We start from the raw sequence: 57671 nt of genomic DNA on the forward strand, positions 1-57671 counted from the left end.
GGCCATGTTCTCCACCACGCCCAGCACCGGGATGTTGACCTTGCGGAACATCTCCACGCCCTTCTTGGCATCCAGCAGGGCCAGGTCCTGCGGGGTGGTGACGATCACCGAACCGGCAACCGGTACCTTCTGCGCCAGGGTCAGCTGGATGTCACCGGTGCCCGGCGGCATGTCGATCACCAGGTAATCCAGGTCGTCCCAGGCAGTCTGGGTCACCAGCTGCAGCAGCGCGCCGGAAACCATAGGGCCACGCCATACCATCGGCGTGTTGTCGTCGGTAAGGAACGCCATGGACATGACTTCCACGCCATGGGCCTTGATCGGCACGAACCACTTCTGCTCGCGAATCTGCGGGCGGGTGCCTTCGGCGATGCCGAACATCACGCCCTGGCTGGGGCCATAGATATCGGCATCGAGAATACCCACTCGCGCGCCCTCGCGAGCCAGCGCCAGGGCCAGGTTGGCAGCGGTGGTCGACTTGCCCACACCGCCCTTGCCCGAGGCCACGGCGATGATGTTCTTGACGTTGGCCATTGCCGGCACCTGGGCCTGGGCCTTGTGCGCAGCCACCACGCAGTCGATCGACACCTGGGCACTGCTGACGCCCTCCAGGTTGCCGATGGCGGTCTGCAGCACCTGGGCCCAGCCGTTCTTGAACAGCCCTGCGGCATAACCCAGTTGCAATTGCACGCTGACCTGGCCGCCCTGGATATCGATTGCGCGCACACAGCCGGCGCTGATCGGGTCCTGGTTCAGGTAGGGGTCGGTGTACTGGCGAAGCACGCCTTCGACGGCGGCACGGGTGACGGCACTCATGGAGACTCCCAATGGCAAACTGAATGTAAAACAGACGCCTATCCTAACCCGTCAATCGTCAGCAGATGCGCATGCGGGGTGAAATATCTTCGCCAGCCCTTTATAGTGGCCGATCAACCTCATTTTTACCCCGTCGCCAGATAAGTAGCCGAGCCACCATGTCCGAGCCACGTCAGATTCTCGTCACCAGCGCCTTGCCCTATGCCAACGGATCGATCCACCTTGGCCATATGCTCGAGTACATCCAGACAGACATGTGGGTCCGCTTCCAGAAGCTGCGCGGCAACCAGTGCATCTACGTCTGCGCCGACGACGCCCACGGTTCGGCCATCATGCTGCGCGCCGAGAAAGAAGGCATCACCCCGGAACAGCTGATCGCCAACGTCCAGGCCGAACACAGCAGCGACTTCGCCGACTTCCTGGTGGACTTCGACAACTTCCACTCTACCCACAGCGAAGAAAACCGCGAACTGTCGGGCCTGATCTACGCGCGCCTGCGAGACGCCGGGCACATCGCCACCCGTTCGGTAACCCAGTATTTCGACCCGGAAAAGGGCATGTTCCTCGCCGACCGCTTCATCAAGGGCACCTGCCCCAAGTGCGCGGCCGAAGACCAGTACGGCGACAACTGCGAGAAATGCGGCGCCACCTACGCGCCCACCGAGCTGAAGAACCCCAAGTCGGCCATCTCTGGTGCCACCCCGGTATTGCGTGATTCCCAGCACTTCTTCTTCAAGCTGCCGGACTTCCAGGCCATGCTGCAGCAGTGGACCCGTAGCGGCACGCTGCAGGACGCGGTAGCCAACAAGCTGGCCGAATGGCTGGACTCGGGCCTGCAGGAGTGGGACATCTCGCGCGACGCGCCGTACTTCGGCTTCGAGATCCCAGGCGAGCCAGGCAAGTACTTCTACGTGTGGCTGGATGCACCGATCGGCTACATGGCCAGCTTCAAGAACCTCTGTGCACACCGCCCGGAGCTGGACTTCGACGCGTTCTGGAACGAAGGCTCCAAGGCCGAGCTGTACCACTTCATCGGCAAGGACATCGTCAACTTCCACGCCCTGTTCTGGCCAGCCATGCTCGAAGGCGCGGGCTTCCGCAAGCCGAGCGCGGTCAACGTGCACGGCTACCTGACCGTGAACGGCGCCAAGATGTCCAAGTCGCGCGGTACCTTCATCAAGGCCCGCACCTACCTCGACCACCTGCAGCCGGAATACCTGCGTTACTACTACGCTGCCAAGCTGGGCCGCGGTGTCGATGACCTGGACCTGAACCTGGAAGACTTCGTGCAGAAGGTCAACTCCGACCTGGTCGGCAAGGTGGTCAACATCGCCAGCCGTTGCGCCGGTTTCATCCACAAGGGCAATGAAGGGGTGATGGTGGCTGGCGATGCTGCACCGGAGCTGACCGAAGCCTTCCTGGCGGCTGCCCCGTCGATCGCCGACGCCTATGAAGGCCGCGACTTCGGCCGTGCCATGCGCGAAATCATGGCGCTGGCCGACCGCGCCAACGCCTGGATTGCCGACAAGGCCCCATGGTCGCTGGCCAAACAGGAAGGCAAGCAGGATGAAGTTCAGGCCATCTGCGCCCAGGGCATCAACCTGTTCCGCCAGTTGGTGATTTTCCTCAAACCGGTGCTGCCGGTGCTGGCTGCTGACGCCGAGGCCTTCCTCAACGTGGCACCACTGACCTGGAACGACCACCTGTCGCGCCTGGAAAACCACCAATTGAACCCGTTCAAGGCGCTGATGAGCCGCATCGAACCGGCCAAGGTCGAAGCCATGGTCGCCGCCAGCAAGGAAGACCTGCTGGCCGCCGAAGCCAAGGCCCCGGCCGGCAATGGCGAGCTGGCCAAGGACCCACTGTCGGCGGAAATCGAGTTCGACACCTTCGCTGCCGTCGACCTGCGCGTGGCGCTGATCGTCAAGGCCGAGGCCGTACCGGGCGCGGACAAGCTGCTGCAACTGACCCTGGACATCGGTGACGAGCGCCGCAACGTGTTTTCCGGCATCAAGTCGGCGTACCCCGACCCGTCCCAGCTGGAAGGCCGGCTGACCATGATGGTGGCCAACCTCAAGCCACGGAAGATGCGCTTTGGGGTGTCCGAAGGGATGGTCATGGCGGCCGGGCCTGGCGGTGAAGAGATCTACCTGCTGAGCCCGGACAGCGGTGCCAAACCGGGCCAGCGCATCAAGTAACAAAACCTGCTGGACCTTGTGGGAGCGGGCGTGCCCGCGAGACTGACTACGCGCTGCATGGCACCGGCGTTGCCGGTGTTCGCGGGCACGCCCACTTTCACAATGACTCCGGCACCTTGATGCCAAACCCGGACAATCGCCCCGATTCCCGGCTATCGTCATCTCATGAGCGACTACATCCTGGTACTGATCAGCGCTGCGCTGGTCAATCACCTGTGCCTGCAACAACAGCCATTCCCAGGGCTGCACCTCCACGTGCACGGCCTTGCCTGCGCACTGTGCATTGCCTTGGGCGTGATCGGCGCACAACTACTGGTGCGCGGGGTGCTTGCCCCACTGCAAGCCCAGGACCTTGCCCTGTTCCTGTTGTTGCCCTGGCTGGCCGTGCTTGCCTGGGGCGTACCATGGCTACTGACAAGATGGCGCCCGAGCTGGCCGGTGACGCAACTGCCCGCGCTGCTGTTGAGCAACGCGGTAGTACTGGGCTTGACCCTGCAACAGGCAAGCGACGAAAGCACATGGCTCGCTACCTTGCTGCAAGGCCTGCTGGCCGGCGGCGGCTTCTGGCTGGCGTTGGTGCTGTTCGCCGACCTGCGCCAGCGCAGCGCTCATGCCGACGTCCCCGGGGCAATGCGCGGCCTGCCCATCGAACTGCTTGGGGCCGGAGTAATGGCCATGGCGTTTTCCGGCTTCAACGGGCTGTTCGCCCAATGACCGCCAAGCCGGACCCGCGGCTACGCACCAGCATGGGCCTGGTGTTGCTGGCCTGCGTACCTGGCCTGCTGGCGCTGTTCTGGCTGCATGGCTGGAGTTTGCTACTGAACCTGTTGCTGTGCGCCAGCACCGCGCTGCTGTGCGAGGCGCTGTTGCTTACCTTGCGAGCACAACCGCTGCGCACGGCGCTGAACGACGGCAGCGCGCTGGTGACCGCCGTGCTGCTGGCCGCCGCCCTGCCCACCTTGGCACCCTGGTGGTTGCCGGTGGTCGCTACCAGCGTTGCCATCGGCATCGGCAAGCAGGCCTTTGGCGGGGTTGGGCGCAACCTGTTCAACCCGGCCATGGTCGGCTACGCCTTCGTGCTGCTGAGCTTCCCGTTGCAGATGAACCATTGGCCGGGGCCGGCACCAGCCCTGCTCGACAGCCTGCAGCTGGTGTTCGCCGGCGGCGAGCAGATCGATGCCTGGGCCAGGCCGACGCTGCTCGACGGCCTTCGCCACAACCACAGCCTGACCATCGATGAACTGTTCGCCGGTCACCCGGGTTTCGGCAGCATCGGTGGACGGGGCAGCGAATGGGTCAACCTGGCGTTCCTGCTGGGCGGCCTGTTCCTGCTGCAACGCAAGGTTATCAGTTGGCATGCGCCGGCCGGTCTGCTGGCTGGGTTGTTCCTGTTCAGCCTGCTGGGCTGGAATGGCTCGGGCTCGGACTCCAACGGCTCTCCCCTGGTGCACCTGTTCTCCGGCTCGACAATGATGGCGGCGTTCTTCATTGCCACCGAACCGGTGTCCGGGCCCCGGCAGGAGTGGGCGAAGCTGGGTTTCGGCCTGGGGGCGGGCCTGCTGATCTATCTGATCCGCACCTGGGGTAGCTACCCGGACGGTACAGCGTTCGCCGTCCTGCTCATGAACCTCATGGCGCCGAGCCTCGAACGCCTGGCTCTGCAGCGCCAGCAGGTTGCCCGATGAAGCGCCTGGTACGTGATGTGGGTTTGTTGCTCCTGACCGGAGCACTGGCGCTGTCGACCACTTTGGCCTGGCGGCACTGGACCAGCGCAGCCATCGCCGACGCCGAGAAGCAACTGAATAGCCGCCAGCGGCTGGCGGTGTTGCCAGAAGGCAGTTACGACAACCAACCTTTGGACAGCCCGTTGCCCAGGCCCGCCGCACAGCGGCCAAACAGCCGCATCCTGGCAGCTTACCGGGCAACGCTGGCGGGTAAACCGGCCGCCGTCATACTGGTCACAAAGGTCCAGGGCTATGCCGGGCCTATCGTGTTGAGCGTGGCCATCGCAGCGGACGGCCGACTGATCGGCAGCCAGGTGGTCGAGCACCAGGAAAGCCCTGGGCTGGGTGCACGCCTGGGTGATGCGCAGCTGAACTGGCTGGGGCAATTTGCCAACCGTCAGCTGGGCGACCACTGGGCGCTGAAGCGCGACCAGGGCGACTTTGACCAGTTGGCCGGCGCAACCGTGACCTCACGTGCAGTGATCGTCGCGCTACAGGAAGCGCTGAGCTACTTCGATGAGCAGCGCAGCGTATTGCTGGAGGGCGCCACGCATGAATAGGCTCTACCTGCTCGGCGCAAGCCTGGTGCCTCTGCTGGGCGCCACCCGAACACTGAGCGAAGGCGCCACCATAGGCGTGTGCGCAGTGCTGCTGAGCAGCCTTCACCAGCTATCAATGGCACCCCTGCGCCGACGATCCGCCACCTGGACCTATGTACTGGCCAGCCTGCTGGTTCTGGCGGCCCTGGCCAGTTGCTTGCAACTGGCACTGCGTGCCTGGCTGCTGCCACTGGCACTCGCCCTCGGCCACTATCCCGCACTGCTGTGCCTGCAATGCCTGGCCATTGACTACCTGCTGCCCGATCAAGGGCGCTGGCGCCTGCTCGCCGGCCACCTTTGCGCGTTGTTTGCCACATGCCTGCTGCTTGGTGCCAGCCGCCAATGGCTGGCCGACGGTATCGGCCTGCACCTGGCCAGCCTGGCCCCGGGCGCCTTGCTACTGCTCGGACTGCTGTTGGCCTTGTACAATCGTCTGCGTCCGGGCCCTGCCCAATCACGTCATCAAGGAAAGCTCTGATTTCATGAATGCCGCCAAACGCCTGGAGATCTTTCGCAGGCTGCACGAAGACAACCCCGACCCGAAGACCGAACTGGCGTACACCACCCCGTTCGAGTTGCTGGTCGCCGTGACACTGTCTGCGCAATCCACCGATGTCGGCGTCAACAAGGCTACCGCACGCCTGTTCCCGGTCGCCAACACCCCCGAGGCCATCTATGCGCTGGGCGTCGAAGGCCTGAGTGAGTACATCAAGACCATTGGCTTGTACAACAGCAAGGCGAAAAACGTTATCGAAGCCTGCCGGCTGCTGATCGAACGCCATGACAGCCAGGTCCCGCAGACACGCGAAGCCCTGGAGGCGCTACCCGGCGTTGGCCGCAAGACCGCCAACGTAGTGCTCAACACAGCGTTCCGCCAGCCGACCATGGCCGTGGATACCCATATCTTCCGGGTCAGCAACCGTACGGGCATTGCGCCAGGCAAGACGGTGCTGGAAGTGGAGAAAAAGCTGATCAAGTTCGTGCCAAAGGATTACCTGCTCGACGCCCACCACTGGCTGATCCTGCACGGGCGCTATGTGTGCCAGGCACGCAAGCCACGCTGCGGCAGTTGCCGGATTGAAGACTTGTGCGAGTACAAGCACAAGACCTCCGACGATTGAGTCGATAGCTCGAAACCACCCACTGCGATTGAAAAAATCTTTTTTACCAGCGTCTGCTTTCTGGTTATAAGGACGGCCAATGGCCCCTTGGCTTGGAGCGACTCATGAGTAGCGATAAAGACGACCTGTCGATCGAAGATGATTTTGTTGCCGCAGATGACGAAGCGGAACCCCAGGTGGAAACCGCAAAGACCAACCTGAGCAAGCGCCGCACCATCGACAATATGCTGGAGGAAAGGCGCCTGCAGAAGCAGTTGGCCGACTTCGACTACGATCTGTAACCTTGGCAAAGCCTCCTGGCTGGAGGCTTTACGGCCTTGGTGATCAGCTTAACCCTTGCCGTTGCGCCAGCTCGATCAAGTCGACCAGCGACCGTGCATTGAGCTTGAGCAACAGGCGCGACTTGTAGGTACTGACCGTCTTGTTGCTGAGGAACATGCTGTCGGCAATTTCCTTGTTGGAACGCCCTCGCGCCAGCTGCTGCAACACGGTCATCTCCCTTGCCGAGAGGCGGTTGACCATATCCGTCTCGCTCCCCCCCCTTCCACGTGATACGTGCAGGGCCTGGTTGGGGAAGTAGCTGTAGCCCGACAGTACGGCCTTGATGGCGCTCAGCAGTTCGGTGAGTTCCTGCTGCTTGCACACATACCCCGCCGCCCCCGCCTGCATGCAGCGCATCGAGAAGTTGCCGGGGGCCTGCGATGTCAGCACCAGCACCTTGCTGCCCGGGCTGAAGGCCGTCATGCGGGTGATTACTTCCAGGCCATCCAGCTTGGGGATGCCGATATCGAGCACCACGATATCCGGCAGGTGTTGCCGTGTCAGTTGCAGCGCAGCCACTCCGTTGTCGGTTTCCGCCACGACGTCATACCCATGCCGCTCCATCAGCATGCGTACGGCCAGGCGTATGACCGGATGATCATCCACGATAAGCACTTTATTCATGCGATATCCATTCATTGCTTTTGCTTTGGCCCGCCAAGATAACCTACAGAGCGCCTGCTGGCGCGGTGAATTACCGGCGAAATATATGAACAGATGGAACCTACAACACTTACAGAAATTTCCTACACTCAACTGATGTACTTGTAACAATCAAATTCCCTGTTACCGAATGAACGGTATCACCGGCCTGTAAAAGTGCACCAGTTGAAAACCGGCCGATACCTCGGGAAATGTTCAATTCAAATGCCTGAACAGGCAACATCACCAGGATTTCGAGCGATTATTCTCACGGGAAACAATCCAGTCTTTAGTTGAGCAGCGCGGTAAGGCAAAGATATGCAAAATCGCTGGAGACGACCCATATGCACCAAGTACAACCTGTCGCCCCGCTGACGATCATTGCCATCTTCGCAGGGATTATCGAAGCCTCCGCCCTTGCCACATTGCCGTTTCTCAGCGAGTCCAGTCAAAAGCTCTATACTTGGTTTCTGGTGGGCTTCCCATTCTTCCTGACGGCACTGTTCTTCCTCACGCTCAACTTCAATTACAAGTCGTTCTACGACCCGTCGCCAAACAGGACGACAAACGACAACACATCGACACCGAGTGATGTGTCCAAGCATGCAATGCCCGGTAGTACCGGCGAAGCGCTGCAGGGCGAGCCTGTCACGTTCATGTTTTCCGGCCCCGATGCCTATCGCATGATGGAGCAGCAATTGCTGTCCGCCCTCGCCCAACCGCCTCAGCAATCTCGCACCTGGCGCTTTTGCAACCTGGACAGACGCCAGTGCGCGCAACTATCGATCAGCGCGCTTGATGAACAGGTGGCGAACGACGGCCATTGATTCCACGGACAAAAAAAACCCCGGCCTGAGCCGGGGTTCTTGCCGCACATGACGGTAATCAGAGCAGCGAGCGGCCCTTGTTGGCAGCAATGCGCATACGCAGGGCGTTGAGCTTGATGAAGCCAGCTGCATCCGCCTGGTTGTAGGCGCCGCCATCTTCCTCGAAGGTAGCGATGTTGGCGTCGAACAGCGAGTCGTCCGACTTGCGGCCGACAACGGTGACGTTGCCCTTGTACAGCTTCAGGCGTACCACGCCGTTCACGTTGACCTGCGAAGCGTCGATCATCTGTTGCAGCATCAGACGCTCCGGGCTCCACCAGTAGCCGGTGTAGATCAGGCTGGCGTACTTCGGCATCAGCTCATCCTTCAGGTGAGCGACTTCGCGGTCCAGGGTGATCGACTCGATGGCACGGTGGGCCTTGAGCATGATGGTGCCACCAGGGGTCTCGTAGCAACCGCGCGACTTCATGCCGACGTAACGGTTCTCGACGATATCCAGACGGCCGATGCCATTGGCACCACCGATACGGTTCAGGTCGGCCAGGACGGTGGCCGGAGTCTTCTCGACACCGTCGATGGCAACGATGTCACCGTTGCGGTAGGTCAGCTCGATGTAGGTAGCCTGATCCGGGGCGTTCTCAGGCGAGACACTCCAGCGCCACATGTCTTCTTCGTGCTCGGTCCAGGTATCTTCCAGGACACCGCCTTCGTAGGAGATGTGCAGCAGGTTGGCGTCCATCGAGTACGGCGACTTCTTCTTGCCGTGGCGCTCGATCGGGATGCCGTGCTTCTCGGCGTAGTCCATCAGCTTCTCGCGGGACAGCAGGTCCCACTCACGCCATGGGGCGATTACCTTGACGCCTGGCTTCAGCGCGTAGGCACCCAGTTCGAAACGCACCTGGTCGTTGCCTTTGCCGGTGGCGCCGTGGGAAATGGCGTCGGCGCCGGTTTCGTTGGCAATTTCGATCAGGCGCTTGGCGATCAGCGGACGGGCGATGGAAGTACCCAGCAGGTACTCGCCCTCGTAGACGGTGTTGGCGCGGAACATCGGGAACACGAAATCACGCACGAATTCTTCGCGCAGGTCGTCGATGTAGATCTCTTTAACGCCCATTGCCTGGGCCTTGGCACGAGCCGGCTCGACCTCTTCGCCCTGCCCCAGGTCAGCGGTGAAGGTCACCACTTCGCAGTTGTAGGTATCCTGCAGCCACTTGAGAATCACCGAAGTATCAAGGCCGCCGGAATACGCCAGTACGACCTTTTTTACGTCCGCCATGCCATCACTCCACGGGGTTGTACGGAAAGGGATCGATTCTAACGACGTTACGGATAAATTTACAGTGGGGCGACAGCTTCTGACGACAAAGCGACAAGAAGTTTCGGAAGGGCGACTTACCGTCGGAAATTATGAAATGCCGTGTGGGAGCAGCCTTCAGGACTTGGCAGGTGTTGGCTCAGGGGCCTTTTCGACAGGCTTCTCAACCGGCTTCTCGATTACCGCAACCCGATCCAGTTCGATATTCACCCGACGATTACGCGCCCGGTTGGCAGCATTGGTGTTCTTCGCCAATGGATAACGCTCGCCATGGAAACGCACGGTAATCTGCTCTTCCGGAACGCCATGGGCCTTGAGGTAGTCGGCTACCGCCAGTGCCCGGCGGCGCGACATGTCGCGATTGGTCAGGCGATTGCCACTGTTGTCGGAGTGGCCGTTGAGCTCTACATGGTTAACTGTCGGGTCAGCCTTGATGTAGTCGAGGATCACGTCCAGCCGTGCCTTGGCCGCGCCATCCAGCTCGAAGCCTCCCCCGGGGAAGCCCACCTGGGTCTGACGCACCTGATCGTAGTTCATCGGCAGCAGCTTGCCGGCACAGGCCTGATAGTCGTTGTAGGCCTTGGCGAAGCTGACCGGCAGCACACGCACTTCCATCGGCCTGCCCGCCTCGCCGGCATAATTGCGTACCACCGTGCTGCGCCCATCGAGCAGGCCGTTGATCAGGCGACTGGCCTGGCCCTGGGAAGAACTGAACAACACCCCGGTACGGGCCATGCGCACGCTGCCCAGATTGATGTCGCTGCGCCCAGGCTGCCACGGCGCAGCAGCTGCCAGCAATGTGGCCGTGCCCGCCCCCAGTACGTTGCTGTCCGAGCGCAACTGGAACACCGGTTGCTCGCCCGCGCGGCGCACGAACTCGCCACTGCCGAAACCGTCGATCGGCTGGATCAGCCGGCATTCGAACTGGTCACCCTCGACCTTCCAGGCAATGTTTTCCATGCGCGTCTGGAAGGTCAGCGCACCGGCCGGCAGGCTGGCGAACAGGGTCAACAGGGCTAGGTAACGCTGGCGCACGGGCGGCTCCACAAATTCTGACGGCTTACCTGCAGGCTATCGGACGCCTGGCGGAAAACTTGATAGCCGTGCTCCACCCAGGGTTTTCCGGTAGCATTGGGGCTTGAGTTCGACCCGCCTGGAATCCCCAATGTCCGATCGCCTGACCCTCCTGCGTCCCGACGACTGGCACATCCATCTGCGCGATGGTGCCGTCCTGCCCCACACCGTTGGCGATGTGGCGCGTACTTTCGCCCGTGCCATCATCATGCCCAACCTGGTTCCGCCGGTACGCAATGCCGTAGAGGCCGGCGCCTACCGTGAGCGCATCCTGGCCGCCCGCCCGGCTGGCAGCCGCTTCGAGCCGCTGATGGTGTTGTACCTCACCGACCGCACCAGCCCCGAGGACATCCGCGCGGCCAAGGCCAGCGGTTTCGTGTATGCCGCCAAGCTGTACCCTGCTGGCGCCACCACCAATTCAGACTCGGGCGTGACCAGCATCGACAACATCTTCCCGGCCATCGAGGCGCTGGCGGAAGTTGGCATGCCGCTACTGGTGCATGGCGAAGTGACCCGTAGCGAGATCGACGTGTTCGACCGCGAGAAGCGCTTCATCGACGAGCATATGCGCCGTGTGGTCGAGCGCTTCCCGACACTGAAGGTGGTGTTCGAGCACATCACCACCAGCGATGCCGCGCAGTTCGTCACCGAGGCCCCGGCCAACGTCGGCGCGACCATCACCGCGCAGCACCTGCTGTACAACCGCAACCACATGCTGGTTGGCGGCATTCGCCCGCACTTCTACTGCCTGCCGATCCTCAAGCGCAACACCCATCAGGTGGCGTTGCTGGATGCGGCCACCAGCGGCAACCCGAAGTTCTTCCTGGGTACCGACTCGGCCCCACACGCCCGACACGCCAAGGAAGCCGCCTGCGGTTGCGCCGGTTGCTACACCGCCTACGCAGCCATCGAGATGTACGCCGAAGCGTTCGAGCAGCGTAACGCGCTGGACAAGCTGGAAGGCTTTGCCAGCCTGCACGGCCCGGCGTTCTACGGCCTGCCGGCAAACACCGACACCATTACCCTGGTCCGCGAAGAATGGACCGCCCCGGATAGCCTGCCGTTTGGCGAGCAGACCGTAGTCCCGCTGCGCGCCGGCGAAAAACTGCGCTGGCGCCTGCTGGAGGAAAACGCGTGAGCGAAGACCTCTACGAAGACGACCTCGACACCCAAGGCAGCAGCGGCTCGCGCCATCCGATGGCCGAGCGTTTCCGCGGCTATCTGCCGGTAGTGGTAGACGTTGAAACCGGCGGCTTCAACAGCGCTACCGATGCCCTGCTGGAAATTGCCGCAGTCACCATCGGCATGGACGAAAAGGGCTTCCTGTTCCCCGAGCACACCTACTTCCACCGCGTGGAGCCATTCGAGGGCGCCAACATCGAGGCGGCCGCGCTGGAATTCACCGGGATCAAGCTGGACCACCCGCTGCGTATGGCAGTCAGCGAAGAAAGTGCGCTGACCGACATCTTCCGTGGCGTACGCAAGGCGCTCAAGGCCAATGGTTGCAAGCGGGCGATCCTGGTCGGCCACAACAGCAGCTTTGACCTGGGCTTCCTCAATGCGGCGGTGACGCGCAATGACCTGAAGCGCAACCCGTTCCACCCGTTCTCCAGCTTCGACACCGCTACCCTGGCGGGCCTGGCTTATGGCCAGACCGTACTGGCGCGGGCCTGCCAGAGCGCCGACATCGACTTCGACGGACGTGAGGCGCACTCGGCGCGCTATGACACCGAGAAGACGGCCGAGCTGTTCTGCGGCATCGTCAACCGCTGGAAAGAGATGGGCGGCTGGCGCGATTTCAACGATTGATCTGCAAAAGCGTTCGCGCGCATTCCCGCTCCCACCGGTACTGCAGTGGCCTCAGCCATTGTGCTATTCCTGTGGGAGCGGGCAAGCCCGCGAAAAGGCCGGCACAGGACGGCACAAAAAAACCGGCCACAAGGGCCGGTTTTTTCATGCACGCGGCAATTACAGCTTGCCAGCGTTCTCGCTCAGGTAGGCAGCAACGCCTTCCGGCGAAGCGTTCATGCCTTTGTCGCCTTTTTTCCAGTTGGCAGGGCAGACTTCGCCGTGCTCTTCGTGGAACTGCAGGGCGTCGACCAGGCGCAGCAGCTCGTCCATGTTGCGGCCCAGTGGCAGGTCGTTGACGATCTGCGAACGAACAACACCGTTGGTGTCGATCAGGAAGGCGCCACGGAAGGCTACGCCGCCTTCGGACTCGACGTCGTAGGCCTTGCAGATTTCGTGGGTCATGTCGGCAGCCAGAGTGTACTTGACCTGGCCGATACCGCCGTTGTTGACCGGGGTGTTACGCCAGGCGTTGTGGGTGAAGTGCGAGTCGATCGACACGCCGATCACTTCCACGTTGCGCGCCTGGAAGTCAGGGATGCGGTTGTCCAGGGCGATCAGCTCGGACGGGCAGACGAAGGTGAAGTCCAGCGGGTAGAAGAACACCAGGCCGTACTTGCCCTTGATGGCCGAAGCCAGGTTGAAGCTGTCGACGATCTCGCCATTGCCCAGCACGGCCGGAACGGTGAAATCGGGGGCTTTCTTACCAACGAGTACGCTCATTGTAATCTCCTGATGAGGGTGAAAAACCGTTTGCCGGGCCAGACGGGCTTGCCCGACATCCAACAAAGGCCGTCCATCATACACGGCTTCTGGTGACAGGCCGACTCCAACGACGAAGCAACCGCCGGTCGCTCAAGCACGGCCCTTTCAGAAACTCCTTTGACAAGCATTCTCATTAACATTAAGCTCCACTCCATCGAGCCCACCAACGATGGTCAGCCTTTATGTATGTGTGTCTTTGTGTCGGCGTTACCGACGGACAGATCCGCGATGCGATCTATGAAGGATGCTGCAGCTACAAGGAAGTGCGAGCCGCCACCAACGTCGCCAGCCAGTGCGGCAAATGTGCCTGCGTGGCCAAGCAGGTGGTCCGCGAGACCCTGACCGAGCTCCAGGTCAGCCAGGCAGCCCTGCCCTACCCCGTGGAATTTACCGCAGCCTGAAAACAAAGAATTCGAAGAACCGGACCTTGTGTCCGGTTTTTTTATGCCCGCAATTCAACAAGTTAGCGCTCCAACGCGGTTCACAAACATTCTTATTTCCATTAATTTTCACTTATTATTCAAGAACTTAGGTTTGACACACCTAAGTATCGGGCTCAAACTTCAGTGTATTGGCACACTTCTACAGGGCAGGAACCCGACATGAAAGGCGACGTAAGCGTCATCCAGCATCTCAACAAGATCCTCGGAAACGAGCTGGTCGCGATCAACCAGTACTTCCTGCACGCACGCATGTACGAAGATTGGGGCCTGAACAAACTCGGCAAGCACGAGTACAAGGAATCCATCGACGAGATGAAGCACGCTGACAAACTGATCAAGCGTATTCTCTTCCTCGAAGGCATCCCCAACGTCCAGGACCTGGGCAAGCTGCTGATTGGCGAGCACACCAAAGAGATGCTCGAATGCGACCTGAAGATCGAACAGAAAGGCCTGGTCGACCTGAAAGCGGCCATCGCCCATTGCGAAACCGCTGGCGACTTTGGCTCGCGTGACATGCTCGAAGATATCCTCGAATCCGAGGAAGAACACATCGACTGGCTGGAAACCCAGCTGGGGCTGATCGACAAGATTGGTATCGAGAACTACCTGCAGTCGCAGATGGGCGAAGAATAAATATTCGCTCCATGAAAAAACCCGCGATCCGCGGGTTTTTTCATGCTTGCCGGAGAATCAGGCCTCGGAAGCCTTGGCCTTGGCAGCCGCTTCCTTGATCAGGGTCTGCAGCTCACCCTTCTCGAACATTTCCAGCATGATGTCGCTGCCGCCGACCAGTTCACCGGCTACCCACAGCTGCGGGAAGGTCGGCCAGTTGGCGTATTTTGGCAGGTTCGCACGGATTTCCGGGTTCTGCAGGATGTCGACGTAGGCGAACTTCTCGCCACAACCCATCACGGCCTGCGATGCACGCGCAGAGAAGCCACACTGCGGGGCATTCGGCGAGCCTTTCATGTAAAGCAGAATGGTGTTGTTGGCAATCTGCTCTTTGATCGTTTCGATGATATCCATGTAGCACCTCGGCTGAACTTTCCGACGCGGTCGTCGGCACGGTGACGCATTGTAACGGAAAGCCGAGCAGCATGCTCGGCCTTACCGTTCCTTACGCGGCCTCTACCTGCACGGGTACGCCATTGAGGGCGGCGTTGCCGGAAACCTGATCACGCAGGCGCTCATCGGTGAGGTCGTTGGCGCTCACGCCAGGTTGCGCCTGGGCGGTCTGCATGTGCACGCCTTGACGAGAGTGACCGAAGCCATGGGGCAGGCTGACTACACCGGGCATCATGTCATCGCAGGCCTGAACCTCGACTTCAAGATCCCCGGTACGCGAGCGGATACGAACTCGCTGGCCGTCCTGCAACTGACGATGCTGCAGGTCCTGCGGATGCATCAACAACTGATGGCGCGGTTTGCCTTTCACCAGTCGATGAAAGTTGTGCATCCATGAATTGTTGCTGCGAACATGGCGACGGCCGATCAGCAGCAGTTCGCCCGGCACCGGAGGGGCCTGTTGCGCCAGTCGCCCCAAGTCATCCAGCAGCACCTGGGGCGCCGCTTCAACGGCCTTGCTGGCAGTCGTCAGGCGCGCAGCGAGGTTGGCGCGCAATGGCCCCAGGTCGAGGCCATGCGGGTGCTCGTCCAGCGCTGCCAGCGAAAGCTGCCAGGGTGTCGTTTCACCATAACGCCCCTTGCGCAGGGCCAGGTCGATCATCTGCGCTGGCGCCCAGGTCGGTTTCAAATCCAGCTCGGCGCGTTTGGCGAACGCTTGTGCCAGCCCGACAAAAATCTCCCAGTCATGCAATGCCCCTTCGGGCTTGGCCAGGATCGCCCGGTTGAAGCGGGTCACGTTGCGCACGGCCAGCAAGTTGAATGTGCTGTCGTAATGGTCGTTTTCCAGCGCCGAGGTGGAGGGCAGGATCAGGTCGGCATGGCGGGTGGTTTCGTTGATGTACAGGTCAATGCTGAGCATGAACTCCAACCCCTCCAGCGCCACATCCAGCTGGCGGCCATTGGGCGTTGAGAGCACGGGGTTGCCAGCCACCGTCACCAGCGCACGCACCTGCCCTTCGCCTGGCGTCAGCATTTCCTCGGCCAAGGCCGCCACGGGCAGTTCGCCGCCGTACTCGGGCAAGCCCGACACCCGGCTCTGCCAGGCGTTGAAATGGCCACCCGAGGTGGTCGCTACCAGGTCGACGGCAGGCTCGGTGCACAACGCGCCGCCTTCACGGTCAAGGTTGCCGGTTACCAGGTTGATCAGTTGCACCAGCCAGTGGCAAAGGGTGCCGTAGGCTTGGGTCGAAACCCCCATGCGGCCGTAGCACACCGCCCTGTCGGCCGCGGCAAAGTCCCTTGCCAGCTGGCGAATGTCTGTCGCGGCAATGCCACAGTGGGCGCTCATGGCCTCCGCGCTGAACGGCGCGATCGCTTCGCGCACCTGCTGCAAGCCGATGACCGGCAAGTGCGAGCCGCGCGCCAGGCCTTCAGTGAACAGGGTATTGAGCAAGCCACACAACAAAGCCGCATCCCCTCCAGGGCGAATGAACAGGTGACTGTCGGCCATCGCCGCCGTTTCGCTGCGCCGCGGGTCCACCACCACCAGGCGCCCACCCCGGGCCTGCAGGGCTTTCAGGCGTTTTTCCACGTCCGGCACGGTCATGATGCTGCCGTTGGAGGCCAGCGGGTTGCCGCCGAGGATCAGCATGAAACCGGTCTGGTCGATGTCCGGGATCGGCAGCAGCAGGCCATGGCCGTACATCAGGTGGCTGACCAGGTGCTGCGGCAACTGGTCCACCGAGGTGGCAGAGAAGCGGTTGCGGGTTTTCAGCAGGCCCAGGAAGTAGTTGCTGTGGGTCATCAGGCCGTAGTTGTGCACGCTCGGGTTGCCTTGGTACACCGCCACGGCATTGCGCCCATGGACCTGCTGGATCGCCCACAGCCTGTCGGCGGCCAGGGCAAAGGCCTCGTCCCAGCCGATGGCCTGCCAGTGCTCGCCCACCCGCTTGTGCGGTTGGCGCAGGCGGTCGGGGTCGTTCTGGATGTCCTGCAGGGCCACGGCCTTTGGGCAGACATGGCCGCGGCTGAACGGGTCCTGGGGGTCGCCCTTGATCGAACTGATCAGCGCCCGCCCATCGTCGTCATGGCTGACTTCAATGTTCAGCCCACAGATCGCTTCGCACAGGTGACAGGCACGGTGATGCAGGGTCTTGGTCATGGCCGCCTCTGCCTTGTTGTTGTGGAGGATGTGTAGAAGGTTGTCGAACATCGACTATGCGCCCAGCCCCCGCCACCGGCCAGCGCACTTCGCGGTGTGAATCCACCGACATCAGGCACACGATTTGCGACAGCCATTTGCCAAATTGCCGGCAAGCCGTGTACAAACCTCTGTAGCAAATAAAAAACAGCACTGCCCGTCGGGTAAAGACACCCTTTGCAACACCCTTTGGTACTGGGCAGCTGTTTCCCCTCTTGGCTTCAGGCGACATTTACTTATAGTATTGCGCCTTTCCCTATTTCGTCCGCCCCCGTGCGGCTTACGCCGCAGGTCACTCCCGTTGTCAAAAAAAACCATACGGTCGACCTGCATACCGTTGCAGATAAGGTAGTCAATCATGAGCGCTAGGCACTTTCTCTCCCTGCTGGACTTCACCACCGACGAATTGCTCGGTGTGATCCGCCGCGGCATCGAGCTGAAGGATCTGCGCAAGCGAGGCGTGCTGTTCGAGCCCCTGAAGAACCGCGTGCTGGGCATGATCTTCGAAAAGTCCTCGACCCGTACCCGCGTGTCATTCGAGGCAGGCATGATCCAGCTCGGCGGCCAGGCCATCTTCCTGTCCCCGCGCGACACCCAGCTGGGCCGTGGCGAGCCGATAAGCGATAGCGCCATCGTGCTGTCGAGCATGCTCGACGTGGTGATGATCCGTACCCACGCCCACAGCACCCTGACCGAATTCGCCGCCAACTCGCGTGTGCCGGTGATCAACGCGCTGTCCGACGAGTCGCACCCGTGCCAGCTGCTGGCCGACATGCAGACCTTCCTCGAACATCGCGGCTCGATCCAGGGCAAGACCGTCGCCTGGATCGGCGATGGCTTCAACATGTGCAACTCGTACATCGAGGCAGCCAGGCAGTTCGACTTCCAGCTGCGCATTGCCTGCCCGGAAGGCTACGAGCCGGACCCACGCTTCATGGCCATTGGTGGTGACCACGTGCAGATCGTGCGTGACCCGAAGGAAGCCGTGCGCGGCGCCCATCTGGTAACCACGGATGTCTGGACTTCCATGGGTCAGGAGGAGGAAACTGCACGGCGCCTGGCGCATTTCGCGCCTTACCAGGTCACCCGCGAGCTGCTCGACCTGGCGGCACCCGACGCCCTGTTCATGCACTGCCTGCCAGCCCACCGTGGTGAGGAAATCAGCCATGACCTGCTCGACGACCCACGTTCGGTCGCCTGGGACCAGGCTGAAAACCGCCTGCATGCACAGAAGGCCCTTCTCGAATTCCTTGTAGAACCGGCTTACCACCACGCATGAGTCAACCCCTACTGCTCAACCTGCGCAACCTCGCCTGCGGCTATGGCGACCAGCGCATCGTTCAGAACCTCAATCTGCACCTGAACGCAGGCGACATCGGTTGCCTGCTGGGTTCATCCGGTTGCGGCAAGACCACCACCCTGCGCGCCATCGCCGGTTTCGAACCGATACACGACGGCGAGATCCAGTTGGCTGGGGAAGTCATTTCCCGGGCCGGGTTCACACTGGCCCCGGAAAAACGCCGCATCGGCATGGTGTTCCAGGATTACGCGCTGTTCCCGCACCTGACCGTGGCGCAGAACGTTGCCTTCGGCATCGCCAAGCACCCCCGCCAGGCCGAGGTCATCGAAGAGATGCTCGAGCTGGTCAAGCTGGGCGGCCTGGGCGGGCGCTACCCGCATGAACTGTCCGGCGGCCAGCAGCAACGGGTCGCCCTGGCCCGTGCACTGGCACCGGAGCCGCAACTGCTGCTGCTCGACGAGCCATTTTCCAACCTCGACGTAGAGCTGCGCCGGCGCTTGAGCCATGAGGTTCGCGACATTCTAAAGAGCCGCGGCACCAGCGCCATCCTGGTGACCCATGACCAGGAAGAAGCCTTTGCCGTCAGCGACCAGGTTGGCGTGTTCAAGGAAGGCCGCCTGGAGCAGTGGGACACGCCCTACAACCTTTACCACGAGCCGCAGACGCCGTTCGTGGCCAGCTTCATTGGCCAGGGGTATTTCATCCGTGGGCAGATGATCAGCCACGAGGCGGTCAATACCGAGCTGGGTGAATTACGCGGCAACCGTGCCTACATCATGGCGCCGGGCAGCTCGGTGGATGTACTGCTGCGCCCTGACGATATCGTCCACGCACCGGGCAGTGCGCTGCAGGCGAACATCGTCGGCAAGAGCTTCCTTGGGGCATCGACCCTGTACCGCCTGCAATTGCCGACCGGCAGCCAGCTCGAGGCGATCTTCCCTAGCCATGACGACCGTCAGGTCGGTGAGGATGTGGGGATTGCGGTCAAGGCCGATCACCTGGTGCTATTCCCGGTGCCGGGCAGCGTGGCGGCGCAGTTGCCGCGGCAGGACAACGGCGTTCGCCGGTACAGCTCGGCGACCTGATTCGAAATTTTGGGGCCGCTCTGCGGCCCATCGCGACACAAGGCCGCTCCTACAAGGGTACGTATTCCCCCTGTAGGAGCGGCCTTGTGCCGCGAAGGGCTGCAAAGCAGCCCCAGAAATCTCAGCCCCGACCAATCCCGGCAAACTTGCCCTGGGTGTACTCAGCCAGCACCACCGCCGCCAACTCCACCTCCAGCCCACGCCGCCCGGCGCTGACATGGATGGTTGCAAAGTTCTGCGCCGAGTCATCGATGAAGGTGCGCAGGCGCTTCTTCTGCCCCAGCGGGCTGATCCCGCCCACCAGGTACCCCGTGGCTCGCTGCGCCGACGCCGGGTCGGCCATCTCGCACTTTTTCACCCCGGCAGCCTGGGCCAGGGCCTTGAGGTCGAGCGTACCCACCACAGGTACCACCGCCACCAGCAATTCACCCTTCTCACTGCTCGCCAGCAAGGTCTTGAACACCTGCTGCGGGTCGAGACCAAGTTTCTCCGCCGCTTCCAGGCCATATGACGCCGATTTGGGGTCATGTTCGTAACTGTGCACACGATGCTCGGCACGGTGTTTCTTCAACAGGTCTAGGGCGGGGGTCATGCGGGGGCTCCGGTCGGGACAGCTCGGCGGCTACTTTAGGACAATTCCCACACCGCAGCCAGCGCACCGCAATTGCGCGGCTCTAGTACGCGGATCCGCACCTGAAATCAGCATCCAGATCGTGACCGACCGTTCACTTTCGACCTTTGACATCAGCGTTTCTTGTCTATATTTTTTCGTTTCTGAATAAAATGGTGCACTTTTAAGGTGCATTTCCCAACATCTGCCCGGGTCAACGGGGATAGACTCCGGGCTTTGCTGTCGAGCGCCACGCGCCTCACAACAAAAAAAAACGAGGTCATACATGACGACTGCTCTACGCCAACCCACGCTTTCCAGCCAATGCCTGGCCGAGTTCCTGGGCACTGCACTGCTCATCTTTTTCGGTACCGGCTGCGTCGCCGCGCTCAAGGTCGCGGGCGCAAGCTTCGGCCTTTGGGAAATCAGTATCATCTGGGGCGTGGGCGTCAGCATGGCGATCTACCTCACCGCCGGTATTTCCGGCGCACACCTGAACCCCGCGGTGAGCATCGCCCTCACACTGTTCGCCGGCTTCGACAAGCGCAAGCTGCCCTTCTACATGCTGGCCCAGGTATGCGGCGCGTTCTGTGGCGCAGCGTTGGTCTACACCCTGTACAGCAACCTGTTCTTCGATTTCGAACAGGCCCACGCCATGTTGCGCGGTAGCGAAGCCAGCCTGGAACTGGCCTCGGTCTTCTCCACCTATCCGCACCCATCGCTGTCCACCGGCCAGGCGTTTCTGGTCGAGGTGATCATCACCGCCATCCTGATGGCCGTGATCATGGCCCTGACCGACGACAACAACGGCCTGCCGCGCGGCGCCATGGCCCCGCTGCTGATCGGCCTGCTGATCGCCGTGATCGGCAGCGCCATGGGCCCGTTGACCGGCTTTGCCATGAACCCGGCCCGCGATTTCGGGCCAAAACTCATGACCTTCCTGGCCGGTTGGGGCGAAATCGCCTTCACTGGCGGTCGGGACATGCCTTATTTCCTGGTTCCGGTGTTCGCACCGATCCTTGGCGCCTGCCTGGGTGCCGCGACCTATCGCGGCCTGATCGCACGCAACCTGCCAATGGCAGCCGCCGTGAACCCTGAGACAAATGACAATCGCCAGGGCGATACTCAAGTCAACTGACGCCGGCATCACGCCCAGCCCTGACCCCCTATTTTCGCAAGGCCTACGACCATGACAGACACCCAGGATAAGAACTACATCATCGCCCTGGACCAGGGCACCACCAGTTCGCGGGCCATTATTTTCGACCGCGACGCCAATGTGGTGGGGACCTCCCAGCGCGAGTTCGCCCAGCACTACCCGCAGGCGGGCTGGGTCGAGCACGACCCGATGGAAATCTTTGCCACGCAGAGCGCGACCATGGTCGAGGCCTTGGCCCAGGCGGGCATCAGCCACGCCCAGGTCGCCGCACTGGGTATCACCAACCAACGTGAAACCACCGTGGTGTGGGACAAGGAAACCGGCCGCCCGGTGTACAATGCCATCGTCTGGCAGTGCCGCCGCAGCACGGAGATCTGCGCCCAGCTCAAGCGCGACGGCCATGAAGACTACATTCGCGAAACCACTGGCCTGGTCACCGACCCATACTTCTCCGGCACCAAGCTGAAGTGGATCCTCGACAATGTCGAGGGTGCCCGCGAACGCGCCGAGCGCGGCGAGCTGCTGTTCGGCACCATCGATACCTGGCTGATCTGGAAGTTCTCCGGCGGCAAGGTGCATGTCACTGATTACACCAACGCCTCGCGCACGCTGATGTTCAACATCCACAGCCTGCAGTGGGACGACAAGCTCCTGGAAATCCTCGGCATCCCACGGCAGATGCTGCCCGAGGTACGCCCTTCCTCCGAGGTCTACGGCCATACCAAGAGCGGTATCGCCATTGCCGGTATCGCCGGTGATCAGCAATCGGCACTGTTCGGCCAGATGTGCGTGGAACCGGGCCAGGCCAAGAACACCTATGGCACCGGCTGCTTCCTGCTGATGAACACCGGTGACCAGGCGGTGAAGTCGTCCCATGGCCTGCTAACCACCATCGCCTGCGGCCCGCGTGGTGAAGTGGCCTATGCGCTGGAGGGTGCAGTGTTCAATGGTGGTTCCACCGTGCAGTGGCTGCGTGACGAACTGAAGATCGTCAACGACGCACTGGATACCGAATACTTCGCCAGCAAGGTCAAGGACAGCAACGGCGTATACCTGGTGCCTGCCTTCACCGGCCTGGGTGCCCCGTACTGGGACCCGTATGCCCGTGGCGCACTGTTCGGCCTGACCCGTGGCGTGAAGGTGGACCACATCATCCGCGCCGCGCTGGAATCGATCGCCTACCAGACTCGCGACGTGCTTGACGCAATGCAGCAGGATTGCGGCCAGCGCCTGTCCGAGCTGCGCGTGGACGGCGGCGCGGTGGCCAACAACTTCCTCATGCAGTTCCAGGCCGACATCCTCGGCACCTGCGTGGAGCGGCCGAAGATGCGCGAAACCACGGCGCTGGGGGCGGCCTACCTGGCAGGCCTGGCCTGTGGCTTCTGGAGCGGCCTGGACGAACTGCGCGACAAGGCGATCATCGAGCGCGAGTTCAGCCCGCAGCTGGATGAAACGCAGAAAGAGAAGCTGTACGCAGGCTGGAAGAAGGCAGTCGACCGTACCCGTGACTGGGAAGATCACGAGGCCTGATCCTACCTGACAGGCGCTACACCACGTGTAGGAGCGGCCTTATGTCGCGAAAGGGCCGCGAAGCGGCCCCAGCAGCATTTGCTATGACGCGAAAATCCTGGGGCCGCTTCACGGCCCTTTCGCGACACAAGGCCGCTCCTACAAAGAAGCGCCAGCGCAGGCCACAAAATCGATGCAGGGCATTTGTCCCCGCCGCCGCCCCGATAGTCTACTGGTCGTAGTCCGCGTCCTACGGCATCATTGCAGCATTTGTCCGGCAGCCCCAAAGGACCGCCCATGAATCTGCCCCCTCGCCAACAACAAATCCTCGAACTGGTGCGCGAACGCGGTTACGTCAGTATCGAAGAAATGGCGCAGCTGTTCGTCGTCACACCGCAAACCATCCGCCGTGATATCAACCAGCTGGCCGAGCTCAATCTGCTACGCCGCTACCACGGGGGCGCGGCCTACGACTCGAGCATCGAGAACACCGCCTACGCCATGCGCGCCGATCAGATGCGCGACGAAAAGCAACGCATCGCCGAAGCCGTGGCACGGCAGATTCCCGACCATGCCTCGCTGTTCATCAACATCGGCACCACCACCGAATCCATCGCCCGGGCACTGCTCAACCACAACCACCTGAAAGTCATCACCAACAACCTGCACGTGGCCGCGATCCTAGCCGCCAAGGACGATTTCGAAGTGCTGGTGGCAGGTGGCACGGTTCGCCGTGATGGCGGCGTCGTCGGCCAGGCCAGTGTCGACTTCATCAACCAGTTCAAGGTCGACTTCGCCCTGGTGGGCATCAGCGGCATCGACGAAGATGGCAGCCTGCTCGATTTCGATTACCAGGAAGTGCGGGTATCCCAGGCAATCATCGCCAATGCCCGACAAGTGATCCTTGCCGCCGACTCCAGCAAGTTCGGGCGCAACGCCATGGTGCGCATGGGCTCGATCAGCCTGGTCGACTGCCTGGTGACCGACCAGGCGCCAACTCCCACCCTCACCCAGCTGCTGAACCAGTACAAGATCCGGCTTGAGGTGGTTTGAGGGCTGACAGGCGCATGCCGCAAGGTTTGTCGCGCCTGTGAGATCGAGCGTCGCCCGCGCCGCGCTCAATCTTACAGGCGCGATACCTTTCAAACCGATCATCCAAAACTTTCGTAAATGTTCATTTCATTGTCATCTGATCAGTTTTTTCTATGAAGACTGACTGGCGACCAGCTTTCTGTTGCGCTAGTATTTTCGAAAACGAACATCAATGTTCATATTCGATGTGAACAGCCCCAGGAGGCCTTGCCCGTGTCCCAGCCCGTTTCGTCCCAGCCCCAAGTCGCCGACTGCTATGACCTCGCCGTGATCGGCGGCGGCATCAATGGCGTGGGCATCGCTGCCGACGCCGCCGGGCGTGGCCTCAAGGTATTCCTCTGCGAAAAGGACGACCTGGCCCAGCACACCTCGTCGGCCAGCAGCAAACTGATCCACGGCGGCCTGCGCTACCTGGAGCACTACGAGTTCCGCCTGGTGCGTGAAGCACTGGCCGAGCGCGAAGTGCTGCTGGCCAAAGCCCCGCACATCGTCAAGCCGATGCGCTTCGTGCTGCCGCACCGCCCGCACTTGCGCCCTGCCTGGATGATTCGCGCTGGCCTGTTCCTCTACGATCACCTGGGCAAGCGCAAGCGCCTGGGTGCTTCGCGCAGCCTGCGCTTCGGCCCGGGATACCCGCTCAAGCCTGCGATCAGCCGTGGTTTCGAATACGCCGACTGCGCGGTGGACGATGCCCGCCTGGTAGTGCTGAATGCGATGGCCGCACGGGAAAAAGGTGCCCATATCCATACCCGCACCCGCTGCCTGCGCGCGGAGCGTGTGGATGGCCTATGGCAAGTGGAGTTGCAGCACGCTGACGGCCGCCTGCAGACCATTCGCGCCCGTGCCCTGGTCAATGCCGCCGGGCCGTGGGTGGCCAGCTTCATCAAGGACGACCTCAAGCTCGATGCCCCCTACGGCATCCGCCTGATCCAGGGCAGCCACATCATTGTGCCGCGCATGTACGAAGGCGAACACGCTTACATCCTGCAGAACGAGGACCAGCGTATCGTCTTCTGCATCCCGTACCTGGAGCGTTTCACGCTGATCGGCACCACCGATCGCGAGTACAGCGGCGACCCCGCCAAAGTCGCGATCACCGAGCAGGAAACCGATTATCTGCTCAAGGTGGTCAACGCTCACTTCAACCACCAGATCAGCCGCAGCGACATCGTGCACACCTATTCCGGCGTGCGCCCACTGTGCAACGACGAATCGGACAATCCGTCCGCGGTCACCCGCGACTACACCCTGGCGCTGTCCGCCAGTGAAGGGCAGGCGCCGTTGCTGTCGGTATTCGGTGGCAAGCTGACCACCTACCGCAAACTGGCCGAATCGGCGATGGCCGAGCTCAAGCCGCACTTCCCACAGATGCGCGGCAGCTGGACCGCTGGCGCGCCGCTACCAGGTGGTGAGCAAATGACCACGGTGCAGGCTCTGGTAGATGCGGTGCTGGCGCGCTGTGGCTGGTTGCCGGTCGATATCGCCAGGCGCTGGGTGCTGACCTATGGCAGCCGTGTATGGCAGCTGCTGGAGGGCGTGCAAGGGCCGGAAGACCTGGGCCAGGCAATTGGTGGTGGGTTGTTCGCTCGAGAGGTGGACTACCTCGGCAGCAACGAATGGGCCTGCAGCGCTGAAGACATTCTCTGGCGCCGCACCAAGCTGGGCCTGTTCACCAGCGCGGGCGAACAACAGGTGCTTGCAGACTACCTGCAACGAGAGCAGCAGGCGCGCACCCAGGCAGCGTGACTCCCTGGCCCGCCCATACGCGCCAGGCGCAAGCGGGCCATTCGGCGCAGCAGTAACTACCGCCAAACCACATTATCGGCGTGATGCTCTGGGGTCTTTCAAACCCCGGAGAACATCACGTGCGACCCACCGAATACAACCCGTCCTATTCAGTCGACGCCCTGATCGCCCAGCAACTGCCTGACTGGTTGACCAGCGCCGACACAACGCACCTGCAAGCCTACGGCAAGGCCTTGGGTGCACAACAACAGGCAGCGGACAGGCTTCGCCATCTGCTCGAAAGAATCCCTCGCCTCGAAGACTTCGCCCTGCCCCTGCTCGAACGCGCGCTGCGTGAGCAGAGACTGGGGCATATCGACGCGCGACGGGGTCACGTGGTCGTGAGCGAAGAGTTCCAACTACCTTCGGCCGCAGAGCATTTCTACAAGCCGACTGTAATCCATAGCACACGACAAACCCTGCTGGCTGCCGCCCTGCATAACTTCGAAGCACACGAAGCTGAACCGTGGCTGTTGCGTAAAGCGCATCTGGAAAACGAGAAAGGCGAAAAGCTGGCCATGACCTTCGAGCAATTCGTTCGCCTGTGCCGCTCGCTGGATCTGGGCGGCAAGTATCAGGTGCTGCTCAAGACAGTGCTCGAACCCAAGGCTGGGCGTGGCCAGCCGGGCGATCAGGCGCGCACGACAATAAGGCACCTGTTTGAAACCGGCGTACGAACGCGCATGCAAGCAGCGGTTTACGAGGCCAGGTTCAAGCGGCAACTGGATGAGCGGGATCTGCTTCGGCTGCGGTCGATGCTGGAAACCCCTGCGCTCACACCCTATGGCAAAGGCACGCTGACACCTCGCCAACTCTATCTGCTCGGCAAGTGCGTGACGGGGGTCATCACTCTCGAATGGCGCCCTGCCTTGGCTGCCGACATCGACGAGATCATCGTCTGGATACCCGATGCCCCCGGGCAAAGCCTGTGCTTTTACGACAGTTGGAACGATGTGTACAGCGACCTGGCCACTCGCCTCAAACAGCAGCCATTCCGCAGGTTTTTCAAGCGTTTCATCAAGGCGCGGGACACAAGCGCTTTCGACAAGGAACTTGCACAACGGCTGGTAGCGTCGCCTGGAGCAAAGAAACTGCAGCTCGACGGGCGAAACCTGCCCATAGAGGGGGATGTGTTCGCACATGTACGAGCGCTTTTGCTCGGACGAATGTTCGATGATGCAGCCTACCTGGCTGTGCCCACGGACGTCGAAGACCGCCTGAGCAGACATCAGCGCTTGCAGGGCATGCTCAGCGCCGGGTTGGACCTGCTGGGGCTGGCAGCTCTGGTCGTACCGGTATTGGGAGACCTGCTGCTGGTCGTCAGCGCGGCGCAATTGCTCGATGAAGTCTACGAAGGCTACCAGGACTGGCAGCTAGGTGATCGCCAAGGTGCACTGGAGCACTTGTTCAACGTAGCCCAGGGCCTGGCGACCACAGGCCTGACTGCAGGTGCGCTGCATACGCTGCGACGAATACCTTTTGTCGACAGGCTTGCGCCAACGGTGTTGCCCGGCCGCGGCGTAAGGCTGACCAGAAACCTCCGCTACCTGCCTGCCGAGGAAAATGTCTCGGTATTATTGGAAGGCCTGCAAGGGGAGCACTTTGCCGACACGTTGTCAGACCATGGCCGGATGCTTCTGCAGGTCACAGGCCTGTCCGTGGACCAGCTGCGCCGACTTTGCCTGGAGAACGCTCCACCACCCGCGCGGCTGCTAGACATCCACGACCGGATCAAGTTGCACCAGCAGGATCCGACCCTGAAAGGGCTGGCCTTCGAACAAAAACTTCAGGCATGGCAAACACCGCTATCCATCGACCAGGCCAAGCTGATCGGCGCCTTCCGGGGGCTGTCGCCAAGGGGCGCCCAGGAAGTCATCGACCATTGCAGTAGCGCCCAGATAGAACAGTTGCATGCTTCCGGGCGGATACCACTGAGCATGGCGCAACATGCACGATGGTATGAACATGCCAGCCGTATTGACCGAGCTTGTCTCGGCTTGCGCCTACAGAACCTGACCAACACCGATAGCGAAATACTGGCGCTACGCCTCATCGAGCGGGAAGCCCCGTGGCCAGACTCAGTACGGGTCGAATTACGCCACGGCGGCCCGGAGGGATTACAGATATTCGCCAGCCAGAGCGAGACCGCGCAGAAGGTGCGCACCATTGTCAAAAATGAGCAAGGCTACGCCCTGGATGGCGAAGAAACCCAGGGCAAGTCCTTGCTGGCAGCGCTCCTGCGGTGCCTGGACGACGAGCAGAAAAACCGGTTGGGGAACCGCAACCTGCAGCTCAGGGAACTGCGCGACAAACTGGCCATGGCAGCCGAACAGGATCGCGACTCCACGGCTAGCCTGCTCGACCTGCCCGGCATCCGCGCAACTATCAGGCCGCCCCGGCGTTTCGCCGACGGCAGGCTGGCCTATACACTCAGCGGCGGTGGTGAAAGCAGCCAAAGCGCTATTCGCCGAGGGATCCATCAAATATTCCCCACACTCTCCGAACTGCAACTGGACGCTTACCTCGAAGCAGTCCGCCAGCGCGGGGAGAGCTTGTGGGACCATTACCAGGCGCTGCAACGCCAGCTTGCCGACCTGCGCGAAACACTTCGGGTCTGGCAGGCCGGTTGGCAATCTCCGATCGACGCCATTCGCAGACGCCGGGTAGCCGATACCCTTCGCCGCAGTTGGCGGCGCAAACTGGTGGACGGCAACGACCAATATGAACTGACCATAGACGGCGAGCACATCGATGCCTTGCCAGACCTGCCGGAGGGTGTGGAATACCGACACGTGCGCCGGCTGACGTTACGCAACATGCGCCTGCAGCAGATCGATGCGCGCTTCCTAAGGCTGTTCCCCAACGTCGTGGACCTGGACCTGAGCGGCAACCGGCTGACATTGGTTCCCGAGGGCATCGAGGGCCTCAGCCAGCTACGGCGCTTGAACCTGAGCAACAACCTGATTGCGATGGACGCAGCAGGTGGCAGCCGCCTGGCTCAGTTGCAGCGGCTGGATACCCTGATACTCAATTACAACCCCCTCAACGGCATGCCCGACCTCTCGGCCTTGCCACATGTGCGGGACCTGCGCCTGCGAGCAACGGGCCAGGCGGATATTGGCCTGGTCCACCAGAACGTAGCGCTACGCGCCCATATCGACTTGCGCGACAACAGAATCAGCGAGTTGCAGCGCGAGATGCGCGGCTTGCGCCTGCGCCTGCAAAGGCTGAACCTGCATGACAATCCGTTGAGCGAAGGCAGCATCGAGTATCTGGACGAAGCACAGGGTGCCAGCGAAACAGGCGCCCGAGGCAGCGCGTCGTATGCCCACGAGCCAATAGATGAAGAAACCCGTGCAACCTGGGTAGCGTCCAGAAACGAGCTCCTCCGTGCAGAACGGGAGGCAGCCTGGGACCGCCTGAGCGAGGAGCCGGGCTCTGGAGGCCTGTTCAGATTCCTGGCCGACTTTGCCCAGAGCGAAGACTTCGAGGCCCATCCGCGGCATTATCGACGCCGTCTCTGGCACATCCTCGAAGCCTGCGAAAACAATGAAGCGTTACGCGAGCAGTTGTTTCGCGAGGCCGACGGGCCGCGTACCTGCGAGGACCGCCTGTTGCTGCTGCTCAACCAGATGGAAGTGGGCGTGCTGGCCTTTCAGGGCATCGAAGGGGTGCCAGCGGAAATGAGAGAGAGCCACCTGCTGTATCTGGGCGGCCAGCTGCACCGCCTGGACCTGCTTGACGATATTGCCAACCGGCACATCCAGGCCCTGCGCGAAGCAGGACGCAGAGTAGATGAAATCGAAGTTCGGCTTTTCTATCGCCTGCGGCTGACGGGGCCACTTGACTTGCCAGCACCACCGGATGAGATGCACTTCGCATCATTCGCCCACGTGACAACGCGGGATCTGAACGCAGCAGAAATAGAAGTACTGCAAAGCTACAGCACCTTGTCGATGCTGGACGCGCTTGCAGGCCGCCCTTACTGGCAGAACTACCTGCGAGAAACCTATGCTGACCGTTTCGAGGCGACCGCAAGGCCTTATTACGAGCGAATGGAAGCGCTCGAGGCACGGGCCGTGGCCGGCCAGGAAGCGGGCTATGAAGACCAGGCCAGGGTTTTGATGCGCGAACTTGCCGCCGAGGAGTCAGTGCTGATACGCACCCTCACTACCGAGGCCTGGGCGCGCTGGAACCAGACGCCGAAAGAGCGGCTCATGCCCCACTGACCAGGCTGGCAGCACTGCGATCAGGCGCTGCATGGCAGCGGTCCTGATCGCTCGTGCATTGCGATGCAGGGCTGGCAAATCCGTTCGGATTTCCGAACGATTAACCGCCATTCATTCGGTATGGCGAATGAAACTTACCGTCACACGATGAAAGCAAAAGGTTGATTCCCAATGAATTCGAGGCGTTATGATCAATGCCAGAGCTTGGCACGACTCATGCTCTACACTTGGTAGCCGAATGCAATCGTTTATTTCTGTATTCGTTGAACGAAGAGTCCGCCAACGGCTCCATAAAAAAAACAAACACGTCGAGGAAAATTTGATGCGCATCGTTCGTCAATTGCTGGGCGCCGCCATCGCGGCCGCCGTGATCGCTTCGCCGGCCATGGCCGAAGAACTGACCGGCACCCTGAAGAAGATCAAGGAGTCGGGCACCATCACCCTGGGCCACCGCGACTCCTCCATCCCGTTTTCCTACCTGGCCGGCAAGCCCGAGCCCGTGGGCTACTCGCATGACATCCAGCTGGCTGTCGTCGACGCCCTGAAGAAGCAGCTGGGCACGGACATCAAGGTCCGCTACAACCTCGTCACCTCCCAGACCCGCATCCCGCTGGTGCAGAACGGCACCGTAGACCTCGAGTGCGGCTCCACCACCAACAACGTCGAGCGCCAGCAGCAAGTCGGCTTCTCGGTCGGTATCTTCGAAGTCGGTACCCGCCTGCTGACCAAGGTCAAGGACGGTCAGCCGGCATACAAGGACTTCCCGGACCTGGCCGGCAAGAACGTGGTAACCACCGCAGGTACCACCTCCGAGCGCATCCTCAAGGCGATGAACGCCGACAAGCAGATGAAGATGAACGTGATTTCCGCCAAGGACCACGGTGAAGCCTTCAACATGCTCGAAAGCGGCCGCGCCGTGGCCTTCATGATGGACGACGCCCTGCTCGCCGGCGAAATGGCCAAGGCTCGCAAACCGTCGGACTGGGTCATCACCGGTACCCCGCAGTCCTACGAGATCTACGGCTGCATGGTGCGCAAGGATGACGCGGCCTTCAAGAAAGCGGTCGATGACGCCATCGTCGGCTACTTCAAGTCGGGCGAAGTCAACAAGAGCTACGACAAATGGTTCCAACAGCCAATCCCGCCGAAGGGTCTGAACCTGCAATTCCCGATGAGCGACGAGCTGAAGAAACTGATCGCCGAGCCGACCGACAAGGCTGCGGACGAGAAAAAGTCCTGACCACCAGCCCATGGCCTGTTGCGCTGCAAAGCGCGAATTAAACCTGCAGGCCACCCGTTAGTGTCTAACCTTTCATCCGAGGGCTTATGCCCTCGGATGTTGGAAGGTGCCCGTGAAACAACCGTCTGAGGGGAAATCCCGATGAATTACAACTGGGACTGGGGCGTGTTCTTCAAGTCCACCGGCGTGGGCAGCGAAACCTATCTGGACTGGTACGTCACCGGCCTGGGCTGGACCATCGCCATCGCCATCTCCGCCTGGGTCATCGCCTTGCTGCTGGGCTCGGTCCTCGGTGTCATGCGCACCGTGCCGAACCGTTTGGTATCGGGTATCGCCACCGCCTATGTGGAGCTGTTCCGCAACGTACCGCTGCTGGTGCAGCTGTTCATCTGGTACTTCCTGGTGCCAGACCTGTTGCCAGAAGGCCTGCAGGAATGGTTCAAGCAGGACCTCAACCCGACCACCTCGGCGCTGATCAGCGTGGTCATCTGCCTGGGCCTGTTCACTGCCGCCCGCGTGTGCGAGCAGGTGCGTACCGGCATCCAGGCGCTGCCCCGCGGCCAGGAAGCCGCCGCCCGCGCCATGGGCTTCAGCCTGTCGCAGATCTACACCAACGTGCTGCTGCCACAAGCCTACCGGATCATCATTCCGCCGCTCACCTCGGAATTCCTGAACGTGTTCAAGAACTCGTCGGTGGCGTCGCTGATCGGCCTGATGGAACTGCTGGCACAAACCAAGCAGACCGCTGAGTTCTCGGCGAACCTGTTCGAGGCCTTCACTTTGGCCACGCTGATCTACTTCACCCTGAACATGGGCCTGATGCTGCTGATGCGCATGGTCGAGAAGAAAGTCTCGGTGCCCGGCCTGATTTCCGTAGGGGGCAAATAAATGGACATGGATTTCAGCGAAATCATCCCGGCCCTGCCTGCCCTTTGGGAAGGCATGGTCATGACCCTGCAGTTGATGATAATGGGCGTGGTTGGCGGCATTGTACTAGGGACCATCCTGGCCCTGATGCGCCTGTCGTCGAGCAAGCTGCTGTCGAACGTGGCCGGCGCCTACGTCAACTACTTCCGCTCGATCCCGCTGCTGCTGGTAATCACCTGGTTCTACCTGGCGGTACCATTCGTGCTGCGCTGGATTACCGGCGAGGACACCCCGGTAGGTGCCTTCACCTCCTGCGTGGTGGCATTCATGATGTTCGAGGCCGCGTACTTCTGCGAAATCGTCCGCGCCGGCGTGCAGTCGATCTCCAAAGGCCAGATGGGCGCCGCCCAGGCCCTGGGCATGACCTACGGCCAGACCATGCGCCTTATCATCCTGCCCCAGGCCTTCCGCAAGATGACGCCGCTGCTTTTGCAGCAGAGCATCATCCTGTTCCAGGACACCTCGCTGGTCTACACCGTGGGCCTGGTGGACTTCCTCAACTCGGCACGCTCCAACGGCGACATCATCGGGCGCTCCCATGAGTTCCTGATCTTCGCCGGTGTCGTGTACTTCCTCATCAGCTTCTCCGCTTCGTGGCTGGTCAAGCGCCTGCAAAAAAGGATCGCCGTATGATTTCCATCAAGAACGTAAACAAGTGGTACGGGGACTTCCAGGTACTGACCGACTGCAGCACCGAGGTCAAGAAGGGTGAAGTGGTGGTGGTCTGCGGCCCGTCGGGCTCGGGCAAGTCCACCCTGATCAAGTGCGTCAACGCCCTGGAGCCGTTCCAGAAAGGTGACATCGTGGTCGACGGCACCTCGATCGCCGACCCCAAGACCAACCTGCCCAAGCTGCGTTCGCGCGTTGGCATGGTGTTCCAGCACTTCGAGCTGTTCCCGCACCTGTCCATCACCGAGAACCTGACCATCGCCCAGCGCAAGGTGCTTGGCCGCAGCGAAGCAGAAGCGACCAAGAAGGGCCTGGCCCTGCTCGACCGCGTCGGCCTCGGTGCCCACGCCAAGAAGCACCCCGGCCAGCTGTCCGGCGGCCAGCAGCAGCGCGTAGCCATCGCCCGCGCTCTGTCGATGGACCCGATCGTCATGCTGTTCGACGAACCGACCTCGGCCCTGGACCCGGAAATGGTCAACGAAGTACTGGACGTGATGGTCGAGCTGGCCCACGAAGGCATGACCATGATGTGCGTGACCCACGAAATGGGCTTCGCCCGCAAGGTGGCCAACCGCGTGATCTTCATGGACAAGGGCAACATCATCGAGGATTGCCAGAAGGAAGACTTCTTCGGCAACCCGAGTGCCCGCCACGAACGTACCCAGCACTTCCTCAGCAAGATCCTGCAACACTGATTTTGCTTCACTGAAGCGGTCGGCGCCGCTGCCCTTCGGGCAGCAGGCGCTGGTCGTGACAAGGCCACTGTGATGAAATGCGATCCTTCGCTTCTTCTCCCTGCCAAGCCTGCCGTGAAATCCCGCCTGCTCCGCCAATTGCTGTTACCGCCACTGATCATCCTGCTGATGGTCGGCCTGGGAATGGCTGGCTACCTGATCAGCGAGAGCAGCGGCATCCGCACCCTCAGCGAAAACGGCGAGCGCCAGCTGGAGCTGCACGCGCGCACGGTCGAGAGCGAAATCAGCAAGTACACCTACCTGCCGAGCCTGCTGGAGCTGGAAGACAGCGTCTCGCATCTGCTCACCGACCCTGACGGCGGCTCGCGGCAGACCGTCAACGAATACCTCGAAGGCCTGAACCGGCGCAGCCGCAGCCGGGCCATCTTCGTCCTCGACACCAACGGCCGTGTCCAGGCTACCAGCAACTGGCGCGATGCCGACTCGTTCCTCGGCGAGGACCTGTCGTTCCGGGCCTACTTCCAGACTGCCGTGCGCGGCGAACCCGGGCGTTTCTACGGTATCGGCAGTACAACCGGCGAGGCCGGCTATTACCTGGCCCACGGCCTGGAGGAGCATGGCAAGATCATTGGCGTGGCGGTGATCAAAGTGCGCCTGGACACCCTCGAGGAGCGCTGGCAGCGTGCCCGCCTGGAGGCGTTCGTCAGCGACGAGAACGGCATCATCATCCTCTCCAGCGACCCTGCCCGGCGCCTGAAGTCGGTACGCCCGCTGACCCCGCAGATCAAGGAGCGCCTGGCTCGCAGCCTGCAGTACTACTGGTGGCCGCTGAACGAACTGCAGCCCCTGGCACGGGAGACCCTGGCCGATGGTGTGGAAAAGCTGACCTTCCCGGCCAACAGCGAAACCGCACAGGGCAAGGCCCGCGAAATGGCCTACCTGGCCCAGACCCGGCGCCTGGTCGACACGCCCTGGCATTTCACCCTGCTGACCCCACTGCAGGACCTGCGCCGCGAATCCATGGTACAGGGCATCCTGGTGGGCGTGGCCTTCGCCTTGCTGGCGATCCTCGGCATCGCCTGGAACGAACGGCGCAAGGTCATCGCCACCCGCCTGGCAGCCCGCGAGGCCCTGCAGGAAGCCAACAGCCAGCTGGAACGACGGATTACCGAACGCACGGCCGACCTGCGTGCCAGCAACGAACGCCTGAAGGGCCAGATTCGCGAGCGCCGGCATGCCGAGCAGACCCTGCGCCACGCCCAGGACGAACTGGTACAGGCCGGCAAGCTGGCCGCCATCGGGCAGATGTCCACCAGCATTGCCCACGAACTGAACCAACCGCTGGCCGCGCTGCGTACGTTGTCCGGCAACACCGTGCGCTTCCTCGAACGCGGGGCGCTGGAAACCGCCAGCACCAACCTGCGTACCATGAACGACCTGATCGACCGCATGGGCCGAATCACCGCCAGCCTGCGCTCGTTCGCCCGACGCAGCGACGACAGTGGCCAGGCTTCGCTGGCCAAGGCGGTGGACGCTACCTTGCAGGTGCTGGCCAACCGCATCAGCGCCTGCCACCTGCAGTTGCACAATCAGTTCGAGGACCAGCAGCTTGCCATCGACCAGACCCGCCTGGAGCAGATCCTGGTCAACCTGATCGGCAACGCCCTGGATGCCATGGCCGCCCAACCGCTGCCGCAACTGTGGCTGGAGGGCGAGCTGCAGGGCGACAAGTACCGTTTGCAGGTGCGCGACAATGGCCACGGCATCGACGCCGAGGCGCGCAAGCACCTGTTCGAACCTTTCTTCACCACCAAGCCGGGCGAACACGGCCTGGGCCTGGGTCTGACCCTGTCGGCGAGCCTTGCCGCCGCCGCCAAGGGCAGCCTCAACGTCGAGCATCCCGCCAGCGGCGGTACGGCCTTCGTCCTGGCCCTGCCCCTGGTCTCACCCCCTAGCGAATCGGCAGAGCACCCATGAACCAAGCGCCTCTTACCGTCCTGATCGTCGAAGACGACCCGCATGTGCTGCTCGGCTGCCAACAGGCGCTGGCCCTGGAAGACATCGCCTGTGAAGGTGTGGGCAGCGCCGAGCAGGCGCTGGAGCGCATCGGCGACGACTTCGCCGGCATCGTCGTCAGCGATATACGCCTGCCGGGCATCGATGGCCTGGAGCTGCTCAACCGCCTCAAGGCCCGCGACCGCAGCCTGCCGGTGGTACTGATCACCGGCCACGGCGATATCGACATGGCGGTGGGCGCCATGCGCAATGGCGCCTACGACTTCATGGAAAAACCCTTCTCCCCGGAGCGCCTGGTCGACGTGGTGCGCCGCGCCCTCGAACAACGCGGGCTGTCGCGCGAAGTGGTGGCCCTGCGCCGCCAGTTGGCCGAGCAAAACAGCCTGGAGGGGCGCATCATTGGCCGTTCGCCGGCCATGGAGCATCTGCGCGAGCTGATCGCCAACGTCGCCGATACCTCGGCCAACGTGCTGATCGAAGGCGAAACCGGTACCGGCAAGGAACTGGTCGCCCGCTGCCTGCACGACTTCAGCCGTCGTCAGGGCCAGCCGTTCGTGGCACTTAACTGTGGCGGCTTGCCGGAAAACCTGTTCGAAAGCGAGATTTTCGGCCACGAGGCCAACGCCTTCACCGGTGCCGGCAAACGCCGCATCGGCAAGATCGAACACGCCAACGGCGGCACGCTGTTCCTCGACGAAGTGGAGAGCATGCCGATCAACCTGCAGATCAAGCTGTTGCGCGTGCTGCAGGAGCGCACCCTGGAGCGGCTGGGCTCGAACCAGAGCATTCCGGTGGACTGCCGGGTGATCGCCGCCACCAAGTCTGACCTGGATGCCATGGGCCAAAGTGGCCAGTTCCGCAGCGACCTGTATTACCGGCTGAACGTGGTGACACTGGAGCTGCCGCCGCTACGCGAGCGCCGCGAAGATATCCTGCAGCTGTTCGAACACTTCCTGCAGCAGTCGGCCCTGCGCTTCGACCGTGAAACACCTGCGCTGGACAGCCAGACCCTGTCGCGCCTGATGACCCACGACTGGCCGGGCAACGTGCGTGAGCTGCGCAACGTCGCCGAACGCTATGCCCTCGGCCTGCCTGCGTTCAAGAAAGGCCCCAGCGGTGGTGCCAGCCAAGGCTTGGGCTTTGCCGAGGCGGTGGAAGCGTTCGAGCGCAACCTGCTCAGCGATGCCCTGCAACGTACTGGTGGCAACCTGAGCCAGGCCAGCCAGGAGCTGGGCATGGCCAAGACCACGTTGTTCGACAAAGTGAAGAAATACGGCCTCGGCTGACCTCAACCCAACCTGGAAAGACAACGTGGACCTGGTATTCAAAGCTGCCTTGGGTGCTGGTGTGGTGCTGCTGCTGGCGGTGCTGTCGAAGACACGCAATTACTACATCGCCGGGCTGGTGCCGCTGTTCCCCACCTTCGCCCTGATTGCCCACTACATTGTCGGCAAGGGGCGCAGCATTGCCGACCTGAAGACCACCATCCTGTTCGGCATGTGGTCGATCATTCCGTACTTTGTGTACCTGGCGACCTTGTATGTACTGGTCGACCGCATGCGCCTTGAGGCATCGCTGGCGCTGGCCACGGTGGCCTGGCTGATGGCTGCGACCGTGCTGGTGACCCTGTGGGTGCGGATGCACTGAGGCAGTCGGCTGACGCGGTCCGTGTAGGAGCGGCCTTGTGTCGCGATGGGGCGCGTAGCGGCCCCCGATTTCAGCTTCGCAACGAATATTGCCGGGGCCGCTTTGCGGCCCTTTCGCGACACAAGGCCGCTCCTACAGGGGATAGCATCAGCCTGGAAGCATGGAAATTCAGAGCCCTGCGATATGCGTGACATCCTGCCGATGTGCCTGCAGGTAGGGCAACACCGCCCCCAGCAGCGGCGCCTTGAACGGCTCCTGGAAGCGGTGCGCCAACCCCGGTATCAAACGCAGCTGGCTGCCCCGGATATGTGCTGCCAGGTGCACGCCATGCATCACCGGCAGCAACGGGTCGGCCGTGCCATGCACTACCAGGGTCGGCACCCGCAACTGGTTAAGCAACTCGACCCTGCTCGGCTCGGCCAGTATCGCCATGATCTGGCGCTTGGCCCCTTCAGGGTTGAACGCCCGGTCGTAGGCCACGGCCGCTTGCTGCAGCAAGGCCGCACGGTCGTCACGCACCTCGGGGCTACCCAGCGCCGCCAGCAGATCAGCCTGCTGCTCAATGGCCACTTCGCGGTTCGGCGCGCTGCGCCGGGCCAGCAACTGCACCAGCGCCGGATCCGGCGCCGGCAACCCCGCCGCCCCTGAACTGGACATGACCAGCGTCAGGCTGCGCACGCGCTCGGGCGCCATGGCAGCCAGGTGCTGGGCAATCATGCCGCCCATGCTCACCCCCAGCACATGAAACTGGCGCACGCCCAACGCATCCATCAAGCGCAGGCCATCGTCCGCCATGTCGGTCAGCGTATAGGGCGCAGCCACCGACAGGCCCAGCTTGTAGCGCAGCAGTTCGACCGTCAGGTTGGCCGTCGGTGGCAACTGGTTCCAGCGTGACAGGCCGACATCGCGGTTGTCATAGCGGATCACCCGAAAGCCCTGGCGGCACAACGCTTCGACCACGTCGTCCGGCCAGTGGATCAGCTGCCCTCCAAGGCCCATCACCAGCAGCAAGGCCGGGTCGCGTGGCGCACCGACGCTCTGGTAGACAAGGCTGACCGCGCCCAGCTCGGCACGCTGCACCGGCACGTGGGCGTCACAACGCTGTTCAGCGAAACTTGCAGGTACGCCGAATACAAAGAAAAGAAAAAGCCAAAAAGCCCGCATGAAAGAAACACCAGAATGCAGATCCCCAGTAGAGCGCGAGTCTGATGAATTCTGTTCGGGCGCGCTGCCACAGTTCAGTGACAGTTTGATGACTCCCGCCAGGCGGTGCGGCGGTACGCCCAGTCGACAGGCGCGGCAACATGAGGGAAACTCAACTCATTCCCTGTTTCCTCAAGTCCACACACCGGAGTCAGCTGTGCTGGAGATCCGTCACCTGAAAACCCTTCATGCCCTGCGCGAGGCCGACAGCCTCGTGGAGGCTGCCGAGCGCCTGCACCTGACTCAGTCGGCGCTGTCGCACCAGTTCAAGGAGCTGGAAGAACGCCTGGGCCTGCCACTGTTCGTGCGCAAGACCAAGCCGATCCGCTTCACCAGCGCCGGGTTGCGTCTGCTGCAACTGGCCGATGCCACCCTGCCGCTGCTGCGCGGCGCCGAACGTGACATCGCGCGCCTGGCCGGCGGCACCGCCGGTCGTCTGCACATGGCCATCGAATGCCACAGCTGCTTCCAGTGGCTGATGCCGACCATCGACCAGTTCCGTGACGCCTGGCCGGAGGTGGAGCTGGACCTGGCCTCCGGCTTTGCCTTCGCACCACTGCCGGCCCTGGCCCGCGGCGACCTTGACCTGGTGGTGACCTCCGACCCGCTGGACCTGGCGGGCATCACCTACGTGCCGCTGTTCACCTACGAGGCGATGCTGGCGGTGGCCAACCAGCATCCGTTGGCCAGCAAGCCCTACATCGTGCCGCAGGACCTGCTCGACCAGACCCTCATCACCTACCCGGTGGAGCGCGACCGCCTGGACATCTTCACCCGCTTCCTGGAGCCAGCCGACATCGAGCCCGCCGCCGTGCGCACATCGGAGCTGACGGTGATGATGATGCAACTTGTGGCCAGTGGCCGTGGCGTTTGCGGCATGCCGCACTGGGCGCTGCACGAGTACAGTTCGCGCGGGTATGTGAAGGGCAAGCGCCTGGGTGAGAAAGGCCTGTTCGCCACGCTTTATGCCGCCGTGCGCACCGACATGCTCGATGCGCCATATATGCGCGACTTCTTGCTCACGGCCAAGGACACCTCGTTCGCCACCCTCGATGGCGTCAGCGCGGTGCGCTGACGGCCTGGCGGTATAGCGGCAGGATCAGGTCGCGGGTCAGGGGTGCAAGCTGCATGGCGGGTGCCTGGTCTGCGGCCAGCCACACCACCTCCTCGATCTCCGCGGCCGGCAGCACGGCTGCGGCGCTGTCGACACGGAACAGTTCGGCCTGTACCTCGAAGCCCGGCTCGTTGGCGGCCGGGGCGCTGAACCGGCCCAGGTGCACGGCCTGAGCTGGGTCGATGTGCAGGCCTAGTTCCTCATGCAGCTCGCGCACCAGCGCCTGCACCGGGGTTTCGCCAGCATCGATCTTGCCGCCGGGCTGCATGAAAGCCTGGGTGCCGCGCTTGCGTACCAGCAGGGTGCGGCCTTGGGAGTCGATCAACAGGGCCGCGGCTATGCGGATGGTGTTGGGCATGGGGGCTCACCTGAAACAATGGCCGGGGAGGATCCCATGGGGGTCCTTGCCCTGACAAGGCCAGTGTCTCATGTGCCGGCCTCTTCGCGGGTGAACCCGCTCCCACAGGTGCACCACAAGGCCAGAGAGCGGCGCAGTACCCGCGAAGAGGCCGACACAGGTCGTAGCCGATCCAGCAGACGAACGGCCCCTTGCCAACCCGCCCCACACCCTCCATAACCAACACATGAACCTGCCCGCCAAACACCACCCGGTGCTCGAGCTGTTCCACCCCGCCGTGCGCACCTGGTTCCGTCGCCACTTCGCTACGGTGACCGATGCCCAGGCCCAGGCCTGGCCGTTGATCCATGCGGGCCAGTCGATGCTGCTAGCCGCACCGACCGGCTCGGGCAAGACCCTCAGTGCGTTCCTGGCCGTGCTCGACGAACTGTTCCGCCAAGGCCTGGAGCACCAAGGCGAGCTACCAGCGCAAACCCAGGTGGTCTACGTTTCGCCACTCAAGGCGCTTTCCAACGATATCCGCCTGAACCTGCAAACCCCGCTCGAAGGCATCAGCCAGGCCATCGCGGACCAGGGCCTGAACGCCCCGCGCATCACCACGGCCGTGCGCAGCGGCGACACCCCGCAGAAGGAGCGTGCCGCCATGCGCAAGCTGGCGCCGCACATCCTGGTGACCACCCCCGAATCGCTCTACGTGCTGATGGGCTCGGCTTCTGGCCGTAAAGGCCTGGCCAGCGTGCACACGGTAATCGTCGACGAAATCCATGCCCTGGCAGGCAACAAGCGCGGCGCCCACCTGGCACTGACCCTGGAGCGCCTGCAGGCCCTGTGCAACCGGCCGTTGCGGCGCATCGGCCTGTCGGCCACGCAACGCCCGGTCGAGCGGGTGGCGCAATTTCTGGTCGGCAACGGCCGCCCCTGCGCAATCGTCGATGTCGGCCATGCTCGGCAGCGCGACCTGGCCATCGAGGTGCCGCCAGTGCCGCTGGGTGCAGTGATGTCCACCGATGTCTGGGGCCTGGTCTATGACCGCCTGGCCACCCTGGCGCGCGAACACCGCACCACCCTGGTGTTCGTCAACACCCGGCGCCTGGCCGAGCGCATCACCCGCCACCTCAGCGACCGGCTGGGCAAGGAGGCGGTTGCCGCGCACCACGGCAGCCTGGCCAAGGAACTACGCCTGGATGCCGAACAACGCCTGAAGAATGGCCAGTTGCAGGTGCTGGTGGCCACTGCATCGCTGGAGCTGGGCATCGATATCGGTGACATCGATCTGGTCTGCCAGATCGCCTCACCAGGTTCGATAGCGGCCTTTCTGCAGCGGGTCGGCCGCGCCAGCCACCAGGTCGATGGCGTGCCAAAGGGCCGCTTGTTCCCGACCTCGCGCGATGACCTGATCGAATGCGTGGCCCTGCTCGACTGCATACGCCGGGGGGAGCTGGACGAGCTGCACATTCCACGGGCGCCGCTGGACGTGCTGGCCCAGCAGATCGTCGCCGAAGCCAGCAACCAGCCCTGGCACGAACAAGCCCTGTTCGACTGCCTGCGCCAGGCCACGCCCTATGCCGAACTCGACCAGCAACATTACCAGGCCCTGCTGCGCATGCTCGCCGAGGGCTACAACGGCCGCCAGGGCGTGCGCAGTGCCTATCTGCACCGCGATGCGGTGAGCGGCACCCTGCGTGGCCGCCGCGGCAGCCAGCTGACCGCCCTGACCAGCGGCGGCACCATCCCCGACAACGCCGACTACGCCGTGCTGCTCGAACCGCAGGCGCTGAACATCGGCAGCGTCAACGAAGACTTCGCCGTGGAAAGCATCGCCGGCGACATCTTCCAGCTTGGCAATGCCTCCTATCGAATCCTGCGGGTCGAGCCGGGCCGGGTGCGGGTGGAGGATGCCCATGGCCTTCCACCGACCATTCCATTCTGGCTGGGCGAGGCGCCGGGGCGCAGCGACGAGCTGTCCGCCGCGGTGGCCCGGCTGCAGGCGCAGATCGACCAACAGCTGGCTGACAACAACCAGGCCGAGGTGCTGGCATGGTTGCAGGCCACCTTCGAACTGGGTGAAGACGCCGCCGGCCAGTTGCTCGACTACCTGGCCCGCACCCGCGAAGTGCTTGGTGCCCTGCCCTCGCAGGACACGCTGGTGATGGAGCGCTTCTTCGATGAGTCCGGCGGTACCCAGTTGATCATCCATTCGCCCTACGGCAGCCGCATCAACCGCGCCTGGGGCCTGGCCCTGCGCAAGCGCTTCTGCCGCACCTTCAACTTCGAGTTGCAGGCGGCGGCCAGCGAGGACGCCATCGTGCTGTCGCTGTCCTCCAGCCACAGCTTCGAACTGGACGACGTGTGGCGTTACCTGAATAGCCGCAACGCCGAGTCGATCCTTGTCCAGGCACTGCTCGATGCGCCGCTGTTCGGCGTGCGCTGGCGCTGGAACGCCAGCGTGACCATGGCCTTGCCGCGCTTTGTCGGCGGTCGCAAGGTGGCGCCACAGATCCAGCGGATGAAGAGTGAAGACCTGATTGCCGCCGTGTTCCCCGACCAGATCGCCTGCCTGGAGAACATCGTCGGCGAGCGGCAGATTCCCGATCATCCGCTGGTCGAGCAAACCCTCGACGACTGCCTGCACGAGGCGATGGATAGCGAAGGCTGGCTAGCACTTTTGCGGCGCATGGAAAGCGGCACGGTACGCCTGCTGTGCCGCGATCTGCCCGCCCCTTCGCCGTTGGCGGCGGCCATCCTCAATGCACGGCCATATGCCTTCCTGGATGACGCGCCACTGGAAGAGCGTCGCACACAGGCAGTGCTCAACCGGCGCTGGAACGAGGTGCAGAACGGCGACGACCTGGGCGCGCTGGACGCCGATGCGATTGCCGCCGTGGCGGCCGAAGCCTGGCCGCAGCCGGGCAACGCCGACGAACTGCATGAAGCGTTGATGGGCCTGGGTGCCATCAGCCAGGACGAAGTGCAGGGCAATGCCGGCTGGGAGCTGCTGCTCAGACAATTGGCCAAGGCCGGCCGGGCCTTGCGCCTGGTGGATGAAAAACTGTGGCTGGCACGCGAGCGGTTGAGTCTGCTGCAGGTGCTGTATCCCGGCTCCCGGCTGGAACCTGCGTTGCAGGTACTGCCAGGCTTCGATCAGGCCATCGAGCCGGACATTGCGCTGGTCGAACTGTTGCGAGCCCGCCTGAGCGGCCATGGCCCGCTGACCCGTGCGCAGATTGCGGTAGCACTTGGCAAACCACCGCAAGCCATCGAACAGGCCCTGGCCCACCTGGAGACCGAAGGCTATGTGCTGCGTGGGCATTTCAGCCCCGGCGCAAGCGAACTGCAATGGTGCGAACGCCATCTGCTTGCGCGCATCCACCGCTACACGGTCAAACGCCTGCGCCGGGAGATCGAGCCGGTCAGCCTGCAGGACTTCATGCGCTTTCTGTTCGACTGGCAGCACCTGGCCAACGACACGTGCCTGCGCGGCCCGCAAGCCGTGGCCGAGGTACTAGGCCAGTTACAAGGATTCCCGAGTGCAGCCGGAGCCTGGGAGGCCGAACTGCTGCTGGCACGTATCAAGGACTACAGCCCGCACTGGCTCGACGATGCCTGCCGTAGCGGGCAGTTTGCCTGGAGCCGGCTGGCGGCGACCGTGTCGAGCAACACCTTGTCGAGCACACCGCTGGTGCTGCTGCCGCGCGAGCATCTTGGGTTGTGGCGCAGCCTTGCCCCCGTACCCGCCCTGGATAGCCTCGGCGCACGGGCGCAACGCGTCCACGAGGTGCTGAACGCACATGGCGCGCTGTTCTTCGACGAGCTGGCACACGACGCCCACCTGCTGCCCAGCGAACTGGAGACGGCCTTGCAAGAGCTGGTAGGTGCAGGCCTGGTGGGGGCCGACAGCTTCACCGGCCTACGCAGCCTGATCACCCCGGCGGCGAAACGCACATCGCGCAACAGCCGACGCGGCCACCCACCGCTGTCCAGCAGCATGTCCCATGCCGGGCGCTGGGCGTTGCTGCGCAGGGGTGCTGTAGACGACGGCCAGCGCCTGGAGCACATCGCCCGGGCCCTGCTTCGGCGCTATGGCGTGGTGTGCTGGCGCCTGCTGGAGCGCGAAAGCGATGTGCTGCCGCCCTGGCGCGAACTGCTGCGCTGCTATCACCGGCTGGAAGCGCGTGGCGAGATTCGTGGCGGGCGCTTCATTGCCGGGCTGGCCGGCGAACAGTTCGCCTTGCCTGAGGCGGTGGGGCTGCTGCGGCAGGTGCGGCGGCGTGAATTGGACGGGGCCCTGGTGGTGGTGAGTGCCAGTGACCCGCTGAACCTGGTCGGGTCGTTGCTGCCGGGGGCGAAAGTGCCGGCGGTGAGTGGCAACCGCCTGTTGTATCGCGACGGGGTGCCAGTGGCGATGCGGGTGGCAGGGCACTATTCGTACCTGGTCGAAGCGCCGGCACAAGAGCAGGAAAGCTGGCGGCAGAAGCTGCTGCGCGACACTATCTGAATCCCTTGTTGCTGACTTCAGGGCATGCACAGCACCTTTAGGAGCAGCCTTGTGCTGCGAAGAGGCCATTATTGCCGAAGACAATCTGTTTCCCTACTGGCCTCTTCGCAGCACAAGGCTGCTCCTACAAAAGCCCGTATTGGCCTGAAGACTATCGCCAGGCTCTGCGAGAATGATTTTCGCTACCCCGATTTTAATTTGCACAGCCGAGCAACTTGGCTATGGTCGGGGTTTGCCCCAGGCCCTGAGCCTGACCGCGCCATCGCAAGGACCCTGTATGAGCCTGTCACTTCTCAGTCGCTATGCCTTCTTCGCCGCCTGTGTGCTGTTCACCCTGGCGAGCCTGCCGTTCACCCACCACGAATGGTTGTGGCCGTTCACCCTGAGCACCGGAATCCTCAGCCTCATCGGTCTGTTCGACCTGTTGCAGCAACGCCACGCAGTACGCCGCAACTACCCGATCCTGGGCAACATCCGCTATCTGGTCGAGGCCATTCGCCCGGAAATTCGCCAGTACCTGCTGGAGGCGGACAGCGACGCCCTGCCGTTCTCCCGCGCCCAGCGCTCGCTGGTTTACGCAAGGGCGAAGAACGAAGCCTCGGACAAACCCTTCGGCACCCTGATCGACGTGTACGAGTCCGGCTTCGAATTCATCGGCCACTCCATGCGCCCGGCGCCATTGGCCGACCCGGCAAGCTTCCGGGTCATCGTCGGCGGGCCGCAATGCAGCCAGCCATACTCAGCGTCGATCTTCAACATATCGGCGATGAGCTTTGGCTCGCTCAGTGCCAACGCCATCCGCGCCCTCAACCAGGGCGCCAAGCTGGGCAACTTCCACCATGACACCGGCGAAGGCAGCATCAGCCCCTATCACCGCGAGCATGGCGGCGACCTGGTCTGGGAACTGGGCAGCGGCTACTTCGGGTGCCGCACGCCAGACGGGCGCTTCGACCCCGAACGCTTTGCCGCCCAGGCACGCAGCCCGCAGGTGCGGATGATCGAAATCAAGATGAGCCAAGGCGCCAAGCCCGGCCATGGCGGCATCCTGCCCAAGCACAAGGTGACCCGGGAAATCGCCGAAACCCGTGGCGTGCTGATGGGCGAAGACTGCATATCGCCGTCGCGCCACAGCGCCTTCTCCACACCCATCGAGATGATGCAGTTCATCGCCCAGTTGCGTGAGCTGTCTGGCGGCAAACCGGTAGGTTTCAAGTTCTGCCTGGGCCACCCGTGGGAGTTCATGGGCATCGCCAAGGCCATGCTGGAAACCGGCATCCTGCCCGACTTCATCGTCGTCGACGGCAAGGAAGGCGGCACCGGCGCGGCGCCGGTGGAGTTCACCGACCACATTGGCGTACCGCTGCGCGAAGGGTTGCTGTTCGTGCACAACACCCTGGTTGGCCTGAACCTGCGCGACAAGATCAAGCTGGGCGCCAGCGGCAAGATCGTCAGCGCGTTCGACATTGCCAGCGTGCTGGCCATTGGCGCTGATTGGGCCAACTCGGCGCGCGGCTTCATGTTCGCCATCGGCTGCATTCAGTCGCAGAGCTGCCACACCAACAAGTGCCCGACCGGTGTGGCCACGCAAGACCCTCTGCGCCAGCGTGCGCTGGTGGTGCCGGACAAAGCCCAGCGGGTGTTGAACTTCCACCACAATACCTTGCGTGCCCTGGCCGAAATGCTTGCGGCAGCGGGCCTGGAGCACCCGGCGCAGCTGGAAGCCAAGCACCTGGTACGGCGCATCTCGGCCACCGAGATCAAACTGTTCTCGCAGATGCATGTGTTCTTGAAGCCGGGTGAACTGCTGACTGGCGAGGTGAACGGGCAGTTCTATTCGCGCATGTGGCAGCTGGCGCGGGCGGACAGCTTTGAACCGAACAGCGAAGTGGCGGCCTGATAGAACCCTGGGGCTGCTACGCAGCCCATCGCGACACAAGGCCGCTCCTACAGGCGACCGCGACCCATGCAGCTGGCTGCGGTCGCCTGTAGGAGCGGCCTTGTGTCGCGAAAGGGCCGCAAAGCGGCCCCAGCCATTTCAGATCAGGAAGCAGTACTGGCCACACCCTGCGCGTCTTTCGGCGCCAGGCGGAACGCGTAGTACAGCACCGTCAGCAGCACCAGGAACGCCGGGCCGATGTACAGCGCCACGCGGGTATCCTCGAAGTACGCCATCAGGCCGACCACCAGCACCAGGAAGGCCAGCGCCAGATACGAGCTCAACGGCCACAGCCACATGCGGTATTTCAGCGCCTTGCGTTCAGTGGAGCTCAGGCCGGCGCGGAACTTCAGTTGCGCCAGCAGGATCATCACCCAGGTCCAGATCGCGCCGAAGGTGGCGATCGAAGTCACCCAGACGAAGACCTTCTCCGGCACCAGGTAGTTGGCCAGCACGCCCAGCAGCAGCGCACCGATCGACAGCAGCAGCGCGTTGCGCGGCACGCCGTTCTTCGACGTACGGGCGAAGGCCGCCGGGGCCTGGCCGTTCTGCGCCAGGCTGTAGAGCATGCGCCCGGTGCTGAAGATGCCGCCGTTGCACGACGACAGCGCTGCAGTGATCACCACGAAGTTGATGATGCCGGCGGCGGTCTTGATGCCCAGGCGCTCGAAGGTCATGACGAACGGGCTGCCCTGACTGCCGATTTCGCTCCAAGGGTAGATCGACAGGATCACGAACAGCGCACCGACATAGAACAGCAGAATGCGCCAGAACACCGAGCCGATGGCCTGCGGGATGGTCTTTTGCGGGTTGCGTGCTTCACCGGCGGTCAGGCCGATCATTTCCACGCCCAGGTAGGCGAACATGACCATTTGCAGCGACATCAGCACGCCGGTCACGCCATTGGGCATGAAGCCGCCGTTGCTCCAAAGGTTGGAAATACCCACTGCCACGCCGTCATTGCCGAAGCCAAAGGCAATGATGCCGATGCCGCCAAGGACCATGGCGATGATGGTGACGATCTTGATCAGGGCGAACCAGAACTCGAATTCACCAAAGGCCTTGACGGCCACCAGGTTGACCGCCCCCATGCTGCCCAGCGCCGCCAGGGCCCAGATCCAGCGTGGTACGTCAGGGAACCAGATGCCCATGTAGATGGCCACCGCGGTGATTTCGGCAACGCAGGTCACCAGCCACAGGAACCAGTAGTTCCAGCCGGTAAGGAAGCCCGCCAGCGGGCCCAGATAGTCCTGGGCATAACGGCTGAACGAGCCAGCGACAGGGTTGTGCACGGCCATTTCGCCAAGGGCGCGCATAATCACCAGGATGGCCAGGCCGCCGATGATGTAGGACAACATGATGGCGGGGCCGGCCATTTCGATGGCCTTGGCCGAACCGAGGAAAAGACCGACACCGATACAGGCGCCCAGCGCCATCAGGCGGATGTGCCGTTCGCCCAGTTCACGCTTGAGCGGGCCGCCTTCAGCGGCCTGGCCGTGGGCAGAGTGGTTGCCGACTGGCATAGCAATACAACCTCATTTTGTTATTGGATTTGACCTTCGTGCAGCTCCAGCCAGGCCGATAGGCGTGGCATTGGCTTGCCGAACTGGCCTTGTGGGCCGGCCCGAGTGCCGGAATAGAGCGCCCGGCGAGGCGAAGGGGGCGAGCAGTATAGGAAGACCCTTGCAGGTTTTTTCGCTGTATAAACAGGAATATTCAGCTAGATCTCTGGGGCCGCTTCGCACCCCATTCGCAGCACAAGGCTGCTCCTACAATGGATACGCATTCCCCTGTAGGAGCAGCCTTGTGCTGCGAATGGGGCGCGAAGCGGCCCCAAATCGCCCGGCCACCATAGCAACATCGCCGTATGAAGAAACCCACACCAAAGCCGCATAGCCCTACGCCACTCTTCTCCGTCTCTTACAAATTTTTCACCTGACCCGCTCAACGTCTAAGCTTCAGACAAGCAAGACGAAAATACCTGGCCGGATAGAAGACTATGGGCGCACTGTGGCAATCGGAACCAAGCAGAACGGAAGCACCCGAGATACCTCCGGCCGAGACGCCACAACCAAAGTCCCCCCGTCAGCGTCGGCTATGGTGGCGGCTGATCATCCTCATGCTGCTGGTGGCGCTGGTTGCCATCGGCTTCGCTGCATATGACGAATTCCGCACCTCCAACCTGCAGTCGCGGGAATTCAGCAAGCTGGCAAGCACCCTCACCTATTCGCTGCAACCAGGCCCCAGCGATGCCATCGTCTACCCCGGCGAAGGGCCGTTCGACAAACGCCTGGGCTACAGTGCCCTGGGCGAATTCCTGCCACGCCTGCTCAAGCGCGACTACCTGATCAGCGAGCAAGTGAAGTTCTCGCCGGCGTTGATGAACTACGTCGATCATGGGCTGTTCGCCCCCTATATCGAGAAAATCCAGGCTGGCCTGTCGATCACCGACTGCCGTGGCGACATGCTGTACCAGTACAACTACCCGCAACACTTGTACCCGGACTTTGCGGCGATCCCGCCGGTTATCGTCAACAGCCTGCTGTTCATCGAGAACCGCGACCTGCTCGACACCAAGGACCCGCGCAACAACCCGGCCGTGGACTGGCCGCGCTTCGCCAAGGCCGCCTACAGCCAGGTGGCCAAGTACCTGGCCCTGCCCGGCCAGTCCGCTGGCGGTAGCACCCTGGCCACGCAGCTTGAAAAGTACCGTCATTCACCGGACGGCCTGACCGTTTCCGGCGCCGAGAAGATCCGCCAGATGATTTCCGCCAGCGTGCGTGCCTATCAGGGCGGCCCTGATACAACCGAGGCGCGCCAGCGCATCGTGCGGGACTACCTCAACAGCGTGCCGCTGTCGGCAGTACCTGGGCATGGCGAAGTGCATGGCATGGCCGAAGGCCTGCGGGTGTGGTACGGCGCCGATTTCGACCAGGTCAACCAGGCCCTGAGTTCCACCGCCAGCGACCCTGAGAGCATGGCCGCACGCGGCCTGGCCCTGCGCCAGGTGCTGTCGCTGATGATTGCCCAGCGCCGGCCGTCGCACTACCTGTCCAAGGGGCGGCTCGAACTGGCCGAACTGACCGACGCGCACATCCGCGTGCTGGCCGCCAACAAGGTCATCGAGCGGCCACTGGCCGACGCTGCACTGGCCAGCAAGGCGGTATACCGCGACTGGGTGGCTCAACCGACCATCGTGCCGATCGTCACCAACAAGGGCATCAGCCTGGCACGCAACCGCCTGGCAGCCATGCTCAACCGCCCGCTGTACGATCTCGACCGGCTGGATCTGTCGGCCACCAGCACCCTGCAGTCCGACCTGCAACTGCAGGTCAGCCAGTACCTGAAAAACCTTTCCGACCCTGAATTCGCGGCGCAGATCGGCCTAATCGGCGAACGCCTGCTCACCGCCAAGACCACCGATCAGGTGAGCTACAGCTTCACCTTGTTCGAGCGCACCGCCGACGGCTCGCGGGTGCGGGTGCAGACCGACAGCACCGACCAGCCATTCGATATCAACGAAGGCAGCAAGCTGGAGCTGGGTTCAACCGCCAAGTTGCGGGTGCTCACCACCTACCTGGAGATCATCGCCGAACTGCACGACAAATACGCCGGCAAGCCAGCCGCCGAGTTGAAGAAAGTCGAAGTCGCCGAGCTAGACCGCATCAGCCAGTGGTCGCTGGAATGGCTGGCGCAGAACAGCAAGAACCAGAGCCTGGACGCCATGCTCGATGCCGCACTGGAACGCAAGTATTCGGCCAACACCGGCGAAGCCTTCTTCACCGGCGGCGGCATGCATGTGTTCAACAACTTCCGCAAGGAAGACAACAGCCGCAACCCAACCCTCAAGGATGCATTGCGCGAATCGATCAACCTGCCGTTCATCCGCCTGATGCGCGACCTGGTGCGCTACGTGACCTACCAGCAACCGTATAACCGCGTGCCGCTGCTCAAGGACGACTCCGACCCGCGCCGCCAGGAATACCTGGCCCGTTTCGCCGACAAGGAAGGCACCAACTACCTGATGCGTTTCTGGAAGAAATACCAGCGCAAGACCTCGCAGCAGCGCCTGGACACCTTCCTCGACAGCATGCGCGTGACCCCGCAACGGTTGGCGGCCGTGCACCGCTACCTGTTCCCCGAGGCTGGCCAGGAAACCTTCAACGCCTTCGTCCGCGCCCACCTCAAGGGTGACAAGATCGTCCTGGGCAAACTGACCGATGGCCGCCTGTCGGAGATGTACGACGCCTATGGCCCGGGCAAGTACGACCTACCCGACCAGGGCTATATCGCCAAGGTCCACCCGCTGGACTTGTGGCTGTTGGGTTACCTGCTGAAGAACCCCGGTTCGACCTTGACCGAAATGGTCAATGCCAGCCGCTTCGAGCGCCAGGAGGTTTACGGCTGGCTGTTCAAGAGCCGCCATCAGGGCGCCCGTGACAGCCGCATTCGCACCATGGTGGAGATCGAAGCGTTCCTCGACATTCACCAGCGCTGGAAGCGCGTGGGCTATCCATTCGACCACCTGGTACCCTCGCTGGCCACCGCCATCGGCAGCTCGGGCGACCGCCCCGCCGCCCTCTCCGAGCTGGTCGGCATCATTCAGAACGACGGTGTGCGCCTGCCGACCTTGCGGATCGACACCCTGCACTTCGCAGCCAATACGCCTTACGAGACCAAGCTGGTCACCGACCCGGACCGGGGTGTGCGGATTCTGCCGGTCGAAGTCGCGCGCGCCCTCAAAGGCGCCATGTCGCAGGTGGTGGATGCGGGCACCGCGCGGCGTATTTCCGGCAGTTTCAAGCTGCAGGACGGCACGCCACTGGTGATGGGCGGCAAAACCGGTACCGGTGACAACCGCATCGAAAGCTTTGGTGCTGGCGGCCGACTGATCGGCTCGCGCTCGCTGAACCGAACCGCCACCTTCGTGTTCTTCCTGGGCGACAACCATTTCGGCACCTTGACCGCATTCGTGCCGGGGCGCTCGGCAGAGGCCTTCAAGTTCACCTCGGCGCTGCCGGTGCAGGTGCTCAAGGGTATGGCTCCGATTCTCATGCCTTACCTGCAACCGGGCAATCCGAATGAGTGCAAAGCGCCGCAGGTGGCCATGCACACAGCAGCGCCGCAAGGGGATACATCGAACAACTAGATGATAATCATCTGCAATTAAGGGCTTGTCTTTAGATATATCTTGAGTAATATCTTACGATATATCGCAAACGACGGAGCCCTGCCCCCATGCGCGAACATACCCCCCATGACCCCTTCGAGCGGCGCCCAGGTCGTGGCGAACGCGGCCCGCGCGTCTTCGCTCCCGGCGACCTCAAGCTGCTGATGCTGGCCCTGCTCGCCGAGCAGCCAGGCCACGGCTACGACCTGATCCGCCAGATCGAAAACCTGTTCGACGGTAGCTACAGCCCAAGCCCCGGGGTGATCTACCCCACCCTCAACTTCCTTGAGGAGGCCGAACTGATCAGCGGCCAGGTGCAGGGCAGCAAACGCCTCTATGCCATCACACAAGCCGGCCGCACCGCCCTGGCCGAACAGGCCGTCGCACTGGACGGCGTGCGCATGCGCATCGAAGTCAGCAAGCGCGCCCTGCGCGGCCACGACCGCCCACCAGAGATTCATGAAGCGGTCGGCAACCTGCGCCACGCACTGCACATGCACAGCGGCCGCTGGACACCGGAAGAAATCGAGCGGGTCCGCGACCTGCTCAACCACGCCGCCAAGGCCATCGCCTCCTCGCCGGCTGAACCTGCCAGGGAGACACCCCATGAGTGACACCATTCACCGCGTCAACCACGAAATCCGCCAACGCCACCTGCAGGTGCTGCGGGTCACCGAACTGACCCCGCGCATGCGCCGCATCACTCTCGGGGGTGCCGAGCTGCAAGGTTTCACCAGCGTGGGCAGCGACGACCATATCAAGCTGTTGTTCGCCGAAACGCCGGAGCAACAGCAAGCCATCGAGGCTCGCAACCTGGGCCGAGAAGGTGGCGCACGGCCTACCATGCGCGAATACACGCCACGGCGCATCGACCTGGTGGCCAATGAACTGGATATCGACTTCGTGCTGCACGGCGATGGCCCTGCATCCACCTGGGCCGCCCAGGCGGCACCCGGGCAAACCCTGAACATCGCCGGGCCGCGGGCTTCGATGGTGGTGCCGGACATCTTCGACAGCTACCTGCTGATCGGTGACGAAACTGCCATCCCGGCCATTGGCCGCCGCCTGGAGGAGTTGCCTGCGGGCCGTCAGGTGCTGGCGGTTATCCAGATCGAAGACGAGCAGGAACGCCAGCCACTGCCTAGCAAGGCACAGGTGGAGGTGATCTGGGTACGTCGCCAACAGGAGGACTTGCTGGCACTGGTGAAGAACCTGACCTTGCCGCAGGGCCGGTTGTACGGCTGGGTGGCACTGGAAAAAGCCCTGAGCCGGCAGGCCAAGGCACTGTTGCTGGAGAAAGGCTTGCCTGAGGATGCGCTCAAGGCTGTGGCCTACTGGCGTGCCGACGGGACTGCGGACGACGAATGATTGTTTATTGCCTGCATTAGTCCTATCGGGCAAGCCAGCCACAGGAATCGCGCAGCCCCTGTGGGAGCGGCCTTGTGTCGCGAAAGGGCTGCAAAGCAGCCCCAGCAATTTCAACTATCGCGCATCAATCCTGGGGCCGCGTTGCGGCCCTATCGCGACACAAGGCCGCTCCTACAGGTACAGCGACAACCTCGAGAGTAACGCTGTACCTGTGTGGCTTGCCGGCGATAGGGCCAGTGCAGGTCAAGCCAATCTGTGCAGCCCCCGCCACCGATCCAGCCCCAGCAACACCAGCCCAATCCCCCAGAACCCCGCCAACACCCCCAGGGCATTGAGCACTACCTGCCCATACCCCAGGCTCGCCACGTCGATGAACGGGTAGGCATACACGCCAATCTCGCTCCCACGCCACAGCGCGTAGGCAAAATACGTCGCCGGGTAAACCGCCCAGACCAGCAGATGCCATAGCCGCAACCTACCTTTGGGCACCTCGCACCACCAGTACAAGGCATATAGCACGGGCATCACATCGTGCAGCAACTCGTCCGCCAGCCATTGCCAGCCCTGCGGTTGCCACAAGTGACGCAAAAGCACGCTGTAGGCCAATGCCACCAGCACGATGCTGGCAGCCACTGCGGAACTCACCGAAGGCGACAGGAAAAAGCGTTTGGCACGGCCTTCCCGGCCAAACGCCGCATAACTGAGCACCGTTGCCACCAGGGTGTTGGTCAACACGGTGAAATACCCGAACACATTGATCAGGCCACCCACCAGGCTGGCCTGCTCCTGCCAACGCGCCAGCAGCACCAGATACACCTGCACGGTCAGGCCGAACCAGCCCAGCACGGCCATGCCGGTCAGCCAGGGGCGACGCGGCATGTCAGGCCTGGCGCTGCAGCTTCACGTACAGCTGCTCGACCTTTTCCCGTGCCCACGGCGTCTTGCGCAGGAAGGTCAGGCTCGACTTGATGGTCGGGTTGCTTTTGAAGCAGCGCACATCGATGCGCTCGGCCAGGCCCTGCCATTGGTAGTGCGCCACCAGCTCGGTGAGGATCTGTTCGAGGGTCTTGCCGTGCAGCGCGTTGTGTTGGGCCGTGCTCATGCCAGTGCTCCGTAGGAAAGATGCGCACCTTACACGAGTGTAGTGGTGGGTGGGATCAGGTGAGTCAACAGAAAAACCGCTGGCCAGGCGCAAAACCTCTGTGCTGAAATAGAGATGTTATATTGTAACAATACAAAAGCATCTGCCAAGGAACGCCCCATCCCCATGCTGTACACACCGCTTCGCCTCTCTCCCCTCGCCGTCGCGCTCTGGCTTGCCGCACCACCCAGCCAAGCGGTGGAGCTCGAGCCCCAGGTCATCACCGCCAACCCTTTGGGTAACAGCCAGCTGGCCGCCCCCAGCACCGTGCTCGAAGGCGACAACCTGCTGCAACAGCAGCACGGCAGCCTTGGTGAAACCCTGAACAAGCAGCCCGGAGTCGCCTCCACCTGGTTCGGCCCTGGCGCCAGTCGCCCGGTAATTCGTGGCCTGGACGGCGACCGCATTCGCATCCTGCGCAATGGCGTCGGCACCCTCGACGCTTCATCACTGTCCTACGACCACGCCGTGCCGCTGGACCCGGTGACCGTCGAGCGCGTCGAGATCGTCCGTGGCCCGGCTGCCCTGCTCTACGGCGGCAACGCCATCGGCGGCGTGGTCAATACCTTCGACAACCGCATCCCGGATGCCCCCATCAAGGGCATCCACGGTGCCGGTGAACTGCGCTACGGCGGCGCCGATACCACCCGCAGCAGCGCTGGCAAGCTGGAGGCCGGCAACGGTGCCTTCGCCCTGCACCTGGATGCCAACAGCCGCCAGTTCAACGACCTGCGCATCCCCGGTTACGCGCGCAGTTCCAAGGTGCGCGATGCCGACGAACCCGGCAGCAAGCACCGCCTGGAAAACAGCGACGGCCGCCAGGACGGTGGCGCCCTGGGTGGCGCCTACCATTGGGACCACGGTTACGCCGGCCTGTCGTACAGCCGCTACGACAGTAACTATGGCTCGGTGGCCGAGCCAGGTGTGCGCCTGGACATGAAGCAGGACCATTACGCCTTCGCCTCCGAGCTGCGTGACATGGACGGCCCGTTCACTTCGATCAAGGTCGATGCCGGCTACACCGACTACGAGCATCGTGAAATCGAAGAAGGCGAGGTCCACACCACCTTCAGGAACAAGGGCTATGAAGCACGTATCGAAGCTCGCCACCAACCGCTCGGGCCGGTAGAAGGCGTGATCGGCGCCCAGGTCAGCCGCAACGAATTCTCCGCGTTGGGCGAGGAAGCCTTCGTCCCGCACACCGACACCGACAGCCTGGCGCTGTTCATGCTGGAGCAGTGGCAAGCCACCGAGCGCCTCAACCTGAGCCTGGGTGCACGCATGGAGCACACCCGGGTCGATCCGGATGCCAAAGGCAACGAGAACTTCGCCGACGCCGACAGCGCCAGCAGTTTCAACACCTTCAGCCTGTCTTCCGGAGCGGTGTACCAGCTCGACCCGGTCTGGTCGCTGGCCGCCAACCTCGGCTACACCGAGCGCGCCCCGACCTTCTACGAGCTGTATGCCAATGGTGCCCACGTGGCCACCGGAGCCTTTGAAGTCGGCGATGCCAGCCTGAACAAGGAAAAAGCCGTTTCCGCCGACCTGGCCCTGCGTTTCGACAACGGCACCCACAAGGGCAGTGTCGGGGTGTTCTACAGCCACTTCCGCAACTACATCGGCCTGATAAGCACCGGCAACATCCGCGAGGGGCATGACCACGATCATGATGAGGATGACCACGACCATGATCACGTTCATGACCACGGCGGTTTCCCGGAGTACCAGTATCAGGGCGTGCGGGCGCGATTCTATGGCATCGAGGCCCAGGATCGCTGGCAGCTGGCCGAGAACCGTTACGGCAGCTTCGCGTTGGAAGTGTCTGGTGACTACACCCGGGCCAAGAACCTGGACAGTGGCGAGCCGCTGCCCCGCATCGCCCCGCTGCGCCTGAACAGCGGCCTGGTCTGGGAGCTGGACCGCTGGCAGGCGCGGGTCGACGTGCAACACGCTGCGTCTCAGCATCGCAAACCGGCCAACGAAACCAGCACTGATGGCTATACCACGCTAGGGGCCAGCGTTGGTTACCGCTTCGAAGTTGGCCAGAGCCAGTGGCTGGCGTTTGTGCGCGGCGAAAACCTGACGGACCAGACCGTGCGCTATGCCAGCTCGATCCTGCGCGACATCGCCCCGGCGCCGGGGCGTAGTGTGGAAGTGGGTCTGCGTACCACCTTCTGAAATCGCGGGGGCGCTTCGCGCCCCTTTCGCCGGCAAGCCCCACCGGTATTGCTTCTGCCTCAAGTGCAACGCCATCCTGTGGGAGCTGGCTTGCCGGCGATTGGGCTGCAAAGCAGCCCCCTCTGCAGCCAATTATTACCTGTCGAACAACAATCCACTGCGACAATTTGTCTTTTTTTCTTACAACTTCCCCTATATCCTCCCCGCCGCAAGCTGAATCGCTTCATCGAAACCATCTTGTCGCCATTTCCATTGAAGGGCCCGCCCTTCGATGCGCTTGCCGTTTATTCAACAATCAGAAGATAGCGCTATCTCATGCTCCAACTGCCCAAAACCTGTTACATCGGCCTAGCCCTCAGCGCCCTGGCGGCTCCCAGCAGCGCCAGCGAGATGTTCGCCAGCGATTCGCCATGGATGCTCGGCGACTGGGGTGGCACCCGCAGCGAACTGCTGGAAAAAGGCTACGACTTCACCCTCGGCTACACCGGCGAGATGGGCAGCAACCTGCATGGTGGCTACGACCACGACCGCACCGCGCGCTACAGCGACCAGTTCACCTTCGGCAGCCACCTGGACCTGGAGAAGATCCTCGGCTGGAAAGACACCGAATTCCAGCTGACCATTACCGAGCGCCACGGCGACAACATCAGCAACGACCGTATCAACGACCCGCGTGTCGGCGGCTTCACCTCGGCCCAGGAGGTCTGGGGCCGTGGCGAAACCTGGCGGCTGACGCAGATGTGGATCAAGCAGAAGTACTTCGATGGCGCACTGGATGTGAAATTCGGCCGTTTCGGCGAAGGCGAAGACTTCAACAGCTTCCCCTGCGACTTCCAGAACCTGGCCTTCTGCGGCTCGCAGGTAGGCAACTGGGTAGGTGGCATCTGGTACAACTGGCCGGTCAGCCAGTGGGCCCTGCGCGTCCGCTACAACCTCAGCGATGCGCTCTACGCCCAGGTCGGCGTGTACGAGCAGAACCCCTCCAACCTGGAGTCGGGCAACGGCTTCAAGCTCAGCGGCAGCGGCACCCAAGGCGCGGTAATGCCGATCGAACTGGTATGGAGCCCACAGGTCAATGGCCTGAAAGGGGAATATCGCGCCGGCTACTACTACAGTAATGCCAAGGCACAGGATGTTCTCAAGGACAGCAATGGCCAGCCGGCAGCCCTCAGCGGCGCCGCCTACCGCAGCAGTTCGAGCAAGCACGGCTTGTGGCTCGGCGCCCAGCAGCAGGTGACTTCGCTGGCGTCCGACCAGTCGCGTGGCCTGAGCCTGTTCGCCAACGCCACGGTGCACGACAAGAAGACCAATGCCATCGACAACTATGTTCAGGCAGGACTGGTATACAAAGGGCCATTCGACGCCCGCGCCAAGGACGACATCGGTTTCGCCCTCGCCCGCGTGCACGTCAACCCTGCCTATCGCAAGAACGCGCGTCTGGTCAACCAGGCCGCCGGCATCGACGACTATGACAACCCCGGTTTCCTGCCGGTACAGGACACCGAGTGCAGCGCCGAGCTGTATTACGGCATCCACTTGGCCGACTGGCTCACGGTACGCCCCAACCTGCAGTACATCCGCCACCCAGGCGGGGTGTCGCAAGTCGATGGCGCCCTGATCGGCGGCCTGAAGATCCAGAGCAGTTTCTAACCCCTTTCTTGACCTGACGGAGAACCTACGATGAGCACTGAAGGTGCCAACAATGGAAGCCGCTGGCTACCGCGCCTGATCGGCGCGCTGCTGTTGCTGATGGGCCTGGCCCTGCTGGCTGGCGGCATCAAGCTGAG

48 protein-coding genes (2 of these 48 running past the window's edge) are annotated in these 57671 nt (G+C 62.6%); 35 read left to right on the forward strand and 13 right to left on the reverse strand.

Annotated features, from left to right (window positions below; all coding sequences use genetic code 11):
- Window positions 1-816: the 5' portion of an iron-sulfur cluster carrier protein ApbC gene (gene apbC, locus GEV38_RS21560; RefSeq protein ID WP_015271554.1), read on the reverse strand. The gene continues 279 nt to the left of window position 1, outside the view; only the first 816 of its 1095 coding nucleotides appear in the window; its start codon is at window positions 814-816; its stop codon lies beyond the left edge, outside the window.
- Between the two features lie 158 nt (window positions 817-974).
- Between apbC and metG the strand changes: the two genes are divergently transcribed.
- The 7 genes from metG (at window position 975) to GEV38_RS21595 (ending at window position 6739) form a co-directional block, all read left to right on the forward strand.
- Window positions 975-3014, forward strand: coding sequence for a methionine--tRNA ligase (gene metG, locus GEV38_RS21565; protein WP_054573730.1), 2040 nt, complete (start codon window positions 975-977; stop codon window positions 3012-3014).
- Window positions 3015-3179: 165 nt separating this feature from the next.
- Window positions 3180-3728 carry an Rnf-Nqr domain containing protein gene (locus GEV38_RS21570; protein WP_173896014.1) on the forward strand — a complete coding sequence of 183 codons (549 nt, stop codon included), beginning with the start codon at window positions 3180-3182 and terminating at the stop codon, window positions 3726-3728.
- Entirely contained in the window at window positions 3725-4699 is a 975-nt protein-coding gene (locus GEV38_RS21575; RefSeq protein ID WP_054573731.1) for an RnfABCDGE type electron transport complex subunit D, read from the forward strand. Before GEV38_RS21570 ends, GEV38_RS21575 begins: the two co-directional genes overlap by 4 nt.
- Entirely contained in the window at window positions 4696-5298 is a 603-nt protein-coding gene (locus GEV38_RS21580) for an RnfABCDGE type electron transport complex subunit G (RefSeq protein ID WP_054573732.1), read from the forward strand. Before GEV38_RS21575 ends, GEV38_RS21580 begins: the two co-directional genes overlap by 4 nt.
- On the forward strand, window positions 5291-5815 hold the full coding sequence (locus GEV38_RS21585; RefSeq protein ID WP_015271558.1) for an Rnf-Nqr domain containing protein: 525 nt from the start codon (window positions 5291-5293) through the stop codon (window positions 5813-5815). Before GEV38_RS21580 ends, GEV38_RS21585 begins: the two co-directional genes overlap by 8 nt.
- Before the next feature lie 4 nt (window positions 5816-5819).
- Entirely contained in the window at window positions 5820-6458 is a 639-nt protein-coding gene (gene nth / locus GEV38_RS21590) for an endonuclease III (protein ID WP_013973953.1), read from the forward strand.
- Window positions 6459-6562: 104 nt separating this feature from the next.
- The gene (locus GEV38_RS21595; protein ID WP_003258006.1) at window positions 6563-6739 is read left to right on the forward strand and encodes a PA3496 family putative envelope integrity protein; all 177 of its coding nucleotides are present in this window, start codon (window positions 6563-6565) and stop codon (window positions 6737-6739) included.
- A gap of 43 nt (window positions 6740-6782) precedes the next feature.
- Here the strand turns inward: GEV38_RS21595 and GEV38_RS21600 are convergent, their stop codons facing one another.
- Window positions 6783-7403: a response regulator transcription factor gene (locus GEV38_RS21600; protein WP_015271559.1), complete on the reverse strand. Its 621-nt coding sequence runs from the start codon at window positions 7401-7403 to the stop codon at window positions 6783-6785.
- A gap of 362 nt (window positions 7404-7765) precedes the next feature.
- Here GEV38_RS21600 and GEV38_RS21605 point away from each other — a divergent pair, with 362 nt between their 5' ends.
- Window positions 7766-8248 (forward strand): hypothetical protein, encoded by a 483-nt coding sequence (locus GEV38_RS21605; RefSeq protein WP_015271560.1) that lies wholly within the window; start codon window positions 7766-7768, stop codon window positions 8246-8248.
- A 58-nt stretch (window positions 8249-8306) separates the two neighbouring features.
- On the opposite strand, the gene GEV38_RS21610 is transcribed toward GEV38_RS21605, so the two are convergent.
- Both GEV38_RS21610 and GEV38_RS21615 read right to left on the reverse strand, forming a co-directional pair.
- Window positions 8307-9524, reverse strand: coding sequence for an argininosuccinate synthase (locus GEV38_RS21610; protein WP_013973956.1), 1218 nt, complete (start codon window positions 9522-9524; stop codon window positions 8307-8309).
- 156 nt (window positions 9525-9680) lie between these two features.
- Entirely contained in the window at window positions 9681-10598 is a 918-nt protein-coding gene (locus tag GEV38_RS21615; RefSeq protein WP_015271561.1) for an OmpA family protein, read from the reverse strand.
- A 130-nt stretch (window positions 10599-10728) separates the two neighbouring features.
- On the opposite strand from GEV38_RS21615, the gene pyrC reads away from it, so the two are divergent.
- A complete protein-coding gene (pyrC, locus tag GEV38_RS21620) occupies window positions 10729-11775 on the forward strand; it encodes a dihydroorotase (protein ID WP_015271562.1) in 1047 nt (348 codons plus the stop codon).
- A 59-nt stretch (window positions 11776-11834) separates the two neighbouring features.
- Window positions 11835-12446, forward strand: coding sequence for a ribonuclease T (gene rnt, locus GEV38_RS21625; RefSeq protein WP_230388460.1), 612 nt, complete (start codon window positions 11835-11837; stop codon window positions 12444-12446).
- A 159-nt stretch (window positions 12447-12605) separates the two neighbouring features.
- On the opposite strand, the gene GEV38_RS21630 is transcribed toward rnt, so the two are convergent.
- Complete coding sequence (locus GEV38_RS21630; RefSeq protein ID WP_003254945.1) at window positions 12606-13208, reverse strand: peroxiredoxin; 603 nt, start codon at window positions 13206-13208, stop codon at window positions 12606-12608.
- Window positions 13209-13432: 224 nt separating this feature from the next.
- On the opposite strand from GEV38_RS21630, the gene GEV38_RS21635 reads away from it, so the two are divergent.
- A complete protein-coding gene (locus tag GEV38_RS21635) occupies window positions 13433-13651 on the forward strand; it encodes a bacterioferritin-associated ferredoxin (RefSeq protein ID WP_003254947.1) in 219 nt (72 codons plus the stop codon).
- A 201-nt stretch (window positions 13652-13852) separates the two neighbouring features.
- Window positions 13853-14326 (forward strand): bacterioferritin, encoded by a 474-nt coding sequence (bfr, locus tag GEV38_RS21640; protein ID WP_003258014.1) that lies wholly within the window; start codon window positions 13853-13855, stop codon window positions 14324-14326.
- 57 nt (window positions 14327-14383) lie between these two features.
- Here bfr and grxD read toward each other — a convergent pair whose 3' ends face one another.
- Both grxD and GEV38_RS21650 read right to left on the reverse strand, forming a co-directional pair.
- Entirely contained in the window at window positions 14384-14719 is a 336-nt protein-coding gene (gene grxD, locus GEV38_RS21645; protein ID WP_003254949.1) for a Grx4 family monothiol glutaredoxin, read from the reverse strand.
- A gap of 91 nt (window positions 14720-14810) precedes the next feature.
- Complete coding sequence (locus tag GEV38_RS21650; protein ID WP_054573745.1) at window positions 14811-16919, reverse strand: molybdopterin oxidoreductase family protein; 2109 nt, start codon at window positions 16917-16919, stop codon at window positions 14811-14813.
- A gap of 397 nt (window positions 16920-17316) precedes the next feature.
- Here GEV38_RS21650 and argF point away from each other — a divergent pair, with 397 nt between their 5' ends.
- The gene (gene argF / locus GEV38_RS21655; protein WP_015271565.1) at window positions 17317-18237 is read left to right on the forward strand and encodes an ornithine carbamoyltransferase; all 921 of its coding nucleotides are present in this window, start codon (window positions 17317-17319) and stop codon (window positions 18235-18237) included.
- Window positions 18234-19343: an ABC transporter ATP-binding protein gene (locus GEV38_RS21660; RefSeq protein ID WP_015271566.1), complete on the forward strand. Its 1110-nt coding sequence runs from the start codon at window positions 18234-18236 to the stop codon at window positions 19341-19343. Before argF ends, GEV38_RS21660 begins: the two co-directional genes overlap by 4 nt.
- Before the next feature lie 121 nt (window positions 19344-19464).
- On the opposite strand, the gene ybaK is transcribed toward GEV38_RS21660, so the two are convergent.
- On the reverse strand, window positions 19465-19935 hold the full coding sequence (gene ybaK, locus GEV38_RS21665) for a Cys-tRNA(Pro) deacylase (RefSeq protein ID WP_015271567.1): 471 nt from the start codon (window positions 19933-19935) through the stop codon (window positions 19465-19467).
- 304 nt (window positions 19936-20239) lie between these two features.
- On the opposite strand from ybaK, the gene GEV38_RS21670 reads away from it, so the two are divergent.
- From GEV38_RS21670 to GEV38_RS21725, 12 genes are all read left to right on the forward strand, one after another.
- Window positions 20240-21091: an MIP/aquaporin family protein gene (locus GEV38_RS21670; protein WP_015271568.1), complete on the forward strand. Its 852-nt coding sequence runs from the start codon at window positions 20240-20242 to the stop codon at window positions 21089-21091.
- Window positions 21092-21142: 51 nt separating this feature from the next.
- Entirely contained in the window at window positions 21143-22642 is a 1500-nt protein-coding gene (glpK, locus tag GEV38_RS21675) for a glycerol kinase GlpK (protein WP_015271569.1), read from the forward strand.
- Window positions 22643-22918: 276 nt separating this feature from the next.
- The gene (glpR, locus tag GEV38_RS21680) at window positions 22919-23674 is read left to right on the forward strand and encodes a DNA-binding transcriptional repressor GlpR (protein ID WP_015271570.1); all 756 of its coding nucleotides are present in this window, start codon (window positions 22919-22921) and stop codon (window positions 23672-23674) included.
- A 252-nt stretch (window positions 23675-23926) separates the two neighbouring features.
- A complete protein-coding gene (glpD, locus tag GEV38_RS21685) occupies window positions 23927-25459 on the forward strand; it encodes a glycerol-3-phosphate dehydrogenase (RefSeq protein ID WP_054573733.1) in 1533 nt (510 codons plus the stop codon).
- Between the two features lie 83 nt (window positions 25460-25542).
- Window positions 25543-29727 (forward strand): NEL-type E3 ubiquitin ligase domain-containing protein, encoded by a 4185-nt coding sequence (locus tag GEV38_RS21690; protein ID WP_256674055.1) that lies wholly within the window; start codon window positions 25543-25545, stop codon window positions 29725-29727.
- Window positions 29728-30049: 322 nt separating this feature from the next.
- Window positions 30050-30967 (forward strand): glutamate/aspartate ABC transporter substrate-binding protein, encoded by a 918-nt coding sequence (locus GEV38_RS21695; protein WP_015271573.1) that lies wholly within the window; start codon window positions 30050-30052, stop codon window positions 30965-30967.
- Window positions 30968-31108: 141 nt separating this feature from the next.
- Window positions 31109-31855: an amino acid ABC transporter permease gene (locus GEV38_RS21700; protein WP_015271574.1), complete on the forward strand. Its 747-nt coding sequence runs from the start codon at window positions 31109-31111 to the stop codon at window positions 31853-31855.
- Window positions 31856-32527, forward strand: coding sequence for an amino acid ABC transporter permease (locus tag GEV38_RS21705; RefSeq protein ID WP_013973970.1), 672 nt, complete (start codon window positions 31856-31858; stop codon window positions 32525-32527).
- Window positions 32524-33258: an amino acid ABC transporter ATP-binding protein gene (locus GEV38_RS21710; RefSeq protein WP_003258023.1), complete on the forward strand. Its 735-nt coding sequence runs from the start codon at window positions 32524-32526 to the stop codon at window positions 33256-33258. The genes GEV38_RS21705 and GEV38_RS21710 overlap by 4 nt, the downstream gene beginning before the upstream one ends.
- Before the next feature lie 72 nt (window positions 33259-33330).
- Window positions 33331-35235 carry an ATP-binding protein gene (locus GEV38_RS21715; RefSeq protein ID WP_015271576.1) on the forward strand — a complete coding sequence of 635 codons (1905 nt, stop codon included), beginning with the start codon at window positions 33331-33333 and terminating at the stop codon, window positions 35233-35235.
- Complete coding sequence (locus tag GEV38_RS21720) at window positions 35232-36560, forward strand: sigma-54 dependent transcriptional regulator (RefSeq protein WP_054573735.1); 1329 nt, start codon at window positions 35232-35234, stop codon at window positions 36558-36560. The genes GEV38_RS21715 and GEV38_RS21720 overlap by 4 nt, the downstream gene beginning before the upstream one ends.
- 25 nt (window positions 36561-36585) lie before the next feature.
- Window positions 36586-36921 carry a GlpM family protein gene (locus tag GEV38_RS21725; RefSeq protein WP_015271577.1) on the forward strand — a complete coding sequence of 112 codons (336 nt, stop codon included), beginning with the start codon at window positions 36586-36588 and terminating at the stop codon, window positions 36919-36921.
- 168 nt (window positions 36922-37089) lie between these two features.
- On the opposite strand, the gene GEV38_RS21730 is transcribed toward GEV38_RS21725, so the two are convergent.
- Entirely contained in the window at window positions 37090-38085 is a 996-nt protein-coding gene (locus tag GEV38_RS21730; RefSeq protein WP_015271578.1) for an alpha/beta fold hydrolase, read from the reverse strand.
- Between the two features lie 196 nt (window positions 38086-38281).
- On the opposite strand from GEV38_RS21730, the gene metR reads away from it, so the two are divergent.
- Window positions 38282-39199: a transcriptional regulator MetR gene (metR, locus tag GEV38_RS21735; protein WP_003258025.1), complete on the forward strand. Its 918-nt coding sequence runs from the start codon at window positions 38282-38284 to the stop codon at window positions 39197-39199.
- On the opposite strand, the gene GEV38_RS21740 is transcribed toward metR, so the two are convergent.
- Window positions 39183-39596 carry an NUDIX domain-containing protein gene (locus GEV38_RS21740; RefSeq protein WP_054573736.1) on the reverse strand — a complete coding sequence of 138 codons (414 nt, stop codon included), beginning with the start codon at window positions 39594-39596 and terminating at the stop codon, window positions 39183-39185. The two genes, metR and GEV38_RS21740, sit on opposite strands and share 17 nt — an antisense overlap.
- Before the next feature lie 226 nt (window positions 39597-39822).
- Here GEV38_RS21740 and GEV38_RS21745 point away from each other — a divergent pair, with 226 nt between their 5' ends.
- Together GEV38_RS21745 and GEV38_RS21750 are read left to right on the forward strand one after the other, a co-directional pair.
- On the forward strand, window positions 39823-44091 hold the full coding sequence (locus GEV38_RS21745) for a DEAD/DEAH box helicase (RefSeq protein WP_173896015.1): 4269 nt from the start codon (window positions 39823-39825) through the stop codon (window positions 44089-44091).
- Between the two features lie 277 nt (window positions 44092-44368).
- The gene (locus GEV38_RS21750; RefSeq protein WP_015271581.1) at window positions 44369-45988 is read left to right on the forward strand and encodes an FMN-binding glutamate synthase family protein; all 1620 of its coding nucleotides are present in this window, start codon (window positions 44369-44371) and stop codon (window positions 45986-45988) included.
- Between the two features lie 143 nt (window positions 45989-46131).
- Here GEV38_RS21750 and GEV38_RS21755 read toward each other — a convergent pair whose 3' ends face one another.
- Window positions 46132-47550, reverse strand: a complete 1419-nt coding sequence (locus GEV38_RS21755; protein WP_013973978.1) for an amino acid permease — start codon at window positions 47548-47550, stop codon at window positions 46132-46134.
- A gap of 476 nt (window positions 47551-48026) precedes the next feature.
- Here GEV38_RS21755 and GEV38_RS21760 point away from each other — a divergent pair, with 476 nt between their 5' ends.
- The 3 genes from GEV38_RS21760 (at window position 48027) to GEV38_RS21770 (ending at window position 52565) form a co-directional block, all read left to right on the forward strand.
- Complete coding sequence (locus GEV38_RS21760) at window positions 48027-51176, forward strand: transglycosylase domain-containing protein (RefSeq protein WP_054573738.1); 3150 nt, start codon at window positions 48027-48029, stop codon at window positions 51174-51176.
- 89 nt (window positions 51177-51265) lie between these two features.
- On the forward strand, window positions 51266-51811 hold the full coding sequence (locus GEV38_RS21765) for a PadR family transcriptional regulator (protein ID WP_054573739.1): 546 nt from the start codon (window positions 51266-51268) through the stop codon (window positions 51809-51811).
- Entirely contained in the window at window positions 51804-52565 is a 762-nt protein-coding gene (locus tag GEV38_RS21770; RefSeq protein WP_015271584.1) for a siderophore-interacting protein, read from the forward strand. Before GEV38_RS21765 ends, GEV38_RS21770 begins: the two co-directional genes overlap by 8 nt.
- A gap of 243 nt (window positions 52566-52808) precedes the next feature.
- Here the strand turns inward: GEV38_RS21770 and GEV38_RS21775 are convergent, their stop codons facing one another.
- The gene (locus GEV38_RS21775; RefSeq protein WP_015271585.1) at window positions 52809-53444 is read right to left on the reverse strand and encodes a Pr6Pr family membrane protein; all 636 of its coding nucleotides are present in this window, start codon (window positions 53442-53444) and stop codon (window positions 52809-52811) included.
- Window position 53445: 1 nt separating this feature from the next.
- Window positions 53446-53667 (reverse strand): VF530 family DNA-binding protein, encoded by a 222-nt coding sequence (locus GEV38_RS21780; RefSeq protein ID WP_003252112.1) that lies wholly within the window; start codon window positions 53665-53667, stop codon window positions 53446-53448.
- Between the two features lie 165 nt (window positions 53668-53832).
- Here GEV38_RS21780 and GEV38_RS21785 point away from each other — a divergent pair, with 165 nt between their 5' ends.
- The 3 genes from GEV38_RS21785 to GEV38_RS21795 all read left to right on the forward strand — a co-directional run.
- A complete protein-coding gene (locus tag GEV38_RS21785) occupies window positions 53833-55884 on the forward strand; it encodes a TonB-dependent receptor (protein ID WP_054573740.1) in 2052 nt (683 codons plus the stop codon).
- Window positions 55885-56199: 315 nt separating this feature from the next.
- Complete coding sequence (locus tag GEV38_RS21790; protein ID WP_173896017.1) at window positions 56200-57534, forward strand: carbohydrate porin; 1335 nt, start codon at window positions 56200-56202, stop codon at window positions 57532-57534.
- Between the two features lie 30 nt (window positions 57535-57564).
- Window positions 57565-57671, forward strand: the beginning of a protein-coding gene (locus tag GEV38_RS21795; protein WP_013973985.1) for a glucose/quinate/shikimate family membrane-bound PQQ-dependent dehydrogenase. 2305 nt of this gene lie beyond the right edge of the window; 107 of the gene's 2412 nt are visible here — the first part of the coding sequence; it begins with the start codon at window positions 57565-57567; its stop codon lies beyond the right edge, outside the window.

The organism is Pseudomonas sp. 13159349, from assembly GCF_013305685.1.
In the GTDB taxonomy this organism is placed as follows: domain Bacteria; phylum Pseudomonadota; class Gammaproteobacteria; order Pseudomonadales; family Pseudomonadaceae; genus Aquipseudomonas; species Aquipseudomonas asiatica.

Coding starts and splice junctions, on each gene's coding strand:
- metG (WP_054573730.1), top strand. CDS start 975: ATGTCCGAGCCACGTCAGATTCTCGTCACCAGCGCCTTGCCCTATGCC.
- GEV38_RS21570 (WP_173896014.1), top strand. CDS start 3,180: ATGAGCGACTACATCCTGGTACTGATCAGCGCTGCGCTGGTCAATCAC.
- GEV38_RS21575 (WP_054573731.1), top strand. CDS start 3,725: ATGACCGCCAAGCCGGACCCGCGGCTACGCACCAGCATGGGCCTGGTG.
- GEV38_RS21580 (WP_054573732.1), top strand. CDS start 4,696: ATGAAGCGCCTGGTACGTGATGTGGGTTTGTTGCTCCTGACCGGAGCA.
- GEV38_RS21585 (WP_015271558.1), top strand. CDS start 5,291: ATGAATAGGCTCTACCTGCTCGGCGCAAGCCTGGTGCCTCTGCTGGGC.
- nth (WP_013973953.1), top strand. CDS start 5,820: ATGAATGCCGCCAAACGCCTGGAGATCTTTCGCAGGCTGCACGAAGAC.
- GEV38_RS21595 (WP_003258006.1), top strand. CDS start 6,563: ATGAGTAGCGATAAAGACGACCTGTCGATCGAAGATGATTTTGTTGCC.
- GEV38_RS21600 (WP_015271559.1), bottom strand. CDS start 7,403: ATGAATAAAGTGCTTATCGTGGATGATCATCCGGTCATACGCCTGGCC.
- GEV38_RS21605 (WP_015271560.1), top strand. CDS start 7,766: ATGCACCAAGTACAACCTGTCGCCCCGCTGACGATCATTGCCATCTTC.
- GEV38_RS21610 (WP_013973956.1), bottom strand. CDS start 9,524: ATGGCGGACGTAAAAAAGGTCGTACTGGCGTATTCCGGCGGCCTTGAT.
- pyrC (WP_015271562.1), top strand. CDS start 10,729: ATGTCCGATCGCCTGACCCTCCTGCGTCCCGACGACTGGCACATCCAT.
- rnt (WP_230388460.1), top strand. CDS start 11,835: ATGGCCGAGCGTTTCCGCGGCTATCTGCCGGTAGTGGTAGACGTTGAA.
- GEV38_RS21630 (WP_003254945.1), bottom strand. CDS start 13,208: ATGAGCGTACTCGTTGGTAAGAAAGCCCCCGATTTCACCGTTCCGGCC.
- GEV38_RS21635 (WP_003254947.1), top strand. CDS start 13,433: ATGTATGTGTGTCTTTGTGTCGGCGTTACCGACGGACAGATCCGCGAT.
- bfr (WP_003258014.1), top strand. CDS start 13,853: ATGAAAGGCGACGTAAGCGTCATCCAGCATCTCAACAAGATCCTCGGA.
- grxD (WP_003254949.1), bottom strand. CDS start 14,719: ATGGATATCATCGAAACGATCAAAGAGCAGATTGCCAACAACACCATT.
- GEV38_RS21650 (WP_054573745.1), bottom strand. CDS start 16,919: ATGACCAAGACCCTGCATCACCGTGCCTGTCACCTGTGCGAAGCGATC.
- argF (WP_015271565.1), top strand. CDS start 17,317: ATGAGCGCTAGGCACTTTCTCTCCCTGCTGGACTTCACCACCGACGAA.
- GEV38_RS21660 (WP_015271566.1), top strand. CDS start 18,234: ATGAGTCAACCCCTACTGCTCAACCTGCGCAACCTCGCCTGCGGCTAT.
- ybaK (WP_015271567.1), bottom strand. CDS start 19,935: ATGACCCCCGCCCTAGACCTGTTGAAGAAACACCGTGCCGAGCATCGT.
- GEV38_RS21670 (WP_015271568.1), top strand. CDS start 20,240: ATGACGACTGCTCTACGCCAACCCACGCTTTCCAGCCAATGCCTGGCC.
- glpK (WP_015271569.1), top strand. CDS start 21,143: ATGACAGACACCCAGGATAAGAACTACATCATCGCCCTGGACCAGGGC.
- glpR (WP_015271570.1), top strand. CDS start 22,919: ATGAATCTGCCCCCTCGCCAACAACAAATCCTCGAACTGGTGCGCGAA.
- GEV38_RS21690 (WP_256674055.1), top strand. CDS start 25,543: ATGCTCTGGGGTCTTTCAAACCCCGGAGAACATCACGTGCGACCCACC.
- GEV38_RS21695 (WP_015271573.1), top strand. CDS start 30,050: ATGCGCATCGTTCGTCAATTGCTGGGCGCCGCCATCGCGGCCGCCGTG.
- GEV38_RS21700 (WP_015271574.1), top strand. CDS start 31,109: ATGAATTACAACTGGGACTGGGGCGTGTTCTTCAAGTCCACCGGCGTG.
- GEV38_RS21705 (WP_013973970.1), top strand. CDS start 31,856: ATGGACATGGATTTCAGCGAAATCATCCCGGCCCTGCCTGCCCTTTGG.
- GEV38_RS21710 (WP_003258023.1), top strand. CDS start 32,524: ATGATTTCCATCAAGAACGTAAACAAGTGGTACGGGGACTTCCAGGTA.
- GEV38_RS21715 (WP_015271576.1), top strand. CDS start 33,331: ATGAAATGCGATCCTTCGCTTCTTCTCCCTGCCAAGCCTGCCGTGAAA.
- GEV38_RS21720 (WP_054573735.1), top strand. CDS start 35,232: ATGAACCAAGCGCCTCTTACCGTCCTGATCGTCGAAGACGACCCGCAT.
- GEV38_RS21730 (WP_015271578.1), bottom strand. CDS start 38,085: ATGCGGGCTTTTTGGCTTTTTCTTTTCTTTGTATTCGGCGTACCTGCA.
- GEV38_RS21740 (WP_054573736.1), bottom strand. CDS start 39,596: ATGCCCAACACCATCCGCATAGCCGCGGCCCTGTTGATCGACTCCCAA.
- GEV38_RS21745 (WP_173896015.1), top strand. CDS start 39,823: ATGAACCTGCCCGCCAAACACCACCCGGTGCTCGAGCTGTTCCACCCC.
- GEV38_RS21750 (WP_015271581.1), top strand. CDS start 44,369: ATGAGCCTGTCACTTCTCAGTCGCTATGCCTTCTTCGCCGCCTGTGTG.
- GEV38_RS21755 (WP_013973978.1), bottom strand. CDS start 47,550: ATGCCAGTCGGCAACCACTCTGCCCACGGCCAGGCCGCTGAAGGCGGC.
- GEV38_RS21760 (WP_054573738.1), top strand. CDS start 48,027: ATGGGCGCACTGTGGCAATCGGAACCAAGCAGAACGGAAGCACCCGAG.
- GEV38_RS21765 (WP_054573739.1), top strand. CDS start 51,266: ATGCGCGAACATACCCCCCATGACCCCTTCGAGCGGCGCCCAGGTCGT.
- GEV38_RS21770 (WP_015271584.1), top strand. CDS start 51,804: ATGAGTGACACCATTCACCGCGTCAACCACGAAATCCGCCAACGCCAC.
- GEV38_RS21775 (WP_015271585.1), bottom strand. CDS start 53,444: ATGCCGCGTCGCCCCTGGCTGACCGGCATGGCCGTGCTGGGCTGGTTC.
- GEV38_RS21780 (WP_003252112.1), bottom strand. CDS start 53,667: ATGAGCACGGCCCAACACAACGCGCTGCACGGCAAGACCCTCGAACAG.
- GEV38_RS21785 (WP_054573740.1), top strand. CDS start 53,833: ATGCTGTACACACCGCTTCGCCTCTCTCCCCTCGCCGTCGCGCTCTGG.
- GEV38_RS21790 (WP_173896017.1), top strand. CDS start 56,200: ATGCTCCAACTGCCCAAAACCTGTTACATCGGCCTAGCCCTCAGCGCC.